This is a genomic window from Bartonella sp. AC329YNZD, from assembly GCF_042196685.1.
Taxonomy (GTDB): domain Bacteria; phylum Pseudomonadota; class Alphaproteobacteria; order Rhizobiales; family Rhizobiaceae; genus Bartonella.
In genome coordinates this window covers 173,015-230,016 of sequence record NZ_JBHIQS010000003.1, presented here as the reverse complement: position 1 = coordinate 230,016, position 57,002 = coordinate 173,015, and the positions used below count along the sequence as shown (strand labels likewise).

Genomic DNA, 57,002 nt, shown 5'->3' with positions numbered 1-57,002 from the left:
ACGTGCAAGCGAATGGTTTTGATTGATTCAAGATAAACAGATTTGAAATGAGACAATCTTACGATATTCGGGATTCTCATTCAATATGAACAACGATTAATTATCATTATAAATCAGTATATTGTATGTTCACGGCGGCTTCCAGATCCCAAAGTCTCCCTTCTCTCACAACAGTTACAACCCTTCTTATATATCACGACGCGTATCATGTTAAAGGGCCTATTCTATAATCACCATTGCATAAACGGCCTACACGCTTTATGCTTTCCCTTAAGAGCAAAAGGAAGGTGTCAATGTCATCTAAACTGACGCGTAACCAAACATTGGTTTTAAACACTTTAAAAAATGCAAAAGGGCCTTTAAGTGCTTATGCGATTCTCAATCACTTACGCGAAGAAGGTTTTCGTGCACCTCTCCAAGTTTATCGTGCGTTAGAAAAACTCGTACAGTTAAAGTGTATTCATCGTCTTGAAAGTGTAAATGCCTTTGTGGTCTGTTTACACCCTGAAAACTGTCAACATGAACTTACAACGTTTATAATTTGCGAAAACTGTGGCACAGTCAACGAAATACAAAATCAAACGATTGTAACGAGTTTAAAACAGATGGTTCAAGCTGTTGACTTCCAAGCACATAAAAGCACCCTAGAAGTACGAGGTCTTTGTAAAAAATGCGCAATAAAATAAGACCGCTAACTTGAAAACAAGATCTCTAACTTGCAAGTTTATATATTTAGCATTATGTACCAGGGATCGCCTTTGTTTGAAAAGCTCTTATCGCTCTTGCATGTATATCACCCTACCCTGTAGTGATAGACTTATTATACTCGTTGGAACATAAATATTGGAAGTATAAATCATGTCCGTATCTGAGACAATTTTTTCAACAAAAAATCTCGATAAAACGAAACAAAAAAAAGTAATCAAAGCCCTTCTTATTGTCTTTGCACTTTTTGTGCTTTGGTTTAGCTACAAATGGATAACGCAATGGCGTTATATGTTATCTACTGAAGATGCCTATGTGCAAGGAGATATAGCCGCTATTGCGACTAAATTAAATGGATATATTGAAAAAATTGCCATTAAAGCCAACCAAGTTGTAAAAAAGGACGATGTTTTATTTTACTTAGACAATGGTGATTATCAAATAGCCTTGGATCAAACAGAAGCGCATCTTGACACACAGAAAAAAACACTTCTACGCATTGATGCACAAATCACAGCCGCTCATAGTGCTTTAGATGATGCAAAAGCGCAAAAAGCAGCCGCTTCAGCCATAGCAACCAATGCACAACTCACCTTAAAACGTGTAACAGAACTGAAAGCCAATCGTTATGCCCCTCAATCTGATGTTGATGATGCCAAATCAGCTTATGAACAAGCTATCGCAAATGTTAACCGTGCAGATGCACAAATCGCTGCAGCACGCGCCAATATCCAAGTGCTAGAAGCACAACGAAGTGAAACAGAAAGCCAAACAAAGAGTTTAGAGCTCACACGTGAAAAAGCACAACGTGATCTTGATTCAACTATTATACGCGCGCCATTTGATGGAATCATAGGAAATTTAACAGCAAAAACGGGAGATTTTGTTGTAAATGGCCAACGTCTTGCAGCGTTAGTCCCCATCCATGCACTTTATATTGAAGCAAACTATAAAGAAACACAGTTGCAAAATATTCATGCGGGACAAAAGGCTTATATTTCTGTTGATGCCTTCAAAAAGGAGGTCTTTACAGGAACAGTGCTTTCTATTTCACCGGCAACAGGTGCTGTTTTTTCTCTTCTTCCTCCACAAAACGCTACCGGTAACTTTACAAAGATTGTCCAACGCATTCCTGTACGTATTTCTATTCCAGAAGAAGTCTTAAAGACCGGACATATCCGAGCAGGAATGAGTGTTTCAGTAGAAGTTGATACACGTACAAAGCCACAAGATAAAAGTCTCTTATAATAACAAGCAAATGACCTCATTATTATGACATCTTCAATACCAAAGCCCATACAGTCTCAAGAGCGTATAGAAATCCGTAGCATTGTGATTTTTATAGTTATGGCCTTTGGCATGTTCATGGCCATTTTGGATATACAAATCGTTGCCTCCTCTTTAGCCGAAGTTCAAGCTGGTCTCTCTGCGAGCTCTGAAGAAATTTCATGGGTTCAAACCTCCTATCTCATCGCTGAAGTCATCATGTTGCCCCTTTCTGGATTCTTAGGACGATTGCTTTCAACACGTGTTTTCTTCACCATATCAGCGATCGGGTTTACGATTACTTCTGTTCTTTGTGCAACAGCAACATCTATTGGAGAGATGATTATCTACCGTGCATTGCAAGGTTTTATTGGTGGAGGAATTATCCCAAGTGTTTTTGTCGCCTCTTATGTTCTTTTTCCTCCTTCCAAACGCCCAATTGTTACCCCTATTGTTGGACTAGTCGCAACATTAGCCCCCACTATTGGTCCAACGGTCGGAGGTTATCTTTGTCATATCTTATCATGGCACTGGCTTTTTCTCATTAATGTGCCTTTTGGGATTATTATTTCAATTCTCGCTTGGAAATTGATTGATTTTGATAAAGCAAATCCGTCTCTCATGGCTAAATTTGACTGGTTGGGGCTCATTTCTATGGCTGTTTTTCTAGGAACTTTAGAGTATGTACTAGAAGAGGGCGCACGTCATGATTGGCTGAATGATGAGCTGGTTCGGAATTTATTTATTATCATGATTCTTGCTGCAGCCTTATTCTTCTGGCGTGCTTTTACAGCAAAAGAACCCATTGTAGATCTCTCTACTTTTTCTAATTTTAATTTTTCAGCTGCATCCATTTTTTCCTTTTCTTTGGGAATAGGTCTTTATGGACTCACGTACCTTTATCCTGTCTATTTAAGCCAAATCCGCCATTATGATGCCCTGATGATTGGAGAAACATTGTTTCTTTCAGGATTCGTCATGTTATTAACTGCTCCCCTTGCAGGATTCCTTTCAGCACGAATGGATGCACGTTTAATGATGGCAATAGGACTTTTTGGTTTTGCAATAGGCACTTGGATGGCTAGCGCTATCACAGATAAGTGGGATTTTTGGCAGCTTTTTTGGCCGCAAGTTTTCCGTGGTGCTTCTGTAATGTTATGTATGGTTCCTATTAATAATATTGCCTTGGGAACACTTCCACCAGAACGAATGCAAAATGCTTCTGGACTCTTTAATCTCACACGGAATCTAGGTGGTGCTGTAGGGCTTGCCATTATCAGCACTCTTATGACAAAACGCACAGACTTTCATTATGAACGAATAGCCGAAACACTTAACCACGCAAACAGACAAGCAACTGAAATGCTTTCAAAGCTTATTTTATTATTCAAAACAGAAACCTTTGATTCCTACACTCTTGCTCTTTCTCAATTGTTTAATATAGCACGCATACAAGCAATGATTATGGCTTTTAGTGATATTTTCTTTATCATAACCATTATCTTTGGTGTTTTAGCATTTATGACCATGTTTCTCAAAAAAATACCATCCCTCATGGATTCACCACCAAGACACTAAGATTCATTAAAATTGAAGAATATTTTTGATTTTTATCACTTTCCTCGATTTTTTCACTTTATCTCTTCTCAAGAGACAATATAAATTAACATGTGATTCTAAATGATTCTTCTGATAAAAATCCTTTTCAATGCGAGCTCTTTACGCACTTTTAAAATAACGTCTCGCATATAAAAATTGTTTTAGATGATAATAAACAAAGAGCTTACCTAACATGCTCCACACTATAAAGATAAAGCAGCTATTTCTATCAGATTTTTGATTTATCACCATAGGGCACAAAAGATTAAAAGATTCTTTGCCCTTTACTCTTTTGAGTCTTACAAGAATATTCATAAAAGATTTATGATTCTTGTGATTTTTATTCACGCACCTATTTCCCTTATAATGTGTAGGATAACGTTTTTTGATTCTGAATGCAAAATTTTACATGAAAAAATCATTTTGTATTTGATCCTCTCATGCCAATTGCAAAACAAGTTGTCTTGATAGCAAAAAAGTAATGGAGAGTTTTTTCAAAAAAGCAGCTTTTAAACATGTAATTTTATTTTTTACGCCCTTTTAAAGAAGCTAATACTTACAGTTTTGATTCTACTGCCGCGTATTTTTCTTTCTTAAAGCCTCTTCTCTTTCGATAGCCACTAAAATTGTATAAAATTTCTTAAAATATCTCTCTTTTTGAATAAAATTGATCAATAAATGATCCCCTTCTATGCCCTACTCTTACCATGGTGGCTCCATAACTGTTAATGACAGAAATTCCCTCACATCTTCAATAGTAAACGTCTAGACACTTGTTTAACCTCTCAAAAATGCACATTCGTCGCTATTGAATCCACCTCCAAATACTTTAGAAAGGCTTCTAAGATTCTCTTCCCGATAGGCAAATAATCATTTCTGATGTGAAAAATTCAGTGGTATAAACGAAAAGCTCTCGTAGTCATAACATTGATTTATAATCATAATTTATGATGTTGTCTATTATAATGAGCAATCTGAATATTGTGAGAGTTTTCTATTCAAAACCTGTTCATGATAAATCAATCAAAATCATTCCCTTGCGCACGAAAAGCAGAGAGATAAAAACGGTTTAAAAAAGAGTAAAATACCGAATCGTTTCTATGCAAGATCTACCAACGATATTGAGAACTAAAAAATTATATGATGATACCGGCTTTAAAAGAATACAAAACCACTCAAAAATATGTTTCCTTTAATCCTGTAAAATATGACGCTATTTCAAAAAAAATGCGCTTTTAATATATTTCTAGTCACTTAACTGAAATTATTAAAAATAAGAAACCCGTCACATAAAGAAAAGGCTTTATAACACAATTGCAATGCAACGACCCCCAAAATTTGTACCGCATCAACATTTTGATACTAATCAAAACAGTATGCCCACCTCAATGCCAGCACTGTTGCAAACGCAATAAATACAGTCTTCAAGCCACTTTATGATGCTGAAAACGACTTGTAACGGCTCGTGCTCCACTAGGAGCCAAAGTGCCATAACACCCAGCAAGATAGTTTGGTATCAGTTCCAACGCTTGAAACCGATGTTTTTCGTAAGGACCAGGCATTGCCAAATTTTCTGTTAAGCGATTTGAAAAACCAAAACGTTGATAAAATTCAAAATCCCCTACCAATAAAATAGCGCCATATCCCAATTTTTTTGCTGTTTCAATTGCATGGCGGACTAAAATTGATCCTATTCCCATACCAGCACATTCAGCGGCAACAGCCAAAGGTCCCAAGAGTAAAGCATGTTGTGTTTCATTTTTTTCTTTAAAAAAAGAAACATGCCAAAGACGTACACTTCCCACAAGCTCTCCCAGAGCATTTTTAACCACAAAAGAAAGCCCTTGAGCAGCTAGCCGACCACGCCGTAAAGTCTCTGATGATTTACGTTTACGTCCACTCCCCATCGTTGAATCAAGCAAAATTTCTCGATAAGGCTTATCGGCTTCTTGCTCCAATAAAAGTGTAAAACATGTCCCATTTTTTGTTTGAAAATTAATCATGTTCATCTCTATAACCGCCCTCTTATAGCGTAATGACAAGCATCGCAAAAGTCTAATAACCCTATCGTCAAAAAGAAACGTCAGATCACATATGATCGTAAAGGCTCAAAACCATTAAAAGCAACAGATGCATAAGTTGTTGTGTAAGCACCAGTTCCATGAATCAATATCTCATCTCCTATCGTTAGAGATAGAGGAAGTGGATAAGGTGTTTTTTCGTAAAGCACATCTGCCGAATCGCATGTTGGTCCAGCCAAAATACAAGGCTCCATCACCTTATCATCATGAGGTGTCTCAATGGGATAACGAATAGCCTCATCCATAGTCTCAGCAAGGCCATTAAATTTCCCAATATCAAGATAAACCCATCGTACATTATCATTGTCAGCTTTTTTAGATATCAAAACAACTTCTGTGCGAATAACACCAGCATTGCCAACCATTGCACGCCCTGGCTCAATAATCGTCTCAGGGATACGATTACCAAAATGCTTTTTCAATGAATCAAAAACAGCGGTACCATAAGCTTGCTCTGTAGGAACATCTTTCAAATAACGGGTTGGAAAACCGCCTCCCATATTCACCAATTTCAGTGATATACCTTCTTGTTCCAAACGCTTAAATACTGTAGCAGCATCTGATAAAGCACGATCCCACGCACTCAAATCAACCTGCTGCGACCCAACATGAAAAGAAACACCATAAGCTTGCAAACCTAATTGGTGTGCCCGTCTTAGCACATCAACCGCCATAGCAGGGACACAACCGAATTTGCGTGACAATGGCCACTCTGCACCTTTTCCATCGGTAAGAACACGGCAAAAAACACGCACTCCTGGAGCAACACGCGCAATTTTTTCCACTTCTTCAACACAATCAACTGCATAAAGTGAAACACCCAATGCATATGCTCGCGCAATATCACGCTCTTTTTTAATCGTATTTCCAAAAGAAATACGCTCTGGCGTTGCCCCTGCTTTTAAAGCCATTTCAATTTCTGCAACAGAAGCCGCATCAAAAGAAGATCCTAAAGAACTCAGCAAACGCAAGATTTCAGGAGCTGGATTCGCCTTTATTGCGTAAAAAATACGAGACTGTGGTAGAGTTTTTTCAAAATTTAAATAGTTGTCACGAACAACATCAAGGTCAACAATTAAGCATGGACCTTCAGAACGATGTGTTGCAAGAAAATCGCGAATACGTTGTGTTGCCATCTGCAATTCTCCTTGAGGAAAAGCTTCCTCACTCTACGCTTAGACAGCCAAAACTGCCAAAAGCTAAAGGACAAAAAACACACAACAACTATCCCCATTCTGATTACAAAAAATCAGAAATTAGCATTGCATGCAGCGAAAGAACAGCGCGAAGCCGCGTTATTCTATTTTATCTGCCTTTTTGATTGGAGTTGAGAAAACCACTTCCGCACTGAAGGCAATGAGGTGTGCCTCTATAGTTATCCCAGTATTTAAAAACTGGAAGACACCAGAAAGGCCCGCACCGTCGTTGCTTCAAGATGTCCTCATTCTTGCAATTGGCTGTAAGAATGACTGGAGCGGTTAGTTCCAGGTACCGTACCGGTTAATCTCACCATTTGAGAACCAGCGGACACCCACAGGCACGTGCGACTTTGGGCAAGGCATCCTATAAAACGAATCCTTTCTCATTTCAATCATTTTTTTAATTTTAAACATTTTTTAATTCTTAAAGATAAAATGATGCGAAAAAACAACACTCTCCTCCTCTAACAGACAAAACCATCCCTCTGCTTTCATGGGATTTCCCCCTTACACCATCCGTACGACATCAAGCACTATCTTGCTTTAAAAGCCCCTCGTTTCTTTACCCTATTCTATCTCCTAATATCTGCAGCAGAAAATAACACAAAATAAATTACTCAACACATTAATTTATAACGATAATTTATTATTTTGCTCTTAAACAAAAATCCCATCATAAAATTCTCTCATTTCCCTCCCTTAATAATGAATCAAGAAAAATCATTCTCTTGCGCATCACAAGCAGAAAACAATATATGAATAAAAAACAATTGAAAAAAAGAGTAAAATCCCCCCTTAATATATCCCCTCAAATGCAAGGACTAGTAACATGGAAAACAGGGTGGGGATCGACTAAAACACCATCATCTTTAAAAAACATGATATCTCCCCATAAAACGCCATTATCTTTCTCATCTACATCTTAAAAACATCCCTGCTTCTACATCTATTTCACAACATCGCTTAAGAAAGATATCATGCCCCCGTATAATATAGCTCATATTATATAGATCAACGGCATATCACCATCTTTATGTTTATGAAGTGACATAACTAACGTCTCCGCTTTATCTGCCAACTTCCAATATTGCAGAAACTCCTCCATTGAGATGTGTCATATTATCTTAAATAGTTTTGCTCATACATTGCTCCCATTTGTAATATACAAATGAATGAGATTGTGTAATTCGTCATCATCAAATCCGAAAGAAGTAAATTTCACGATATTCAACCCTTATTATTCAAATTTAAATAAATTATCATTTATAAATCAATGTACTATATGAAATTCTAAAATCATAAGCTCCTATTATCATTCTATTTCTCTTAACTTTGCTGCTGCTCTTTTATCTTCTCTCGTGAATCATATCTTATTCATTCACACACTCTTCTCTTAAAACTATAGATCCCGCTCCTCTGCGTTGTTGGGAAACAGCTTTTTTATTTTAAAATGAACAATATTGGAGAACTCACTCCTATAAAATCAAGAAGAGCAAACGATCTATAATCATTATTTGTAAATCAACAAATTAACGTAAAAAAAAAGACCGAACAACATCCGGTCTTATAAAACTTTTCTACCAATATTAAAAACGCTTCTCTCTTAAATTTAAGAGAAAAAAGCTAGAATTTAAATCCCTACACGACGATATCGTTATGTCCCTTGATGAGAATCAATTGCCCGCAACTTCAACAATTGGAATTGCCTATGGCGCTCACGAAAGCGTTCTCTATCAGCTTCACTGCGTGTGTTATAACAAGCGTCACAGGAAACACCTTCTTCATAATGAGGCGATAACTTGCTTTCAGTATTGAGAGGAGAACGACATGCGCGACATAATTCGCGTCCACATTCTTCAAGACCATGTTGAACAGAAACACGCTCATCAAAAACAAAGCACTCACCCCACCATAAACTTTTTTCTTTTGGAATTTTTTCTAAATATTTTAAAATGCCACCTTTTAAATGGTAGACTTGCTCATAACCAAGATCACGAACATAAGCTGTTGATTTTTCACACCGAATACCACCTGTACAAAACATGGCAATTTTCTTTTTCTTTTTTAAATCAGCCTCATGTTTACGCACCCATTCAGGAAATTCGCGAAATGTTTTAATCTGCGGATCAATCGCTCCTTGAAAACTCCCAATCGCATATTCATAGTCATTCCGTGTATCAATCAAAATTGTCTCTTCATCTTGAATAAGAGCATTCCAATCTTCAGGATCGACGTAAGTACCAACAACTTTTAGCGGATCAACACCTTCAACCCCCATTGTCACAATCTCTTTTTTCAACCGCACTTTCATACGATGAAAAGGCATCTTTGATGCCCATGAATATTTAATCTCCGGCGTTTGAAACGCTGGCTCCGCCACAATAAAATCCACCAATGCCTCAATCGCAGCACAAGAACCAGCAACAGTTCCATTAATTCCCTCTTGTGCTAAAAGGAGGGTTCCTTTGATATCCTTTGCTTGACATAAATCCTGCAAAGGTTTTTGTAATTGACGATAATGCTTCAAATCTGCAAAGCAATAAAGTGCAGCAACTTTAAAATTCTTTTCCATGTGTTTTGCCATAACGCGCGTTTCATTCAATTTCAAGATTTATTCATGTACTCTTTAACATATTGTGCTTAATCAAACGATACAAATAATATCATCTCCAAGAAGAAAAAATATCATGTGCCAAAAAAGAGAAAAGCTTTTATCATATCTCCAAGGACAAACTGTTATACCTGTTTTGCTCATTGATAATCTACAAAGTGCTGTACCCTTAGCACGCGCTCTTGTCAAAGGCGGATTAAAAACAATTGAGATCACCTTGCGAACACCAAATGCCCTCAAAGCAATTCAGAAAATTACCCAAGAAGTCCCTGAAGCAATCGTTGGCGCTGGAACAGTTCTCAACACGATACACTACGAGCAAGCCGAACAAGCAGGCGCAAAGTTTATTGTAAGCCCCGGATTATCCAATGAATTAATCAATTGTGCAAAAAATAGCGAAATTCCCCTTCTTCCCGCTGCAATGACCCCAAGTGAACTCATGCAAGCATTAAACAAAGGCTATTCATATCTTAAATTTTTCCCAGCTGAAGCTGCTGGAGGTATTTCATTCATCGAAGCTTTAGCATCTCCCTTCTCTGATATCCGGTTTTGCCCAACAGGCGGTATTACACAAAAAAGTGCAATACAATGGCTCCAACTGCCCAATGTCTTCTGCGTTGGTGGTTCTTGGATAGCACCCCAACCGCTCATCGCAATAAGTGATTGGGATTCGATTACTGCATTAGCGCATACTGCAACACAACTCTCCTCTCTATCGAAAAAAGCGCGCTCTACAACATAAGTAGCGGGAGCATTGTTAGCCCCTTCAACAAGACTAAAACCTTCACACATCCTTGCGCAATCTTTTAACATTGCCATCGAACCACAAATCATCACCCGATCTTCATCAGGGTGAATTTTAGGAAGGCCTGTTGTTTCAAAGCCACTTATTTCAAAAAAATCTCCACTTTCCATAACAGTCGTAATACGGCCCATATGCTCAGAAGGTTCACGAGTCGTCATAGGATAAAATCTCAACTGTTGTGCATACTCTCCAATGAATGGATCTTGTTGCAAAGAGGAAACAAGATCTTTTGCACAAATTAATCCATTCTTTTCTCGCGTTATTTAAATAAGAACAACTTCTGCAAATTTTTCATAAATGTCAGGATCACGAATAAAGCTTGCAAAAGGAAAAACCCCGTACCGGTTTGAAAGAAGATAAAGCACCAATTTTCCCACTCATTACTCCACAAAAGCGCGCTCTACAACATAAGTAGCAGGAGCATTGTTAGCCCCTTCAACAAGACCAAAACCTTCACACATCCTTGCGCAATCTTTTAACATTGCCATGGAACCACAAATCATCACCCGATCTTCATCAGGATGAATTTTAGGAAGGCCTGTTGTTTCAAAAAAATCTCCACTTTCCATAACAGTCGTAATACGGCCCATATGCTCAGAAGGTTCACGAGTCGTCATAGGATAAAATCTCAACTGTTGTGCATACTCTCCAATGAGTGGATCTTGTTGCAAAGAAGAAACAAGATCTTTTGCATAAATTAACTCATTCTTTTCACGCGTTGTTTGAATAAGGACAACTTCTGAAAATTTTTCATAAGTGTCAGGATCACGAATAAGGCTTGCAAAAGGAGCAATCCCCGTCCCAGTTGAAAGAAGATAAAGACGTTTTCCAGGAATAAGAGCATCAAGAACCAACGTTCCTGTAGATTTTTTACGCATGAGAACTGTATCACCAATTTTAATTTTTTGGAGATGCTCGGTTAATGGCCCTCCTGGAACTTTTATCGAAAAAAACTCAAGCTGTTCATCCCAAAAAGGACTTGCAATCGAATAAGCACGATAAATTGGCTTTTCTGCATTTGGCAAACCGATCATAACAAATTCACCTGAACGAAAACGAAAACTTTCCGGACGATTCAGGCGAAATTTAAATAATCGATCTGTATAGTGAAAAACCTCTTGGACAGTAAGAGCGAATACATTCGCAGGAATCGGAAAATTTGCAACGCTGCTGATGTTTGACGGAACATTGGTAGCAGACGTATTCATACTCTTCCCCATATCTTTATTGACTATTAAATTTCGAATCCCTGACGTGATATAATCCTTGTATAATCATCTGCCAACAATTTTCTTAAACCAAAAGCCTTAAGATTAACACTTTTATGTCAAAATTAATCGAATGAAAAAAATGTGAATACAAATCATATTCAAAGAGAAACAAAAACATCGAGTGTTAAGCAATCACGGTACTCTTTTCCACTTTAACACATAATGCATAGTATACAGTGTACCGCTACAACACTTTATTCTCTTTGCAAAATTTATAACCGAAAACCTTAAAATTAAGAGAGAAAAAACATCTGTGGATTGAACAATAAACGCACGACTCCACAACAAAGTTTTCGGCATTACATCCATTGTTTTCTTTACTGACCTTTTTACACTGCCCTTTCCATAAATAAATGAGTCGAACACCTTCTATGATCGACAAATTGATTTCACTAAAAACCAATCAAACGATAAAAAGCAAATATCGTATTCCCACTTCATCTTGAAAAGAAATAATGTCCAAATCAACAGCTATTGATGTATCAGAAAGTGTTTATACACTCTTTCCCATTTAACAAAAGTAACTTTAAATGCATAAGATGACATCCAAAATTACACAGATGAGTGATCTTCCCCTTTATGGTAAAAACTTGTAATGCATTGATTTAACGTGGTTAATTTAATCATTTTACCTTCTCTAAATAAGCAGCCAATGCAATATTTAATCAAAACAATCATACCAGCAACAATAGTCTAACATTGCACTCTTCAAAATGATACAATACAATAAACTATGCTTTCTTTTTTAAGAAGCCTCAATTAAAAATAAATAAAAAAAATAAAAATCTATGCTTCACAAATTATCAGAAAACACCATGTTGATAACAACACAAATAAAACTAAAGTATCTCTTATATCCAGAGTAGCATTTTACATAAAAAACGACTTTAATGGCAGTATAGGCTTCTTATGATTTTGACCATAGCAAACCGTATCTTTCATCTCTCATAAGTAACCTCTATAAAATAACCAAAGAAAACTGCGTATTTCACGAATACAGATAAGATTCTAAAATGAAAAATTCCGTTAATGACGAAATAAATACATCACTCTATGCAGCTGTCGCAACCATTGATGTCAGTGCCATTGTTGCCAATTATATCACTTTAGCCAAACGTGTAGCCCCAACAGAATGTTCAGCAGTTGTAAAAGCAAATGCTTATGGATTAGGCGTTCACAAAATTGCTCCTGCCCTTTATCAAGCTGGTTGTCGCACTTTTTTTGTCGCACAAATCAGAGAAGCACTCCAATTAAAAAGCATTTTACCATCAAATGTCATGATTGCCATTCTGAATGGACTTCCACACTTAGCAGAAGAATTTGTCGCACAGTCTGGTATTGTTCCGGTTTTGAACTCTTGGAATGCCATTGAAAATTGGCAAAAAATTTGTCAAAAAAAAGATAAAAAATTTCCAGCAATTGTTCAAATCGATACCCATATGAACCGATTAGGACTTGATCAAAAAGAATTACAAAAGCTCATCAAACACCCTACAATTTTCGAAAAAGCAGACATAAAATATATTCTCAGTCATCTTGCTAACGGAGAAGATGATACCCACCCATCAAATTATGCCCAATTAACTTCTTTCAAAACTGCCCTTGCGCAACTACCAACCTGTAGAGCTTCCTTTGCCAATTCTGGAGGTATTTTTTTAGGATCAGATTTTTATTTTGATCTTGTTCGCCCCGGTATTGCACTTTACGGAAGCGCCCCCTCAGGAAAACACGCATCCCTTCTAAAACCTGTTTTAAAACTTGAAGCTCAAGTTCTTCAAAACCGTGTTGTTGATGTAGATACACCTGTTGGTTATGCAGAAAGCTTTATAACCAACAGACCAAGCACTCTTGCAACCATTTCTATAGGCTACGCAGACGGCTGGCTCCGTGCTCTTTCGAATAAAGGAACTGTTTATTTCAACGGGCACAAACTTCCCATGGTTGGGCGGGTTTCTATGGATTCCATTATTGTAGATACGACCGATCTTGAACAAAAACCTCAAACAGGTGACTGGATCGAACTCATTGGTCCCCATCAAACACTTGAAAAAGTATCTGTAGATGCCAACACCCTTCCCAATGAAATTCTAACATCTCTTGGACCACGCTATAAATACATTTACACATAAAGACTCTTTAGCCATAAAGAAATAAATTGATAAAAATCATCATTTTAGAAAATTGAGGGGCTTTTACAAAAGATTTTACAACAATCAACCACACAGAATGGTCACAGACACCGTACATTCACAGAAATCTCAAAACAGACAAGTTGATGGACTATTTTATGGAAGTAGCTTTCATCTAAAATACAAAAACTTAACCTTTCCCCATAAATTGACAAAAAAGAATCTACTACAAATTTTTTAAAATTAATTTCCCAATTAAAATCATTCGCTTGCATACCACAAACTGGATTATGTGTAGATAAAAATGATTTAAGAAAAGATTAATGCCTCTTATGAACCATAGTGCCAAGAGCTATAACATTAAGCGCTGGCAAAATGTATGATAGTGCCGGCTTATTCCGTTATGAAGTGTAAAGATTGGGGGGCTCTTAATAGATTTATCGTTCCACTCACAAGCGCCGTCGCGAAATGGGATTGGAAGCGAAATGTGTCTTTAAAACAAACATCTGAATTAACAACCCAAGTATATTCTTTTTGGAGCGTTCTGTTTCACATGAGGATCGTGCCCCCACTAAAGAACACAATAAATAAAAGCATGGAGCAATGTGCAATCCCTATTATTAAAAAACATTGCTTTAAATGCTTTTGAAAGCCGCAAAGCTGAATTAAAAGGAGATGATAAACTGAGGATTGATTTTTATCTTTACGGCTTTACATTTTTCCAAAATTAGATTGTCTTCCAGTTTAAAAGGTTACGTCAACAAAAATACGCAATTCCCTCGCCCTCATCTGACAAACAAAAGCAGGAACTACTCATAAAGCTCTTTTTTCTCAATCTCTGGCTCAAAAAATTTCGCTGCGTTAAGTTTGGATGTTGATTTACAGGAAACAGCTAAAGCACACGAGCTCTTAGGAAAACAGCGCCGTAAAGTCACAAACTGACTTGCAATGAAGTGGAAAGATGTGCCGGCTTTTTATAAGACACCTTGTAAAAAATACCCATAATACATTTGGCTTTGCGTTTGCTCATTCTAACAGATGTTCTTATATATTTTTGCGTCATATTTATAAAAAGCAGATTAAAGAGAAATATTTAGACAATTTTTGACTCGAAAAGATGCAACAACAGAGTTTCGCGTGTCTTTATCATCAAAAACACTAAAATTGATTTTATTCTTTCTACAACCGGTCGTCGTCACCCTAGTGACGAGTAGTATATCACAACACATGCAACAGACGTGACCTATCCTCATAGGTTCCGCTCTCGTTTACATGATTAGCTGGCTAGACCGATGGCCTAGTCACTAAAACCATGTCATACGGTAGAAGGCAAAGGAGAGCATACCTATTGCCGACAAAACACAGCTTTTTTGTCAACTTTTTCGATTTTGCTCATGTTATAAAAAACAATGCAAAATTCTAGAAAACAGACAAATAACGCCATAGCAACAGAACCAATAAGCATAAAACCCACACAAAATGTGTGGGCTTTTTTTGTTCATGCAAATAAACCAATTAAATATATATTTTTCGTTTAATAGGTATTTCCCAATGGCGGACACGAGCAAATAAGCATTCTGTCTCCCGCAACATTATCAATACGCGATACAGGAGGCCAATATTTATTGGCTGGATCAAGAAAACTGTTGGGAAAAGCAGCTTCTTGTCGCGAATAGGGTCGTGCCCAAGCATCATCTAAAGTATCTACCACTGTATGGGGGGCATTCACCAATGGATTATTGTCTTTTGGCCAAACCCCGCTACCAACTTTCTTAGCCTCTTCAGCAATAGAGAGTAAAGCATCACAAAAACGATCAATCTCTGCTTTTGGTTCTGATTCCGTTGGCTCAATCATCAAAGTTCCCGGAACAGGAAACGACATCGTGGGCGCATGGAATCCATAATCAATGAGACGTTTTGCAATATCATCAACACTCACCCCATACTGCTCTTTCAACACGCGTGTATCCACAATACATTCATGCGCAACACGCCCATGCTTGCCCCGATAAAGAATGGAATAAACTGGTGAAAGACGTGCAGCAATATAATTGGCATTTAAAATGGCTATTTGTGTTGCATATTTTAAGCCATCAGCCCCCATCATTCGAATATACATCCATGTAATCGCAAGGATAGACGCACTTCCATAAGGAGCAGCCGAAACCGCATGTGTTGTCCCATCCTGTTCATGACCTGGTAAAAATGGTTTGAGATGCTTTGCAACACCAATTGGTCCCATACCAGGACCACCCCCCCCGTGGGGAATGGCAAATGTTTTATGAAGATTCATATGACAAACATCAGCGCCAATATCCGCAGGACGAGCAAGACCCACAAGGGCATTGAGATTAGCACCATCAAAATAAACTTGTCCGCCATTTTCATGAATAATAGAACAAATTTCCTTAATGCTTTCCTCGTAAACACCATGGGTTGAAGGATAAGTAATCATAAGAGCAGCCAATTTATCTTTATGCAATTGCGCTTTCATCTTGAGATCGTCTACATCAACATCACCATCGCTTAAACATTTTACCACAACGACTTCCATCCCTGCCATATGGGCCGAGGCTGGATTGGTACCATGCGCAGATGCAGGAATAAGACAAACTGTACGTTGATGCTCTCCCCGTGATTGGTAATATCGTCGGATAGCCAAAAGCCCAGCATATTCACCTTGAGCACCAGAATTTGGCTGAAAAGAAACTTGCGCAAATCCTGTAATTTCGCACAACCACGCATTTAACTGGTTGATCATCTCCAAATATCCCGCTGCATCCTCTTGTGAAACAAAGGGGTGTATATTGGCCATACTAGCCCAACTTACAGGCATTAATTCAGCCGCAGCATTAAGCTTCATTGTACAAGAACCAAGAGGGATCATAGCGCGATCCAGCGCCAAATCCTTATCCGCTAAACGACGCAAAAAGCGCATCATATCTGTCTCTGAATGAACCGCATGAAAAAAAGGCTGAGAAAGAAAAGCAGCCTCCCGTTTTTTTCCAAAGAGTCGAGGAGAAGCCTTATCGCCTAATTGTGCCCCAAAAAGCTGCGCTAAAGCACCAGCATCTCCTTCTGTTGATAATTCATCAAAATTGATTGCAATAGTGTCATCATCAAGAACACGAATAAGGCGCCCACCTATTTTGGCTTGATGCGCAATCTCTCGCGCTTTTCCCTTAACAGAAATACTCACACAATCAAAAAAGCTTTTCCCTTCAACATGAACCCCTGCTGCTTCTAAACCAGCAACAAAACGACATGTTAAATGATGAATTCGCTGTGCAATTTCTTGTAAGCCTTTTGGCCCATGCCAAACAGCATAAGCGGTTGCCATATTAGCCAACAAAGCCTGCGCTGTACAAATATTTGACGTCGCTTTATCACGCCGAATATGTTGTTCACGTGTTTGCAAAGCCAAACGAAAACCAACGCGTCCTTTGGTATCCACGGATTGACCAACAATACGCCCTGGAATAAGACGCGTTAACGCATCACTCACAGCAAGGTAACCAGCATGTGGACCACCAAATCCCATCGGAACGCCATAACGCTGCATAGAGCCAACAACGATATCTGCCCCCCATTGAGCAGGTGGCTCCTGAAGGGTAAGCGCTAAAGGATCAGCTACAACGATAACTAAAGCTCCCTTTTCCTTTGCCTCTTTTATGATCTCACTGTAATCATGAAAAGAACCTTTTGTATCTGGCCAAGATAAAACAATTGCCGCTGTATCGGAATCAATTTCGCCATTTTGGCTAATCTGAATCCCTTGTGTTTCAGCACGCGTTTGCGCAACACTCAAAGTTTGAGGATGTAAAAGACTCTGAAGAGAAATTTTTGTTTTTTTCTCACGGAAAGAGCGAAAAGCAAGGGCATTGGCTTCAGCTAAAGCAGTTGCTTCATCAAGAAGGGAAGCAGCAGAAACAGGCAAACCTGTTAGTTCACTAACCAATGTCTGAAAATAAAACAAAAGCTCTAAACGACCCTGGCTAATTTCTGCTTGATAAGGCGTATAAGCAGTATACCAAGCAGGATTTTCAAACAGATTTCGTAAAATAACCGGAGGCACATAAGTTCCATGATATCCTTGCCCAATAAAACTTTTATGCACATGGTTACGCTCCATCATCTTGGAGAGTTCTTCCAAGGCTTGTCCTTCACTAGCGGCCTCTGGAAGATTCAATAAACGTCCCAAATGGATAGAGTGTGGAACAGCTTGAGAAATGAGTGTCTCAACACTATCAAGCTCTAAAACATCAAGCATTTTTTGTGTTTCATCAGGACGAAGCCCAATATGTCGAGAAGAAAAAGAACGCTCGATCATGGTACTCATCCAATCAAAGCCTTATAAGCATCTTCATCTAACAACTCGTCCAGTTGAGTTTCATCTTGCAATGTCATCTTCCATAACCAGCCTTCTGTTTCGGCTTTCTGATTTACCAATTCAGGATTATCCGCCAATGTTTCATTTCTTTCGACCACTTCACCATCAAGAGGAGCATAAACATCTGAAGCCGCCTTCACTGATTCCACAACAGCCGCCGCCTCTCCTTTGGAAAGTTTTGTTCCACTTTGTGGTAAATCAACAAAAACCAAATCCCCTAATTGCTCTTGCGCATAATGCGTAACCCCAACAGTCACTACTTGTCCTTCAACTCTAAGCCATTCATGGTCTTGTGTAAAATAAGTTTTAGACATAAAAAATCATCCTTTAAAATAACGTTGTTCAACAAAGGGAAGAGAATGAACTGATAGTGCAATCTTTTTGCCTCGCAGTTCTGTAAAGACTTGTGTTCCTTCAACTTTAAAATCAACAGGAACGTAACCCATCGCGACAGGCCCCTCAAAAGAAGGACCAAAACCACCTGATGTTACAACGCCAATCTCATTACCTTGATCATCAAGAAGCAGCGCACCGGCACGAATAGGTTGGCGCGTTTGCGGTTTTAATCCAACACGACAACGAGCAGGTCCTTTTTGCAGTGCTTCAAGAAAAGCCTTTGCACCATAAAATTGTGCTTTTTCTCGAACACTTTTAGGAACAGCCCATGTTAGAGCCGCATCAATAGGTGTCGTATCAGGGGTAATATCATTTCCATGCAAACACAGCCCTGCTTCCAACCGCAAGCTATCGCGTGCTGCAAGTCCAATCCACTCAACACGAGAATCACTCAGCAATTTTTCAGCCAACATATGCGCATGCCCTATAGGCAAAGCAATTTCAAAACCATCCTCTCCCGTATAACCAGAACGCGTTATAAACCAATCCTGTTGTGGTTCGAATCCTTGCATAAAGAACAATTCATTCCCTGGCAAATCCGCATCAGCAAGAACAGCTGCCGCTTCAGGACCTTGAAGCGCAAGCAATACCCTTTCAAGGGCAATCACTTGACATTCAAAATCAACCGCACGCTTTTCCAATTCTACAAAATCAGCCTGTGCATTCCCAGCATTGGCGACCAACATAAAACGGCCCTCTTCCAAACGGGTAATGATAAGATCATCAAGAATACCAGCCTGCTCATTAAGCAAATAATTATACCGTGAGTGTCCAATCTTTAAAGCTGCTGCATCAATGGGAAAAGCATAGGACAAAAATTCCACGGCTTGTGCCCCTTCAACCGCAATCAATTTCATATGAGAAATATCAAAAAGTCCTGCATGTGCACGCGTATGAAGATGCTCTTTTAAAACGCCAAGAGGATAAGTTAAAGGCATGTTCCAGCCCGCAAAAGCACCAAATTTTGCTCCTGCTTTTTCATGCAAATCATATAAAGGAAGTGTTTTTAAAAAAGATGTTTCTTGTGCTGTGCCCATAATAACTCCAAAGCTGCGCTAACGCCCACAGAATATGGTCGTCTCTGCCCCCTCTGTCATCAACCTGAGAGACTCGCGAAAAAATTTTCCGCTTACACCTTCGGCGCGGGTTCTCCCGACTTTCCAGATCTGCCTTCTTCCTTTTACGGTCCTTAAAGCCTGAGAGATTATGGGCTATTTCCCCTTCGGCGGCAATGCGAAAATTTGCAATCTGCACTCTCCCGCAAAAGAATGAAAGAAACGATAACGCTCTTTCCAGCATATTTAAACCTATAGCCTATCTTTATCACACTGTCATTAGTAAAGTGATGAAAATACTCTCATTTTAAAACTTGCATAAGCTGCTTCAAAAGATTTATAATATTATCCTTTTGAACCTTACAAAAATTGCAAGGAACACATTTTAGGAAATTTAAGACAAAAATCAAAAGCTATAAACAAAAATACCTCTTGAAAATCATGCAAAACGTCACACACTAAAAAGATCGCAAGCAATATTCTTTCGCGCACAGTTCAACCTTAAAGATAGGGTTTCATATTCTTTTTGAGAATAAGGACTTCAAATATTTTATAAGTATGATTTTAATGCACAAGAAGTAGGTTTTCTGCTTTCTCAATAGTGTCATAAATAGCGACTATTTACAGACTAAAACTACCGAACAAAGGTGACAAAATACTCATGAAAGCTGGTAATATCTCTTACAATTGCGAAAATGATCTTCCAAAGCAAATTGCTCTTTTTCCTTTAGAAGGTGCACTCTTACTACCCGGTGGTTTTTTATCACTTAACATTTTTGAACCAGAATCACTTGAAATGATTGAAAATGTTATGGTAACTGATCGTCTATTGGGCATTATTCAACCACTTTCATCGGATACAGATCGCTTCTCTACACAACTTTATAAAACAGGCTGTATAGGGCGCATTACAAACTACAGTGAAACAGGAAATGGACAACTGTTCATTATCTTACAAGGTGTTTGCCGCTTCACTTTAGAACAAGAATTGAAAAACACAAAATCCTATCGAACAGCTCTCATCCAATCAAACATAAAAGACTTGCAAGAATTTGATATTGAAGAAAGCATCAATCGAGAAAGCTTACTCGATGTTGTTGAAAAATATCTAACCATCCATGAAATGGAATATAATTGGAGCAGTATCATAGAAGCCCCTACACCTATATTGGTTAATGCTTTTTCAGCTCTTATTCCCTTTACACCCGCAGAAAAACAAGCTCTCCTTGAAGCTCCAGATATCAGAAGTCGCGCCCAAACTCTTCTTGCATTAACAGAACGCTCACTCATGAAGCAAACAGGAACAGATTACCGTTTAAACTAATGGACGTCCAAACATGAAAAAAATGACCACAGATTCCAAAATGCTTGAATTGCTCGTCTGCCCAATGACAAAAGGCACGCTCTCTTTCAACCCAAAAACACAAGAGCTCGTTTCTTACAAAGCCAAACTTGCCTATCCTATTCGTGATGGCGTTCCCATTATGCTTGCTTCAGAAGCACGCCCTTTGCAAAATAATGAAGAAATAACGCGTAAAAAATAAAAAATTTCCAAGCAATTTCCCTCTACAAGCCCACTGTTATCAAGCCTCTATCCCTATGATATCTCAAGTATTGACGAATTCTGAAAAAAAGCGTTTTACAATATAGTAATACACCGATTTAAAAGATATTTATATCGCTTTACACCTTGTAATAAAAGCCCAAAATATCATCAGATTCTCTCACATTCCAGCTTGTTCATACTGTGGAGCAATCAAAACCATTTGCTTGCCCAACACAAGCATCTGAATAAAAGAAATGGAAAAAAGGAATAAAAATGCTTCTTATGAACCCTTTAAATACAAAGGTCATAATAACATTTTGAATCAACTCAAGTGAATGAAGTTTATTAAATATAAAGGTAATTATATTTCATGGACTTTACGTTATACCATTCACGAATACCATCGTGAAATAGATATGGGGAGAATTCATAAATGTTTTTTTAACAAGCACATAAATTAGCAAAACAAGTATATTCCGTTTGGAGCTTCTATTTTTTACATAAAGGATGTTATCCTATTCAAAAAACAAGAAAAACAAAAACCCGAGGCAGTGCATCATCTTCATTTTCATTATTTAAGAGATATTACTTTGGACACTTTTGAAAGTAGCAAAGTCGAATTTAAAAGATATGAGTACGCTAGACGGATTTCCTCCTTTATAACCTCATATTTTCCCATAATGAGTATGTAGATCGGTTTTAGAAATTACCCAAACAAGAGATACGCAATACACTCGCTCTCATTTGATAACAAAGGTAGAAACAGCTAATAGAGCTCTTATCCGTCTCAATCTTAGTCTCAAACATGCTCCTGCGTTAGAATTGGATGTTGATTTACAAATAACAACACATGAGAAGAATAACGCCATAAAGTCACGAATAGACCGAAAATGGAATGGAGAAATGCCTCAACTTTTATCCAATCCTTCTATCAAAAAAAACAATGATACCATTGTCTTTGCGTTTGCTTATCCTTACAGGACTGGCTTCCCTTTGCTTTATATATATGCGTTTATTTGTGAAAGATAAATGAAGATATATAGACAGTTCTTAGCTTGAGAATATGCAAGAGCTACCGTGATACGACAACAAAGTTGTGCCTTTATCATCAAAAGCATTAGAAATTATGAAACAAGGTCGCCTGCTTTCTCATAATGATTTCTTTTGTCTGTAATCAATCGCGGCCTCCTTAATGTTAATTCCCTATCACAACATATGAGAGAAACGAGACTTAAAGCCTTTCTCATCGGCTTCATTCTCGTTTACGCGATTGGTTAACACGAAAGCCGCTGCTGACCATTGATCTACTTTACGAGACTCGACAAACTAAAACCTGCTTAAAAATTTTCATCATACGACGAATAAAAAATACTACATGCGTAAAGTTTTACTTGAGCCAAATATCATTATAAAAGGTGATATAGTATAAACGGCATAATAAGACAAATCAGAAAAAAGAAGCAATAAACTTTAAAATAAAAAAACATCAATTTTAAAAACAGCATTTCTCTCTTTTCACAATTTATTATCATTGCCCAATACTCTTGGTACTTATTCATTTACTACATCTTACATCATGGATTTTAACGGATCAGAAAGAAACATGCCGTAAACTTTTGGATGATAATAAAAGCCCTCAAATGAACTTTGAAAAAAATGATGCCAAAATCAGATCTTCAGATATTCGATTCTCCCTCTCAACAACGGAAAAAACATATATTTCATGATGTTTTGGAATATATCTTTGTAATTATAATCACTTTAAGTGCTATTTTTACAGCTTTTCTCTCTTTTTCAGATAAATTTAGAACATATTTTTAAAAGTAAGCAGTCTGTCCAACTTTGATAATGGTTGTACTGTTTTTAAAATTTCTTTTGCTTTCTTTTCATCACGATGCATTTGGGCAATCAAAGGTTCAAGTCCATCAAACTTTTCTTGTCCTCGCAAAAACTGGAAAAAAGAAACGGTACAGTTTTCCCCATAAAGGTCGTCGTTAAAGTCAAACAAATAGGTTTCCAAAAGGGGCGCCCCATCCTTAACAACCGTTGGACGACAACCAAAGCTTGCAACACCATCATACAAAACACCGTTCGCACGACGCAAACGTACCGCATAAACACCATGAGCCAAACGAACTTGGGGAGGCAACATTTGATTAGCGGTAGGAAATCCCAAAAGACGTCCAAGTTTTTCACCTTGAATAATATTGGAGCATATCCGATAGTGATACCCTAACAAATGGGCTGCTTTGTCCACTTCCCCTTGTGAGAGAAGTTGCCGAATAAAACTCGAGGAAATAATCAAAGATTGTGATTCTTGAGGACGAGCAACGCAAGGAACTTGCACAACCTCAAATCCATATTTCTCTCCCCTTTTGCAAAGAAGATGTACATTTCCACTTTTCTGATGACCAAATTGAAAATTTTCGCCTGTCACCACAACTGAAACATCAAAAACTTCCTTTAAAAAAGACTTAATAAATTCGTCCGCTGAAAGAGCGGCAAACTGTGCATCAAAGGGCTGTTCAATCACACCATTAAAGCCAAGGGTTTTAAAAATTTCAGCTTTTTCAGCTGCCTCTGTCAAACGATAGACAGGAGTTGAATGTTGAAAAAAACTTCTTGGATGTGGTTCAAAGGTTAAAACAACGGCTGGTTTCTTTTTTATCCGCGCAAAGTCAAGTGCTTTTTGCAACACCACCTGATGCCCACAATGAACACCATCAAAATTTCCAAGTGCCAACACTGCTCCCCGCCAAGCCGAGGGAAACATATGAATTCCCTGAAGACGCAAAAAATTAGTCATTACTGAAGTGCCCACATGATTGCTTGTGGTTTATAACCATGATGTTCAAGAAAAGAATGCAAAGCTTGCTTATCAACCACACCATTTTGCGTATAATCATAATGATGAATCCCCCCCATAATATAAAGGGCATCAAGACCAAAGTGAGCCGCTCCCTTAATATCCGTTAAAAGACCATCACCAATAGCTAAAACTTGACTTTTTTCTACTGTTCCCCGTATTTTTTGAAGTTTTTCAAAGGCACATTCATAAATAGGCTCGTGAGGTTTTCCAGCAATGCGCACTTCCCCTCCTAATTGTTGGTAAAGACGAGCCAATGCACCAGCGCACCAAAATTCTTTATTTCCATAATGGACAATCACATCTGGGTTCGCACAAATAAAAGGTAAATTCCGCGCCCGCATACGAAGAAACATCTCCTCATAAGCAGAGGGTTCTTCGTCAAAATCTTCAAGAAAACCGCTACAGACGACAACAGAAGCCTCCCATTCTTCAACAAATTCACACTCTAACCCTTCAAACAGCACCAAATCACGTTGTGAACCAATGAAAAAAACTTTACGTGGAGCATTCTGAATGAGATCGCGCGTTACATCCCCTGAGGTGATAATGGCATCATAATAGTCGCTATGAACATTCATACTTTGTAATTGAGCAGCAACATCTTCCCGTAGCCGAGGGGAGTTGGTTAATAAAATGACAGTTTTTCCCATTTGTCGGATTTTATACAACGCCTTCAACGCTGGTTCAAATGCATGTACACCATTATGCACAACACCCCACACATCACAAAAAACAGCATCATAATGCGCTATAATAGTCTCAATATGGGTAAGTTCATTCATGGTGCACCTATCTCTATTTGTCATTTAAAGCTGTCTTTTACTTCAAAACTACTTACCGAAAGATAATACTTGTGTCATCTGCTTTCTCAAACCATATCCCAACTTTTTATCGTCTATAGAGATCATAAGAAATGATAAAATAACTAAGTTATCATTAAGTTGTGCAAAATTCTAAAATGCTTGATAGCAAAAGCTTATCATTCCCCAATGCTCATTTTTCTCATAAAAATTTTAATTCTAACAACAACGACGTTGATAGAGTTTTTTATCTAAAATACTCAAATTCTTCACTGAGAAAATAAACGTATCCCCCTCTTAAAAACATGCATCATGAGAAAGCCCAATATATTTTCTCATTTCAAATTTGTTTATATTGAATCAATCAAAACCTATTCGCTTACACATTATAAGCAGAGAGCGTACAGATAAAAACATGTGAAGAGAGAAAAACTCTTATGCTCCCTTTCAAAGGCAAAAACTGTCGTAATATTTTGAACTGGCGGAGAGTATGTGCCGTCCGAGCATCTTTTTTTCAGTAAAGATAGGAATATAGCTTTTATCCCATTCATAGAAGCTTTTACACTATATATTTTACGAAGCACCATTGTAAAATAGGCGCTAACATTGAGAAATATCTTCTAAAACAAACATGTGAATATACAACAATCAGATCTATAATGTTTTGAGTTTATTTTGCATGAGGGCTCTTTACTCATAAAAGCTTTCCCCTATCATCATGATATCTCAGACGTATCAAAACAAGCCATTTTGGTTATTGGTTAAGAGCAACACCGTAAGCGGTGCCTTGAGCTTAAAAACCAAGGTTTACCTTCGTAAAATGCATATCTGATGTCATGCGTTTAGTAAGAAAACTTTAAAAGTTTGAAAGGCAAAAAACCTCCTATTTAAAAAAATTTATCCGTCTCAAGAAAAACTATTTTTATTGCCAATCTCCTAAAATTACTTTATGAGTCAGAAAGTGTCTTGGTCGCATACGCAACGACTAATAGGGATTAAAAGCCTGAAAACTCAAACATGAATTGACCCCGCTTTTCGGGTATCCCGGAATTCTGGGAGATTTTGCTATGTCCAAGTGTGTCGACGCACTAAAAGCAAAATGCTGATTTAAGTTCAGTACTTTTAACTCCCGGAATACTCATGCGAGGGCGCTCGCAATCGGTGGGGGAAAAATGCAAGCTCCAAATCTTAATATTGATCTTTTTGTGGGCAAAAAGATTCGCTTTAGGCGAAAAATGCTAAAAATGTATCAAAAAACATTAGGGCATCATTTAGGTATCACTTTCCAACAAATCCAGAAATATGAAAAAAGCTTAAATCGCGTGAACGCAGGACGTTTAAAGGAAATTTCCGATATTTTTAATGTTCCACTTGCCTTTTTTTACACTGATATCATCAAAAAAGACAATACCCCATACCATTATGATGAAATCGCCTCGAACAAAGAAGAATATTTGCTTTTAAAAAGTTTTAGAGTCCTCACATCTGTCAAGCAGAAAGCGATTTTAAACTTAATTTGTGATCAAAATTAAAACGCTTTAAAAGCATAGCTATAGGGTACTACACGCCCTATTCTTGGCTTTCTCCCCACACCTCAAGGGACGCTCCCTCCTCAAACCGGTTGATAAACAATCCGCCTTCTCAAAAATAGCTCCTTCTCAGCTTTCAATTTCATAGGATTCCTTTCACAAAATTATATAAACAAGCCCTCCCTTGAATATTCATCACACTCTCTTATCAAAACAGCCTATGCATAAATTTTTGTGTCTTACATCACCATACCGCAAACAATAGTGTTTTACAGCACAATAGGACAAGCATTCATACGTATAAAGGGTAGCCCCCTCTTCGCTGTGGACACTCCATTAATTTTAAACGATGTGCATTTAATATACTTTCGTAAGATGCCTGCTTATAAAGGCATAAAGGTGAAAACCATTTACCATCTTTCCCATCTCCTTTTAATTCAGCTTTACGGCTTTCAAAAATACCCAAAGCAATATCTTTTAAATAATGCAGATTGCTTATTGCCTCACGCTTTTGTTTATCGCGTTCTTTAATGGGGTAACAACCCTCACGTAAAATAGAACACCACCCAATTTCCAATTCATAGACTTGTTTAAAAAAACATCTCTTAAAGTACCCAAGCCCACTTCGCGACAATGCCCATGAATGGTATAACGGTAAATTCATTGAGCAGCCCCATCTTTACGCTTGTGGGGAAGCAACCCGGCACCATCACAAACTTTGCCAGCTCCCAATGTTGCAACAGCTCTTGGCACTTAAGACGATTCATAAGAACTATTTTTAGTCCTTTCTTATACAAATTCTATCCACATACTCACCCCGCTTGTGATATGCAAGAAAGTGATTTTGATTGCTTCAACATAAACAGGTTTGAAATGAGAGAATCTTACGATATTCGGGACTCTCACTCAACATACAAACAGTAAATTATCATTATAAATGAATTTATTGTATAAAGACTTGGTATCATTATACATTCCTAAAAGCATGTTCTTTCCTCTAAAGTCTCAATGCGATACCAATGCCATCATAAGACAACGCGATCCTATACTCTCGTGAGAATAATCCTCAATTTTACAAAGTTGAAACAAACAACATAATGACCAATACAATTTGAGGCAATTATCTAAAAAATGATAACGATTACTACCTATAAAAATTAAAGAAGCAATTATTCTTTGAATAGTAACTTCTTTATTGAGACATTAATATATCAAAATTTATTGTAGAGTGTATATTTCTATTAAAAGCCGTGTTCACGACCTGTAGAATCAAGCTTTGGCGAGAAAAATAGTTCATTATCTGCTTGGAGAACATTTTGACAATTTTTAGATTCCTGAACAGCTAGTCCTGAAAGAAAACATTTCTTTCCCCATTCTTCTCTTAATTTTGCATCTTTCTTAAAATCTTCCACACTATAAGTTTTTTCACATCCCACAACGAATAATAGAGCCATGCATAATAAAATAATTTTTTTCATTTTACCCCTCTTTAAAGAGCTTATTTGTTAACATCATCCCCTAAATGGATTTTTAATTTTCACACTATATGAGAATACAGCCTTACTATTACTTGCTTGCTTTCACAGCAAATACTCTGAGTAAAATAACGCAAGAAGAGCTCACGACAACCATTGTATGAATTTTTCATAAATACTATGAGAAGGAAAAAGCCAAAACTGACCACAAATGATAAAATCAGAAAGCGGACTAAAGCTTTTGTCCAACTAATTTCAAATATAGAGACTGTGATAAAAATTATCCCTATCCAGTAGGATAATCTATGAACATTATAATGGTTAGTATTGCGATCAATGAACTATGAGGCCATAATAAAAAAGTACGAGCCCCTTCTTTTACCTATTTATATTTTGGTCATTGTTCCCCCCTTATTTAATGCTTCAATACAATCATCCCATAATATATCAACGATGCAAATCATTTTTACGAAGATTTCTTCGTAAGAATATATTTGAAATTAATTCATCATTTGAAAGGCTGTATTGAGAAGAAGATAATTTTATATGAAAGCTTTGCAACAAATGCCACACTGATTACTTTTGTAAGAAATAAACAGACTTGATCTAATACTACAGACAAAATTCTGATTAAAAAAACTTTTGCTATGAATTCTTTTAAGCAATTGTAAAATACTCTATCCCTTCTATCAAACCTTACACCACTTTTAAATTTGTTCATTTTTTATTTTTATCAATTTCGCTCTAGAAATCTATTTCTTGAGTGTTTTTTGTCTTTTCACATTCTCCTTCAAGCACAAACCCTCAAAAACCCTTTGCCACCAACAATGACATTTTCCTGCTTTTATAAAACGCATCAATAAGAGAAGCTATTTTAAGAGCAAATCTCTCTTCAACATGAATGTATCATCCATTTACTTCAAAAACGAAAATAATCTCACCGTTTATTCAAACTTGCTCTACGATTTGGTACAATTTTATTGATAAAGTTTTCTCTATAAAAATTTAAGTAAATATGTTCGTTAAAACCAATCATGGACTAGCAAAGGGATTATAGGATCCATTATCTCGCCGCCATTTTAAAGGTTCAGTGAAATCACTCGACCAAAGACCAATCTTGTTGCCACGTGCTTTTTCTTCCGCATGATGATACTGGACTGGAATAGGATTTTTCCCCTCTTTTGAGAGTACCAACATACCTTCTGTAAGACCTGCCTCAGCTAAATCAACCCCTTGAACAAAACATTGCGCATAATAAACACCATTGTGCATCAAAGCCTGTTTACAGGATAAATCCTGCCCAAGTGTTTTGGTGACAAGCCAAGCCATTGTAACCACACCACAGGGCCATTCTTGATCATTTAATCTTGCTTTTTGACGGGGTGCACATGTGTCCACACCATAAAGATGAATATCACGGGAGATATGTGAGCGCCAAGATTGTGCAGCAGGCGTCAGTAATTTAAATGTAACCCCACTTGTAACAGAAGCCTTACCATGAAAAACAACAGCATTATTTGCAACATCATTTAATGAAACACTCTTCTGCAAATCGAGAGCTGGTTCATTTTTTTCTAATTGCTGTTTAGCGATAGGTCTACCCAACTTTTTTTCTTCTCGATAGAGATCGACAATATCTTGGATATCTTGCGTCTCAAATGTTTTAAGAATGCTGAAATCTATTTTATCTTTATATTGGCTTAGTCCCCACACTATAGACCCCATAATGTAAATAATAACAATTAATTTAAATAGCATCTCTCAACACGCTCACTCAAAAAATTCGTTTTTTTCTATCCTTTCAGATTATTTATCAGCAATCCCCTTGTTTTTAAATAAAAAAATCCAAATATAAGTGTTGCAGATTAACTACATTTTGTAAAGAATAATATTCTTTATTTTAATATTGTTATTTTTACCAATAGAAAACTTAAAATTGCCATTTTCATATAACACAATTTCAATTTGAGAAGACTTCTGTCTCTTTAAGAAGAAAAGTTTGAGAGTGAAGAGATCCGCTATCAAAACTTTTAAAACAAGAAAATGAGGAGTTTAGACTGTCATAAAATAACAGAATTCTCCAGTTGTTAGAGGTAATGGAATGTCGATAGATGAACAAATATTGTTTGTTAAAGAGAGGTAAAATGACAGATAATAGATTCCAAAACATCATTTTTATCGTGACCATGCTGCTTTTTACAGCAGTGCTTGTATCAGATCCTTCTTATGCTTCTTCTGCTCCTAGTGGAGGTGGTCTGGGAAATCTTGATGGTGTTTTAGGTAACATTGTCACAATGATGACGGGTGGGACGGCAAGGCTCATTGCTATTATATGTGTTGCTGCTGTGGGGATTGGCTGGATGTACGGCTTTATTGATTTACGCAAAGCAGCTTATTGTGTTCTAGGGATTGCTATTGTTTTTGGCGCCCCTACTCTCGTCACTAAATTAGCAGGCACAACATAAATGAACGAAGATACTCTCTTCCTTGCCTGTACGCGCCCGGCCATGTTTGCCGGTGTTACGATGGAAGCGATGGCGCTCAATGTTATGGCGACATCTATTCTTTTCATTTTGACCAGTGATTTTACCATGTTTGGTTTTGGGATTGGGATGCATTTTATTTTGCGAGAAGTGACAAAGTATGACCACAACCAATTTCGCGTATTATTTGCATGGCTCAATACCCGAGGAAAACAAAAAAACCTCAACCGATGGGGAGGAAGTTCTACCTCCCCTTTACGCCTTGTCCGCACGTATAAGGAACTAAGCTAAAGGGACGAAACCGGTGAAACAGATGTCAATCATGAAACGGGAAACTTTACCTGAAGAATATATTCCCTATATACGCTACATCAACCAACATGTCATTGCTTTAAATTCACGCTGTTTAATGGTTGTGATGGCTGTTGAGGGTATAAATTTTGACACTGCGGATATTGATCAATTAAATTCTTTACACAACCAATTAAACACTCTTTTAAAAAATATCGCAGACGAAAGGCTTGCTTTATATTCTCACATCATCCGCCGCCGTGAAACGATATACCCAGAAGGTCATTTTCTTTCATCTTTTGCAACAACATTAGATGAAAAATATAAAAAGAAAATGGTTTCGCAAGAACTGTATCGAAATGATCTGTTTATTTCACTGCTTTGGAATCCCGCAGCGGATAAAACCGAAAAACTAGCTTCATTTTTTCAGCGCTTGAGCAAAGCGAAGAAAACACAATCTGAACCCGATGAGGAAGCTATTCGTAAACTCGAAGAGTTAAGTCAAGATCTTATGCAAGGTTTGGAAGAGTATGAAGTCCGTCTACTATCAATCTATGAACATGAAGGACTTTTATTTGCCGAACAAAGTGAATTTCTCCATCAACTAGTGGGGGGAAGACGTGAGCGTATTCCTCTCACATTTGGAACTATTGCTTCAACAATTTACTCGGATCGTGTTATTTTTGGGAAAGAAATTATCGAAATTCGCCATGAAAGCAATGAACGCTTTGTGGGCATGTTTGGATGGAAAGAGTATCCTTCTAAAACACGCCCAGGTATGACTGATGGTCTGCTTACGGTGCCATTTGAATTCATCTTAACACAATCCTTTGTCTTTAAAAGTAAGGCAGCCGCCAGTGCGATTATGAGCCGCAAACAAAATCAAATGATCAATGCAGCTGACCGTGCTAGCTCACAAATTGATGCATTGGATGAAGCGCTGGATGATTTAGAATCAAACCGTTTTGTTTTGGGAGAACACCACATTTCTTTAGCTGTTTTTGCTGATCATCCCAAAATATTGTCTGAAAACTTATCAAAAGCACGTTCCCATTTAACCAATGGGGGAGCCGTGATTGCCAGAGAAGATTTAGGATTGGAAGCAGCATGGTGGGCACAACTTCCTGGAAACTTTAGCTATCGTGCGCGTTCAGGCGCCATTACTAGCAGAAACTTTGCTGCTTTATCGCCCTTCCATTCTTTCCCTGTTGGCAAACTGAACGATAATGTTTGGGGAGCTGCTGTCGCATTGCTAAAAACACAGGCTGGTTCACCTTACTATTTTAATTTTCATTATGGCGATCTTGGGAATACTTTTGTTTGTGGTCCATCGGGCTCTGGTAAAACAGTGATTGTTAATTTTCTTCTTGCACAATTACAAAAACACAATCCAACAATGGTTTTTTTTGATAAAGATCAAGGAGCAGAGATTTTTGTACGGGCTGGAGGAGGAAAATATAAACCTTTAAAAAATGGACACTCCACGGGGATTGCTCCCTTAAAGGGTATGGAATACACCGAAAAAAATAAAATTTTTCTTCGTAATTGGATCTTAAAGCTGGTGACCGCTGAAGGGCAAATCGTAACAGAAGAAGAGCGACAAGATATCGCCAAAGCCATTGATTCCTTGGAAAACTTACCCCCAACCCAGCGCTCTCTTGGTGCCCTTCAACTGTTTTTTGACAACACATCCAAAGAAGGGGTTGCCATGCGGCTGCAACGCTGGATTAGAGGCAATGATTTAGGATGGGTTTTTGATAATGATCAAGATGATCTCAATTTAAATGAGCAGTTCATTGGATATGACATGACCGATTTCTTAGATAATGAAGAAATTCGGCGCCCCTTAATGATGTATCTTTTTCACCGCATTCTTGATTTGATTGATGGGCGACGTATCATTATCGTCATTGATGAATTCTGGAAAGCTTTAGAAGATGATTCATTCAAAGCTTTTGCGCAAGATCGGCTAAAAACAATCCGTAAACAAAATGGCTTAATGCTCTTTGCAACACAAAGCCCTAAAGATGCTTTGAACTCAACAATCGCACACACAATTATTGAGCAATGCCCCACCCAAATATTTTTTCCAAATCAAAAAGCAAATTACAATGATTATGTCGAAGCTTTCAAACTTACTGAGCGTGAATTTGAACTGATACAGTCAGAATTAAGCAGGGAATCCCGTCGTTTTCTCATCAAACAAGGACAAAGTTCCGTCGTTGCAGAACTTAACTTACGTGGAATGAATGATGAGATCGCCGTTTTAAGCGGCACAACAAAAAACATTGAACTCATGAATGAAATTATCAATGAATATGGAGCTGACCCTGATAAATGGCTGCCCATATTTTATCAAAGGAGAAAAAATCAATGAAAAAATATGGCTTAGTTACACTGTTATCCTTTTCTTTTATGCCTCATGCAATAGCGCAAACAACACTCGATGTGGATGAATATTATAAACAAGCACTCGAGAACACACAAAAATTAGATGCTGCAAAATCAGAAACAGCTGAAAACATTTATAAAAGCACAACTGAAACTGCAAATAAAATCAAAGACATAAATAATCAGCTTGAACAACTTAAATCACAAAAAGACATAAAACCTGAAGAATTGCAAGCTCTTCGGCAAGATCTTCAAGTAAAGCTTTCTCTTCTTCAAGCAGGTCTTCAAGTAAGTTCTTTAAAACTTCAGTCTCTTGATATGATTCAAGCAAGAGATACGAAGACAAAAGATGAGCTACGTGAAGAAAAGGAACAAAAAAAACATAAATATCTTGAGGCCCAATTAAAAGAAAAAGAAAAAGAATTAAAAGAAAAACTTGAAAGTACGAGTACAAATGTCAGACTTTAGTTTTTCTCCCTTTGAAACCGTTTCTGGGTATATTTTAAAACCCCTTGATAATGTGATGGATACAACGGTGAGTGGGCTGTCTTCTGCTATTTCAGCGCCCTTAAATCTCGCCGCAATCATTTTTATCTTTCTTTATGGCTATAATGTTATGACAGGTCGCGTTGCGCTTTCGATGCATAGTCTTCTCAATAATGTTGTTAAAATTGTTGTTGTCACAACAATGGCAACGAATGCGGATACATTTAATACATATGTCAAGGATATTTTCTTCAATGATTTATCCAACGCTATTGGGAATGCGCTGAACAGTAATCCAACAAGCTCCAATGTTTTTGATTATATTTTGTTAAAGGCAAGTTCGCGCTATCAAGAAGTCTTATACAATGCTTGGTTTTTTGAAAAGATCCTTGTGGGTCTTCTTGGTTCTATCATGCTTCTCGCCGTTATTCTTTTTTGTATAGGTGGTTTTATTGTGCAAATGTTTGCACAAGTTGCACTGGTCATGATTATAGGTCTTGGACCTCTGTTCATTAGTTTGTATTTGTTCAATGCAACGCGAAAATACTCCGATGCATGGATTACAACCTTGATCAATTTTACCATTTTACAAGTTCTCGTAATCATGCTTGGAACAATTATATGCCAAGTTATTCTACAGGTTCTCAGCATTTCATATGAATCAATTTACGTTCTTTTTCCCCCTGTCATCATCATTTCGATCATAGGGGTTATTATCTTCCGTGCTCTTCCCGGTATTGCAACAGCCCTGGCCTCTGGCGGACCATACTTTAACGCTGGTGTCTCTTCAGGAGGACAGATTTTTACAATGCTTTCAAATGGTGCAAGAGCGAGTGGTAATGCAGTAAAAAGTGCTACTTTACAAATCTCAGGTGCTGCCGGTAACGCTGCTAGAGGTGCGGCAGGCGCAGCAGCAAAAGCAGGAAGCTCCGGAGGTGGTCGTGGTCGGTTTTAAGATAAAGCACCTCTTTATAAAGAATAAGTATTTTTGTTTTTGCTTTGCGTGCACCCTTTGGCGCACGTACCATGATCCTGTTCCTGATAAGTCCTAACATCTTGGCTCTTACAACAAAATCAATCAAAGTCTTGCATCACATAGACTTGTAAAAGTGTCCAGAATAAAAACTCTCATGCATTGTATTCCAAGATATTTGTGAGTTCAAAAAATGAAACGAAAAATAACTTTTGTTATGGTCCTAACAATCGCTCTTACTGGTTGCACCTCTTTGAGTGGCCCCAAAAAACCACCACGCTGTAATGGCAAACATACACGTGCTTTAAATAAAGATAAGTGGAATTGGGACAATAAAAACGTTGTCCATCCAGGAAAAAGCGTAAAGCCTGTTACCACTCCCATCATTCTCAATACTTTGGAAAGTGAAAAAGCAACAGCCAATTCAGCTTTATTAAAGCCAATTATTCATGAAGCACAATCTGATAAAACTGTGGAGGTTACGCGTGAAAAGTGATGCCCTTGAAGAATATATAAAAGAAGCGCGTTCATTTGACATTGACCGCATGCATAGCATGCGTGTGCGAATGAAAATTTCCATGGCTTTAACAGTACTTTTGGGATTGATGACGATTGCGCTAGCTTTAGCTGTCGCCGCTTTGACGCCTTTGAAAACAGTAGAGCCTTTTGTTATCCGCGTTGATAACTCAACAGGCATTATTGATACTGTAAGTGCCCTCAAAGAATCCCCTAACGACTATGATGAAGCGATAACGCGTTATTTTGCTAGCCAATATGTTCGTGCCCGTGAAGGTTTTCAAGCATCAGAAGCAGAAAATAATTTTCGCTTAGTTTCTCTTTTATCTTCTCCCAAAGAACAAAACCGTTTTGCAAAATGGTACGCGGGCAATAATCCAGAAAGTCCGCAAAATATTTATCAGAACATGATTGCTACCGTCACAATCAAATCAATCTCTTTTATAAGCAAAAATCTTATCCAAGTTCGTTACTATAAAACGATCAGAGACTTGAATGAAAAAGAAAATATTTCCCATTGGATTTCAATCTTAAATTTTTCCTACGTAAACGCACACATTTCAACGTCTGATCGTCTTATCAACCCCCTTGGTTTTCAAGTATCGGAATATAGATCTGATCCAGAGGTGATAAAATGATCAGACTTTTACAAACAATCTCTTTAATTTTTACGATCACTCTCAGCTTTCACACAGTCCTCTCATTTGCGGAAACAGCGCCTATTAGCGCACGTAAAGATAACCGCATCAGATTTGTCAATTATGACCCCTACAATGTCGTACAAATTATTGGCTCCATTCGCTCTTCGGTTCAACTAGAATTTGCCGTTGATGAAGAAGTGACCTATGTAGGAATTGGAAATTCGGTTGCTTGGCAAGTTGCACCGGCTGGACACTTTGTTTTTCTCAAACCACGTGAAGTCCAACCTGTAACCAATTTACAAATTGTCACAAGCCGCCAAGATGGAACACAACGCTCTTATCAATTTGAGCTACAAGTCCGTGAAGGCGATGTTTCAGCCGGCAATGAGACGTATTTTTTGGTAAAGTTTCGTTATCCAGAAGATGAAGCCTTACGTAAGAAATTAGCCGAAGCAGAAAAAGAAAAACAACGTGAAGAAAACTTTGTCAATGATATTTTAAATATCCATGAAGATTTTGGACCACGCAATTGGGCTTATGAAGCCCAAGGCTCTCCCCTCATTGAACCTGCTTCTGTCTATGATAATGGGAAAACAACAACCTTTATCTTTTTAGGCAACATTGAAATCCCTGCCATTTACATTGTATCGCCTGATGGGCAAGAGGCCCTTATTCCCAAATCGATTAAAGGCAACAAGGTTATTGTCCATGCAACATCTGCACAATTCACACTACGGCGTGGGAACGAAGTATTGTGCATTTTTAATAAAAGGTTCGTACCAGAAGGAATTAACCCTGAAACGGGTACGACATCACCATCTGTACAACGTAAAGTGAACATAGGAAGCAGCCATGAATAACACCGTGGATGAAAAAAACATTAATGATCGCGATACAATAAAAAATGCTCAGGGAAAAAGCCAACAGAGCAATGTAGGGAAAGCAGTCGCTCTTGTTATTCTTTTTAGTGTCTGTCTTTATTTAGCCTATTCAACACTTGTCACAGAAAAAAAACAACCGGTTGAATCTTCAAAAGAAGAAAAATTTATCAAACAAACAGAACTTTTCCACCCTGCAAAGCCGACCCCTCCCCCCCTTGAACAATCTCAACGAAAGAACGCTCTGTTGCCACAAATCGAGCTACCAACACCAACCATCAATCAATCAAATTCTAATGATCCACTGTTGGAAGCAGCGCAACGTGCTCCTGTATTAGCTTATGCGCATACACAACAAAGCAAAATAGATTCACAAACAAATAATGGCGCTTTGCCTCACCAACTTGAAAACAAACCTGATGAAACGACACAACGTTTTAATCATCTTCTCAAACCCACAGTGCTTGAAGGTATTCGCGCTTCAACCCTTGGCAATCGAAACTACATCATCACGATGGGAACTTCTATCCCTTGTATCTTAGAAACAGCCATCAACAGTGATCAACAAGGTTTTGCCAGTTGTATCGTCTCCAGAGATATCTTATCAGACAATGGTCGTGTTGTTCTTCTTGATAAAGGCACCCAAATTGTTGGTGAATATCGCGCTGGCTTGAAAAAAGGCCAAACACGTCTCTTTGTGCTATGGAATAGAGCAAAAACCCCTAATGGTATCATTATATCCTTAGCTTCACCTGCAACAGATGCTTTAGGGCGTTCTGGTATGGATGGAGACATTGATAATCATTGGTTGGAGCGGATTGGATCTGCACTTCTTGTATCACTAATAAAAGATGCAACACACTATGCCAATAAACGTTTATCAAAAAAACAAGAGAAAGAAGAAACTGAAACACTCTCTTCAGGACAACATATTGCAAATATTGTCGTAGAAAATTACGCCAATATTCCTCCAACATTATCCAAAAACCAAGGAGAAATGGTGAATATTTTTGTTGCCCGCGATTTAGATTTTTCCAGTGTTTATAAATTGAAAGTCATCGAAAACAAAAAACAGATTATCCATCGAGCTGTTTCAAAAAACTTTTACAAAAATTCTACGATACCTTTAAAATGAACCACAACTTACATACCATGAATAATGAAACTGTCGCGATTGTTCTCACAAAACTTGAACCCATCAGTGCTTTTTTGAAAGATGATAGTCTTTTTGAAATTGTTATCAATCGTCCCTATCAAGTAATGACTGAAGGATTTGATGGCTGGAAAACAATAGAAGTACCAACTCTCTCTTTTAATGAGCTTATGGGTATTGCGAAAGTTGTCGCGTCCTATTCCAAGCAAAACATATCGGACAAAAACCCAATATTATCTGCCACTCTACCAGGCAATGAACGCATTCAGATTGTCATTCCGCCAGCTGTCGAAAAAGACACGATTAGTATGACAATTCGTAAACCATCATCGCAGAGTTTTTCTCTCGAAGAACTCGCAAATAAAGGACTCTTCTCGCTCTGTGAGCAGGTATCTTTCACGCCATTGAATAATTATCTTTCTCGTTTTAATGAACTCAAAATCATCGAGCATAACTTAGCCAATGCCTACTGTAATAAAGACTTTGTCTCCTTTTTAAATCAAGCTGTAAAATGCCAGAAAAATATTTTAATTGCGGGAAAAACCGGTTCAGGTAAAACAACATTATCAAAAGCATTAATCGCCAAAATTCCTCAAGAAGAACGTATTATCACCATTGAAGACACACAAGAATTGCTGATACCGCATCCTAATCATGTCTCGATGCTCTATTCAAAAGATGGACAAGGCTTAGCCTCCGTTGGTCCCAAAGAATTGCTTGAATCATCTTTACGGATGCGTCCTGACCGTATTCTTTTGCAAGAACTTCGAGATGGTACAGCCTTTTATTATATCCGCAATGTCAATTCAGGCCATCCAGGTTCCATTACGACGGTTCATGCATCAACGGCCCTTGCTGCCTTTGAGCAAATGACCCTTTTGGTCAAAGAAAGTGATGGAGGGGGTGATTTAGAGCGTGATGATATTCGAGGACTGTTGATTTCAATGATTGATATCATCATCCAATGCAAACGGGTTGAAGGAAAGTTTAAGGTCACAGAAATTTATTATGACCCCTTCAAACAACGAAACATCTTTGGAGGTGACTAAAAGAAAATCACACCGGCTGCCGAAGAATCTTTTAAAGCAATAATTGGCCATAAAAGGAAAAATGCATGAAAACCCAAACAATAAAAATTAGAGAAAATCTTTTATCAATAACAATGGAAGATTTAAAAAAACGCCGTGAAGCCGTTGACGCAACCATCAGCACCCATGCAATAGAGGATGTAAAGCTTCACTCCAAAACGCTAAAAATTCTAGAAGGATATGCAAAGGGGACATTTCACTCGAGAATTTAACACTCGTATGGACAACGTAAAATTATAAGGAAGCTGCGATGCCAAAAGCAAAGACAAAAAATATACAGACAGTTTCTCCCCATCATTATGTCTACCCAAACACCACAACACTCAAAAATAAATATGGAATAAAAGACTTAAAATCCTTTCTGGATAAATGCTCACAGGATACAGCAGAAGCGATGGTTAATCTGCGTGAATCCCCCGTACCAGAAAAGTTTGATAGCTCCTATCTATGCTCTATACATCACCACTTATTTAAAAATACCTTTGAATGGGCTGGATATCTGCGCCATCTCCCCTTTACATTTGAAGATGGTACCATAGCCGCCATGCCCGAAATGAAAAGAACAGGATGGGAAAATCCTTTTGCACTCGGCGATGAAATCCAAGACGGTTTACAAAAATTAGATCAAACGCTTGCCGAAAAAGATAATTTGCAAGGCTTAACGCGTGAGAAATTTAACGCTGAAGCAATAAGCTTATTTAACGCCCTTAACCAACTTCATCCTTTTAGAGAAGGCAATGGACGTACACAACGGGTCTTTTTTGAAAATCTCGCCAAAGCCGCAGGGCATCAGCTTGACTTTTCACTTGTTACAAAAGAACGCATGATGCTCGCCAGTGTTGCTGTAGCAGAAAATGGGAACCTAGAGCCAATGCAGCATCTGTTTGAAGATATCTCTAATCCCAATAAAATACTTCTTTTAAAGGAATTCATGAGTAACATGAAAGAACTTGGGCGCAATGTTAATAATCGTCCTGTTATGGTTGCAAAAGAAGGTGAAACCTACACAGGCATCTATAGGGGTGCTGGTTATGATAGCTTTGCTTTCAATGTGAAAGGTGCTTACATCATCGGCAATAAAGAACAGCTCACGCCAGAACAACTCAAAACATTAAAACCCGGTGACAAATTTACCTTTACAGTCCCAAAAACAAAAGAGCTTGAAAGTATTCTCATTCCAGAAGAGAGATTAGCCCCTTTGACAGAAAATGAAAAAGCCGAAATGATTGCTGAAGATTCTTGCGTCCACACAAGCTTAAAACAAATCCAGAAATTGTCAAAAATTGTTTATGGTAACGAAAAAATATTAGACAAACAGATGGTAGAGATCATCAAAAATCCAAGCTTAGGCCAGCAGCTCGCCAACCAGATTGAAAGAGCACCATACTCTATTTCTCATCTTGCCGGTTTCAGTTTATGTGGACTACAAAATCAGGCACGCGCAAACGCTAAAAATCATCTTGAGATGCTCTGTACTGCCGTTGCAAATTTTGCCCATGCAGTGAGACATGCTGGGAAGGAAATTACGCAAGAACATGCAACAGAACAGAAGCGCCGTGCAACCACAGTAGAAATGCCAAGTCAAAGCTTGCAAGACCTCTTCACCTTGCCAAAAGAATTACAGCAAGAAGCTTTAGCAAAAAATCCTTCACTGCAAAAAGAGCTTACCGACTTTGTAAAAAACATCAATACCCGTCTCTCACAAAATGAACATAAAGCAGTCAAAAATAATGAGTATGAAACATTGGCTCAAAGTATTGGTGTATCAGAAAGTAAAGCTAGGCAAATTACAGAAATTATTAAGCAAACCAAAGAAGTACATCAACGAGCACAAATATGCACAATGCATCGTTCCCAAGCATTTGCTATGGCCTGCTAAGAATAGATAAAACCTTCCTCCTTAATGAGAAAGGCTCATAAGCAAAAACTGTCTGGCGTTATCTGCACCTTTGCAAAAAGAGATGAGAGTTCATATCACACACCTGGAAAAGAGCATTTCGCAACATATTCTGACAGAATTGAAAGTAAAATACAATGAAATATACCAAAACACAAATGGTACTCATTTTAACACCGATCGCTTTAGGTGCTTTAACAATATTCCTTGTCCCTCACTTTTTGTTGTTTATAACAAATGGACTAAAGAGCGATCAAATTTATTGGACTCTTCGTTCAGAACCTTTATTAGTCCTAGCACTAACGGCTACTGTTTCATTGTTTTATAGTCTCTCGCAAAAACTGCACCTGCGTAGAATAATCACTTTTGTCTCCATTGTCTTTTTTGGAATGACTTCTCTTTACTATATTGGTGGTGAAATAAAACGCTTAAGTCCCTATGTTGGACAACAAGGAATAACGTGGAGCTACGCTCTTCAATTTATGGATCCCATGGTTGTCTTTGGCATCATCATTGGTGTTTTTTTGTCCCTCATTCAATTCATAACAACCTCTCCACCTAAAAATAAGGTCAAGCGTGCAAAAAAAGGTGTTTTTGGTGAAGCATCATGGATGAATTTAAGAGAGGCAGCAAAAATCTTTCCTGCCAATGGGCAAATTGTTGTGGGTGAAAGATACCGCGTTGATCAAGATAATGTGTGCAAAGTTCCCTTTGCACCTGGCAATAAAACAACATGGGGAAAGGGTGGAACAGCCCCTTTGCTGACCTTTAATCTTGATTTTGGTTCAACCCATATGATCTTTTTTGCTGGTTCTGGTGGCTATAAAACCACAAGTACAGTAGTTCCCACGTGTTTAACCTATCCAGGGTCTATTATTTGTCTTGATCCTTCAACAGAAGTTGCCCCAATGGTCAAATTTGCGCGTCAAAAAATGGGAAATAGAAATGTTATTGTTCTCGATCCCAATTCATTGTTAACAAAAAATTTTAATGTTATCGACTGGCTTTTAGATGATAGCGTACCACGCACACAACGTGAAGCAAATATTGTTAGCTTTTCCAAATTGCTTCTCACAGATAAAAAATCAGACAATTCTTCAGCGGAATATTTCTCAACACAAGCCCATAATCTTTTAACCGCTCTTCTTGCCCATGTCATATTTTCTGACGAATATGAAGACAGCGAGCGCAATTTAAAAACTTTGCGTGGAATTCTCTCTCAATCAGAGACAGCTGTTGTTAATCAATTGCGCATGATTCAAGAAACAACACCTTCTCCTTTTATTCGTGAAATGGTGGGTATTTTTACAGAAATGGCAGAGCAAACCTTTTCAGGAGTCTATACAACCGCCTCAAAAGACACCCAATGGCTTTCTTTATCCAATTATGCAGATCTTGTCTGCGGAGATGATTTTTTTTCCTCAGATATTGCCAATGGCAATACAGATGTTTTTCTCAATCTCCCCGCAAGCATTTTAAACAGTTATCCAGCTATTGGACGTGTGATTATTGGCGCCTTTCTCAATGCCATGGTTACAGCAGACGGTAACTATAAAAAGCGTGTTTTATTCGTCTTAGATGAAGTTGATCTTCTAGGCTATATGAATATTTTAGAAGAAGCCCGCGATCGTGGACGTAAATACGGCACATCCTTGATGCTCTTTTATCAATCCACGGGTCAGTTGGTCAATCACTTTGGCGAAGCAGGAGCACGTTCATGGTTTGAAAGCTGCTCCTTTGTCAGTTATGCGGCCATTAAAGACCTTCAAACAGCTAAAGACATTTCAGAACGCTGTGGTCAAATGACCGTTGAAGTCACCGGAACGAGCAAATCAAGAGGTTTATCTTTAGGAAAAAGTTCTTACAACATCAATTACCAACAAAGAGCTCTCATTTTACCCCACGAGATTATTCAAGAAATGCGTCAAGATGAACAAATTATTCTTATGCAAGGACAACCCCCTTTGCGATGTGGTCGCGCCATCTATTTCAGAAGAAAAGAAATGTTAGCCGCAGCTGCAAAAAACCGTTTTGCCCCAAAAGCACAGAAAAACTAAAAAACACCCTCCAATGGAGGTCATGCATCAAAACAAAAACATCAAAGGATAAAAACAGAGATTCTATCTCATAAAAGCCTATAAAGAAGGAATTCCCGCTTGATACAACAAGAAAAATATAGGGAAAAGTCTTTGAATGATGGTATTATGCCTGTGCTTACCAATGCCAATTTTCTTTATAAAGCACTCTCCTCATCTCCAAATAATAAATACCAATCATATCTATGCCTTGAGAATCCTATCAAGAAACTTTTGAAGGCACCGCTTTTATAGGAAAATTTTTCTACAAAAAAATTAAAAGACAATATGCATGAAAACAACCCAAATGAACTATTCTCTCTCAGTAAAAGAAAAAAGTGCCAAGATAAAGATTGATACACTCAAAAACACCTACGAATTTGAGGGATTTTTTCCTCACCCAAGTCTCAACATCTCAAAACAATATGCGTGGGGGATTTTCAAACAAAAAGTTTAACACACTCTCATAGACAATGTAACATTATAAGGAATGTAACAATGCCAAAAGCAAAAGAAAAAACAAAAGGAATTCCCTCACCCCATAATTATATCTATCTTGGTACCCAAATTCTCAAAAATAGATATGGAGAAACAGATTTAAAACGCTTTCTGGAAAAATGCTCACATGATAGGCAAAAAGCCATGATCAATCTGCGTGCAGAACCCCTGCCAGAATATTTTAATTCAACTTATCTATGCCATATCCACCAACAATTGTTTAAAAATACCTTTGTATGGGCTGGACATCTGCGTCATATCCCCTTCGCATTTACAGACGATAGCATTGCCGCCATGCCAGAAATGAAAAGAATGGAATGGGGCAATAATTTTGCAACTGGTGAAGAAATCCCTGAACTCTTACAAAAATTAGATCAAACGCTTGCCGAAAAAAACAATTTGCAAGGCTTAACACGCGAAGAATTTGTCAAGGAAGCAACGAGTCTATTTTATTCTCTTCACAAAATCCACCCATTCATAGATGGCAATGAGCACACAGAACAAGTCTTTTTTGAAAATCTTGCCAAAGCTGCAGGACATCAGCTTGACTTTTCGCTTGTCACACAAAAACGTATGATGGCTGCCTGTAGCGAAGCAATGCAATATAGCAATACACAACTGTTGAAAGATCTTTTTGAGGATATCTCCAATCCCCCCAAAATACGTCTTTTAAAAGAATTTATGGACCACATAAACAATACGGGACGCAACGTGGATGATCGCCTTGTTATGGCAACAAAGGCAGGAGAAACCTATATAGGAACTTATAAAGGTTGTTATTCAGAAAGTTTTATACTCGATATGCAAGGAACTTACATCATTGGTAGCAAAGATGATCTCACACCAGAACGATTAAAAACATTAAAACCTGGTGATATCATTACCTTTACCGCCCCCAACAGCAAAGAGCTTGAAAACACGCTTATTCCAAAAGAAACATTAGCGCCTCTCACAAAAAGTGAATGTGCCAAAACAGTTGCGCTAGATAGTTACGTTCTCAAAGCTCAAAAGCAAGTCCGAGCTTACGCAAAAACTGTTTATGGTGACGCAAACGTATTAAACGAACAGATAGAAGAGATTATTAAAAATCCAGAATTAGGCAGACAGTTTGCTAATCAGATTAAACAGGCACCGCACTCTGTTTCTCCTCTTGCAGGTTTTAGTATATGCGGTCTACAAAATCCGACACGTGTACACGCTCGAAATTATCTTGATGTGCTCTCTCTTGCAATTGAGAATTATGTGTATACTGTAGAAGCTACCTATAATATAGTCACTCGAGACCATAAAATTAAACAAGAACGCCTTGGAAAAGCGGTAGAGAATCCCAGTCAAAACTTGCAAAATATTTTTGCTTTATCACCGGAAAAACAAAGAGAAATCTTGTCTCAATCTCCTCAATTATACCAAGAGCTCCGTACTTTTATAAACAGTTTAGAACATCGTCTCTCATCAAACGAATGTAGTGCGATCACAAACAAAGATTATGAAACACTTGCACAAAGTATTGGTATATCAGAACAGAAAGCACGAGAAATTACCGACATTGTTCAAAAAGCAAGGAACACTCATAGCCAATTCTACACACGCACACAAAATCGTTCAAATACACTTGCTATGGCCAACTAAAAAATATGAAACTTTGTTTTTTTGATTTAAACACCTATGTGGAAGAGATATTTTAATATTCTTATCATACATGCAAAAAACAGACTACTTAAGCGCCCTACCACCAATTTTGCACATAGCATATACACCATATCCAAAGCAATTGGACAGGATAATTGTTAATTCCTTTTAAACGTCATGATTACTAATGACGAAAGCTACAAAAGCCTATTTTATTTGTCTTAGATGGAGTCGATTTTCGTGGTTATATGAATATTTTAAAAAGAGCACTCATTTTACCCCACGAGATTATTCAAGAAATGCGTCAAGATGAACAAATTATTCTGATGCAAGGCTCCCCTTCGCGATGTGGTTGCGCCATCTATTTCAGAAGAAAAGAAATGTTAGCCGCTGCTGCAAAAAACCGTTTTGCCCCACAAAAGAAAAACTAACCTCCATGATGAGATATTGATGAAAAATAACAAAAAAAGGTATACATCCCTGTTTTTTTTAAAGCCTGTGAACGAAAAAACTCCGTCCACATATAAGAAAAACAGGGTCAAAAAATCCATGATTTTTTCTTTTGTATTTTGTGCATCATTTACCAGCAACCATGATTTTTAAGAAGTCTCTATAAAAAACGTTCATACACCCAACCAATAGCGACACCAATATCCCCCAAAAAGGAACACATTCCTACAAAGGATTTTCATATATAATTTAGAAAATACATTGATTCATAATGATAATTTATATTTTTATGTTGAATGAGAGACCAAATAGCGTAAGATTTTCTCATTTCAAATCTGCTCCACGTTAACTCAATCACAACCCTATTACTTCGCATGTCACAAGCGGGCCCCCAAGTGAAGTGGAACTGTACAAGAAAGGCATGCCTTTTCATAAATCGCCTCAATGTCCAAGGGGTGGTCCGCAATATTTTAGCGCTGGCATAAAGTGTGTGATGGTACCAGATTCTTTATGAAGCGTAAAAATGGGAGCGCTCAATAGATTTTATACGCTTTATGAGGGCTTTACCCCATCGCCAAATGAGTGTGTTAAAAGATGTATCTTTAAAATAATCCTGTAAAGATGCAACACAATGGTGTTCTTATTTTACGTAAAAAACGTGCCTCCATTAAAGAATATAATAAACAAAAGATTTGCCTTTGAAACAAGAAACTCTCAAAATACCCACACGATAAACACTGGTTCCCCCCAAAAAAACATCCAAGATATACACTAAAATGAATAAAACATTCTTAGACAAAGTTTTTCCCCTTTACGATATCATCATGTGTTCTATTTTAACAGCCAAGTGCTGAAAAACACCTTTTTTCCTAGCCAAAAAAAGTTTTCCCCCTCTTATGGATCTTAAAGCAGCGCGATACAATTAAGAGCAACAACACAAAGTAAAAAACATTTTGTTGCAAACATACGCAAACAAGATGTCCACATACACCAATAAGAAAAACATAATGGAGAAAAATTCTTGATAACTGCTTTTATCTATAGACTTCCTAACCTAAACACTATGTATGAAAAGTCCCCAAGTCATCCAATAATCAAGAGCAATATTCTCCGTCACATCCACGCCCTTCATCAAAGTGCTCTTGCAAACAACTTTGCTAAAGGCAAAACAGCGAAAATATTAAGCAACATTTTTCTTTTCGACCTCTTTCCCTCCACCTCAAAGGATAAAGATTTCACCCAAAATCGATTTATAAAAAATCCATCTTTTGCTCCCTCTTAGATTTCATATCACCGTCTTAAATATCGATATTTTACAGTACAACAGAATAATAAATAAAAGGAAACATTATAGAAGCTAAAATAAATGAAAAAAGAATAGGCATGAAAACAATCGCAATAGAACATTATGTATCTCTCAAACCACAAGCCTCTCAAAAGAGTTGATACAACTATCCGCACACTTGAGGGAAAAGTGTTCCCTCTCATAACACCCAAAATCTCAAAAGAATATGCGAAGGGGAATTTTTCACATACAGCGTTTAAGACGCTTATCAACCACGACCTTACCTACTTAGGAGAGATTACATGTTAGAGCAAAATTATCTATATAAAGGAACAAAAACACTCAAAAATAAATATGGCATCAAAGACCCTAAAAAACTGTATGAACGCAGTACCCATGACATCGCTAAAGAAGCCGTCAATTTTCGTCACGAACCGCTCCCACAAAAATTTGATTTCACTTATTTAAAATTAATCCATTGGAGCCTCTTCCACAAAACTTTTGAATGGGCGGGCCACACCCGCGATACATTTTTTACATTTGAAGATGGCACCACTGCCCATATGCCGGCAATGCGTCCCAAAGGTTGTGAAGCTCCTTTTGCTATCGGTCCACAGATAAAAAAAGAACTCACACAACTCGAAAAAACACTTAATGAGAAGAACAATTTAAAAGGTTTATCGCGCCAAGAATTTGCTGAAAATGCCGCTGAAGTTTTTATGGCGCTCGAGCACGCGCATCCTTTCAGAAAAGGCAATGGGCGCGTCAATAGAATGTTTATGGAAAAACTTGGACAAGCAGCAGGACATACCATTGACTTTTCTTTCATCACAAAGAAACGCATGACAACAGCTTGTATTGAAGCTATGCAATATGGCAATTCCCAACCGATGAAAGATCTTTTTGAAGATATCACCCATCCACAAAAAGCCATTGTTTTAAAAGAATTTATCTCCCAGATGAGAGAAACTGGACTGGATGAAATTAACAATCGTGTTGTTGTTGCAGCAAAGGAAGGGATTCCCTATGAAGGCGTCTTTAGAGGTTTTTCAGCAGAAGGTTTTGTCATGGAAATAGAAGGTGCTTTCGTCGTCGGACACAAAGATGATCTTCCCCCAGAACTCGTTAAAACATTACAAAACGGTGCCAACCTTTGCTTTCAAAAAACCAATGTTCAAAATGTAAAAGAAACATTGATTCCAAAAGAAACATTAACATCTCTCACACATGAAGAGTTATTCACAAAGATTTCAAATGACGCTTATGTTGAAGCATGCCGAAAAGAAATCAAAAATTTATCAAAGCTCGTTTATGGTAAAGCACAAGCCTTAAATACAAAAATGGATATCTTAACGGCTGATCCAAGCTTAGGAAATCAGTTTGCTGATGAAATTTTACAAAACCCTCAATCAATTTCTAAACTTGCAGGAAGAAAAATACTTGACATAAAAAGCCCGAATCGCAGACAAGCTGAACAGGTTGTTCCACAACTCAGCCAATCACTTAGAAATTATGCCACAATAACACAACAAACAAAAGATGCAATTCTAGAACAACACCAAAGAGAACAAAAACGCTTGAGCCACACTGTCGAAAAACCTGGAAAAAATTTACAAAACCTTTTTGCCTTACCAGAAGAACAACAAAGGGGAGCTTTATTGCATTCTCGTTCACTGCGACAAGAACTCCATCACTTTTCGCGCCAACTACACAATCGTCTATCCTCAGAAGATCGTAAAGCTATACAAGAAAAAGACCATACCAGACTCGCGTGCCTCCTTGGGACATCGGAAAGAAAAGCAAAAGAAATTACGAATACTGTAAAGAACACCCAAGAAGCACAATGTCAAGCCCGCAGTTTGAAAGTTAGTCGTTCCTCATCGCTTGCTCTTACTGGATAAAAACGCATGAACTTTTGCCTTCCAAAAGAACTCTTTAAGCTAATCATTTTATCTCCATTGCGTCTACCAATTGTTTTAGAATATTATAAAAAATAGTCCTAAAAATAGATCCGATAATTTACTATAACTTATTGATAAAATTTCATAAAAAAACTGTATAAAAAACATAAATGTCCATTACATATAAACATGAATAGCGCGAAATCTTTGGAGATCATTAAATTTGATATCTTACTTGTGTCTTGAAGTTATCAAAAAGTGGGAAATGCGCCAAAGAGGCTTTCTAAAAATATTGAAAGGAAACAGCCATGAAAAAAAGTCACCCACAACCAGCTCCCCAGAACCCAGCTCCCCAGAAACGAGAAGCTCTTTACGCAAATCTCAGTAGAAGCGGAAATGGTTCACAAGGGCCCTTACAACAAGAAGCATCTCCTTACGACAAACCGAGAGGGAAAACAAATGAGCAAAAAAATTCCCCCTACAATACACAAAGAGAAAGTGCATATGAGACGCCCTCTTCTCCACAACCACTAGGAACTATCTATGCTCCCCAATACCCATTAGGAGCTAGCCGTGCAACGGTTGGTAGGGGCTCGCGTGAGCCTTCTCCAGAAAACCCCTCAAATCCCTATGCAGTCGTTAATCTAGCGTCGGGTGAAACAGAGTTCCAAGAACGAATAAACCCCCTCTACAGCTCACCGAGCGGAAGCTCTCAGGATGTGCGATTTCCCCAAGAACCAGAACATCTCTATGCAGAGCCTGATTTTAGCGAAAATAGTGGACGCTCTCCCCATAAACCTCTAGAATCTGTCTATGCAAAACTTGGCATAGAGGCTGAAGGCGGGCAAGAACCTCAAAAACCAGAACATCTCTATGCAGAACCTGATTTTAGCGAAAATAGTGGACGCTCTCCCCATAAACCTCTAGAATCTGTCTATGCAAAACTTGGCATAGAGGCTGAAGGCGGGCAAGAACCTCAAAAACCAGAACATCTCTATGCAGAACCTGATTTTAGCGAAAATAGTGGACGCTCTCCCCATAAACCTCTAGAATCTGTCTATGCAAAACTTGGTATGGGCGCTGAAGGCGGGCAAGAACCTCAAAAACCAGAACATCTCTATGCAGAACCTGATTTTAGCGAAAATGGTGGGCGCTCTCCCCATAAAACTCTAGAATCTGTCTATGCAAAACTTGGCATGGAGACTGAAGGCGGGCAAGAATCCCAACAACGAGAAAATCCCATCTACCAAGGCGTTGGAAGAGCAGCAACACCTCCTCCAAGAACCTCAAAAGAGGTGATTACAACAAAGCTTTTACAAAGCAGAGAATTTCAATATGGTGTAAGAGAAACCCAAGAATGGTGCGCTGTTGTTTATGGTAACCCACATGCTTTGAATGAACCACTTGCTCAGATTCTTGAAGATCCCCTAAATGCAGAAAAAGTCTTATGGAACCTTTTAGAAAATCCTGAAAGCCCTGCTAAACTCGCTGGTCGGCAAGTGCTTGGCGTAAAAAGCCCCGATCGCAGAGCAGCTGAAGATGGTTTTTCTCCCCTTTGCTCAGCTCTTGAAAGGCATATTGGTAACGCACAAAAGCTCCATAAACAGTTTACACGTGAACATGAAAGAGGTCAAAGACAAGAAAGTCCAGAAAGAGAGGCAAGACACAGACGTCATCACCATCATCGTCGTCACACAAGAGAACAAAACCATGAAAGTCCAGAGCACAGCCCTCAACGACCAAAACATGGAGAAAAAGGATTTTCTTATGCCATGTAAGGAGGCATAGGCATAAAAAACAGATAGTTTTTGTTTTTCATGTAATCTCTTTTTCATAGAGTCTCTTGGTGCAAGTCATTTTATTGTGGTTGCGCCAAGAGTTGTTTTAGAATGTTACATAAAATATGTCCTAAAAATGGATTCTGTAATTTATTATAACTTATTGATTAAGATTTCATAAAAAAACTGTATAAAAGACATAAATGTTCATTACATATCGATATGAATAGCACGAAATCTTTGGAGGTCATTTGTTGGATATCTTGTTATCAAAACTAAAAATGGGGAATGTACCAAAGAGGTTTTCTAAAAATATTGAAAGGAAACAGCCATGAAAAAAAGTCACCCACATTCAGAAACCCAGAGAACAGAGCCCCTCTATGCACAAGTTAATAAACCAACCAGAGGAAACCAGCGCAGACCAACCCCAGAAGAGGACGTTCTATACGCAACAGTTGGCAGTGTTACCCCTTCTTCAAGAGATAAACATCAAAGGAAAGAAGATCCTGAAACTGACTATACAACGGTTGCTTCTCCAAAACACGAAGCTGATGTTCTATACGCATCAGTTAGCAGCGTTACCCCTTCTTCAAGAGGTAAACATCAAAGGAAAGAAGATCCTGAAACTGACTATACAACGGTTGCTTCTCCAAAACACGAAGCTGATGTTCTATACGCATCAGTTAGCAGCGTTACCCCTTCTTCAAGAGGTAAACATCAAAGGAAAGAAGATCCTGAAACTGACTATACAACGGTTGCTCCACAACAAAGAGGAAGATCTTCATCTTCCCTCACAACTGAGCAAATAGCTGTCATGCTTTTAAAAAATCCACACGTTCAAGCACGTGTAGAAGAGGTTATGCATTGGGGTCAGATCGTTTATGGCAATAACAACCTTTTCCAGGAACACTTGCAAGGAATACTTACAGATCCCAGTAAAGGAAAAGATCTTTCAAATCGACTTGCTGAAAATCCTGAATCTATACATAAGCTCGCTGGCCATTCTGCACTTGGCCTAAAAAGTCAGGCACGCAAAGCAGCTGAAGACGGTTTTGGGCCGCTCATTGACGCCATTGATAGTTATACAAAGACTGTACAAGATGCAACAACAAGACTATTGCAAACCCCTATGGCGGAACAAAGACGCCAGCAAGAAAATTCTCAGAAAACTGAAAGGGGCCATCATCATCGTCATCACGAAAGAGAACAAAACCGGGAGAGTCCAGAGCACAGCCCTCAACGACAAAGACATGGAGAAAAAGGATTTTCTTATGCCATGTAAGGAGGCATAGGCATAAAAACAGATAGTTTTTGTTTTTCATGTAATCTTTTTTCATAGAATTTCTTGGCGCAAATCGTTTCGTTGCGATTGCGCCAAAAATTGTTTTAGAATGTTACAAAAAATGATCCTAAAATAGTCCTAAAAATGGACTCTGTAATTTACGATAACTTATTGATAAAATTTCATAAAAAAACTGTATAAAAGACATAAATCTCCATTAGGCTGGTTGTGAATAGCGCAGATCTTTGGAGCTCATTCAGCTCAATATTTTCTTTTATCTCAAAGCGATCCAAGCATAAAAGGCAAGAATGCTCCAAAGAAGTTTTCTAAAACAATTCTTGAAAGGAAACATGCATGAAAAAAAACCATCCTCATCCTTTTCTATCCTCTTCAATACAAGAACTTATAAAGCTTTATGAACAAGCGGCGGCAGAAGTCTCTGGTCCAGCCCCCCTCTCTAAAGAAGCTCCTTCAAAAAGCAAAAGGCTGTCAACGATACTGGAAAAAGATGAGGAAAGACAATCTCTTTTAAGAGAAGAAACTGTTACGGAAGAAATTGCACAGGCATCCGTTAGAATGACACATTCAACAACATCTCTCACAAGAAGTGGCTCGACCAAAAGACCGCAAGAAGCTGAAACGACATACGCAACAGTTCCTCCACAAGTTGCTTCACAAAAGGCAACTATAATCCTCTCAGAAGAAGAAATCACTAAATTTCTTCCACACAATTCATTGGTTCGAGCATATCAAGAAGAAATCCAACGTTTATCCGCAAATGCCTACGGCAACCCAAACATTTTGCAAGAAAAAATGCAGGAAATTCAAAAAAATACCGCTGCAGGAGAGGAGCTCTCATGGCGCATGGCAGCCCATCCTGAAAGTATCGCTAAACTTTCCGGTACCAGCATGTTGGGCTTCAAAAATCGAACGCGTAGACAAGCGGAAGAGAGTTATTCCGCCCTATGTGTCACCATTGATTGTTATACAGAAGCTGTAAAACAGGCAAGAGAGAGCCTCGTACAATCTCCAGAGAAAGAACTCAAAAACTATGAAGGCTTTATGGGGAAGGAAGCCGTCGCTGAACTTCTAAAAAAACCGGATCGTTTCCAAAGAGAAGAAGAAAGCCTTTCAGAAGTAGAAATTTCTACCCAAATTCACCAACATGCAAACGTCAAAAGATACCATGCCCAAATCCAATATTGGTGTAAAGTTGTTTTTGGGAACGAAAACACTTTACAATCACATGTGGAAACGCTTTTCCAAAACCCTAAAACAATAGAACAGCTGGCACAGCAACTTGCCGAAAATCCTCAGTCTTTTAACAAATACACTGGTCACAACTTTTGTGGTTTTAAAAATCAAGCACGCAGACATGCTGAAGCGGGGCTTTCTCATCTCATTGACGCCACTGACAATTATGCAACAGCTGTAACACAAGTAAGAGAGAGCCTTTCAAAAATTCAGAAGACAAAACAAGAACGCCATGAAACATCTGAGAGAGCGCAAAACTTGCATCAACAACAAAGCGCCTTACAGTCTACTCAACGCCCTGAGCCTTCAACAGTAACGCATGAAGGAACAACACCCTCTACGCAACAAAGAGAAACAGATTTTCGTCCTCGCAAAACTGCCGCCCCAAAAGCGATGGCTTTTGCCAGCTAAACAGACATACATTTTCACGTTGAATCGAACGTCTTGGCGCAGCCATGGGAGGGGTTATTTGCGCCAAGAGAGAGAAAGTTAAAACAAAACTCATTCTCTCACCACTTAATCTAAGCTATTGATAAAACAGTATTTAGAGAGTGATTATGATCTGCACTAAGAGAGTCAAATCTTGTGAAACTGCTCAGTTTTATATCCTCTCTTATAAAAGATAAGTGAAAAAGCATAAAACAGAATAAACACCAACGTGTATTTTTAAATAGTATTTAAAAACAATATTGGAAAAATTTGAAAGGAAAATGCATGAAAAAAAGAAATCCCTCCCCTTTTATCGCCGAAATGATGGAAAAATTTCAACAACAGGATGAACAATTTCCCACCAGAACGCCCCCTCCCCAAGTTTCTCAAAGTGTACCAAAACCACCTGTACAAAAACGCCCAGAGAATTTGTCACATTCCCCAAAGGTTGCACCACCACCTCCCCCACGTATGAGAGACAAAACGCTAACCGACGCAAAAGTCCAAAAGCCTGAAACTCAAAAAAATCCCTCCCTACAGACAAAAATGCCTCCGCCTAAACCCCCACGTATGAGAGATAAAACGCTAGCCGATGCAAAAGTCCAAAAGCCTGAAACTCAAAAAAATCCCTCCCTACAGACAGAAATGCCTCCGCCTAAACCCCCACGTATGAGAGATAAAACGCTAGCCGATGCAAAAGTCCAAAAGCCTGAAACTCAAAAAAATCCCTCCCTACAGACAGAAATGCCTCCGCCTAAACCCCCACGTATGAGAGACAAAACGCTAACCGACGCAAAAGTCCAAAAGCCTGAAACTCAAAAAAATCCCTCCCTACAGACAGAAATGGCTCCGCCTCCCCCCCCACGTATGAGAAACAAAACGCCAACTGATGCAAAAATCCAAAAGCCTGAAACTCAAGAAAGCCCCTCCACGCACATAAAAACGGCTCCACAAAGACCCCCGCGTGCAAAAGATAGAGAACAAAACAAACAAACTGCTCAAGAATCCCCCTCTCTACAGACAAAAATGGCTCCGCCCCTTCCCCCACGCATGAGAGCCAAAGTGCAAACCAGCACACAAATCCAAAAACCAGAAACCCTCGTCCCAAGTGTTAGACCCAAAACACCATCACATATGAAAGTCAGGCAGCAAAGCAGTTCATCATCACAAGACAGTGGAGCATATGCCGTCCCGCCTTCAAGAAAACCGCACCGAATAGGAGACAAACAAAAAAGCGATGCGGTTATCCAAAAACCTGCCTCTCCACATATAGCAATAGAACAACCAAAACCGTCTCACGAACCAAAAACATCCATTAATTCAATGGAACGAGAGCTATTGCTCGTAGCATATCAAGAAGAAATACAATTTTTGTGCGAAAAGGTTTATGGCGACCGACTTATTTTAAATGAAAGAATAGAAGCAATCAAAGAAAACCCCGATATGGGAGAACAGCTCTTATGGGATGTTACAGAACGGCCTAAGTCTATTTCTAAGCTTGCTGGTAGAAAAGTTCTTGGCATAAAAAATCATGCGCGCAAACAAGCTGAAGAAACTCTTCCTACCCTATGTGCTGCTATTAACGGTTATGTGTATACTTCAAAATATACAAAAAGTGAAAATATTTTTCAAGATCCTCACACGGAACAACAACATCAGCGACAAGCACAGGAGGAAGAGCTAACAAATCAACATTTACAAAATCCGCTCAATTCAGAAAAGAAAATAAAACCTCTCTCAAATCAGGAAATTGCTCGCAGAGTTCAACAAGATCCATCGGTTCAATATGGTCAAAGAGAGATCCAATATTGGTGCAAAGTTGTTTATAATGATCCATTTATTTTGCAATATAGAATGGAAGATATGCACAAAATTCCAGAGATGGGAGAAGAAATCGTATTTCAAATTGAAAAGGATTCTACATCTTTTGCTCCGCTTGCTGGTAAGCAAGTCCTTGGCATAAAAAATGGAGTACGCAAAGCTGCTGAAGAAAATCTTCCTACTCTTTGTACCGCCATTAAGGATTATGCTGATACGATAAAACAGTTAAGAGACACCATCGTGCAAAACCATCAGGCAGAACAACAAAAACGTCATCAACCGCTTAACGATCTCGATAAAAAATTGCAACAGCAGCAAAGCCTATCGCAGTCCCCGAAGCTACCTGAGCGCTCAACAATAAAGCAATATCAAGAAGTTGCAGAAACTTCTAGACAAGAAAATCAACCGCATGTTCGACCACGCAAAGCCGAAACATCAAAAGCAATGGCTTTGTCGTGACAGTCTAATCATCGTTGACTTTTCATACAAAACTTTGGTGCAATTATCTTGCCAAAATTGCACCAAAGACGGTGTATGAAATACAGAAAACTTTGAATAAGGCACCCCATTATTTTACAGAATTCATTGATAAAATTTCACAATAATACTTCATAAAAATTACAAACTTTAACTTTGTTCCATGATTAACTTGGTTCCATGCGAATAAGGTCAATTTTTTCAATCATTCAAATAGGCACTCTTCTTTGAAGAAAATGCTATGAAAATAATAAAAGGCAAAAAACGTAAAAAAGAAGATTTTAAAAAAATAATGTTACCATTTGAAAGGAAATATGCATGAAAGAAAACACAGAACCTTGTGCCTCCTCTACACCGGAAGAATTGCAAGAACAACACTCTGCAATTAATGCAGCCATTTCAAAGCAAATCAATGAAGAAGCGCAAAATTTTTCTACCCCAATAGCAAAGTGCTTAAAAATAAATACCGCATCAAAAATAACGAAATATTAAAAGAACGCTGTTCTAATGATGTAAAAGAAGAAATGATAAAACTGCACCAAGAACCTCTACCAGAGCAGTTTAATGCCTCTTATCTAAAATACCTTCATCAACGCCTCTTTTCCCGCACATTTGAATGGGCCGGACAAACGCGCGAAGAGCCTTTTACATTTGAAGATGGCACTGTTGCTTCTATGCCAATGATGAAAAAAGCTGGTATTTCTTTTGCCTCAGCAAAACAGATACAGGAGGGACTAGAAAATTTAGATAAAATACTTGCTGAAACGAATAGTTTAAAAGGCTTAACCCGCGAAACATTTGTTGAACATGTCACTGAAATGTTGATACAGCTCAACTATACGCACCCTTTCAGAGAAGGTAATGGACGCACGCAACGAATATTTTTTGAAAAACTTGGGCAAGTTGCTGGCCACACACTCGACTTTTCTCTTGTAACAGAAAAACGTATGAATCTTGCCAGCATTGCATCGCTAAAACATAACGATAAAGAAGAAATGAAACATCTGCTTGAAGATATCTCAAATCCAGAAAAAATACTTATTTTAAAAGAATTCATGGACAGTATGAAACATATCGGGCTTGAGAGTATTCATCATCATATTATTATAACAGCAAAAGAAGGTCATACCTATAAAGGCTTTTATAGAGGCAGTGGACCCAATGGCTTTATGCTTGATGCTAACGGAATTTTCATCTTGGGAAATAAAAAAGATCTCACCCCAGAGCAAATACAGACATTAAAAATCGGTGACGCTCTCTCCTTTACAGCACCAAAAATTCAAAACCAGCAAGAAGTGCTTATCCCCGCACAAACAATAGCCCCCCTTACCAACAATGAAATTGCCACAAGGATAAAAAACAACGTTTCCATTCAAGCAAAAAGAAAAGAAATAGAAACTTTGTGCCAAATCATTTATGGCAATCGTCATACTTTGCGGGAAAGAATTGAGATGATCCATGAAAATCATACTGAAGGAGAACAACTCTCCTATCAAATTTCCACCTCCCCCCAATCTATTTCTAAGCTTTCTGGTAGCAATGTATTTGGCATAAAAAACAACGCGCGCGCCCATGCTGAAGCAAATATTTTGCCCCTCTG

General features: G+C 38.1%; 39 protein-coding genes, 4 pseudogenes and 1 riboswitch (1 of these 44 cut by a window edge). Of the genes and pseudogenes, 30 read left to right on the top strand and 13 right to left on the bottom strand.

What is annotated here, in order from left to right:
* Positions 1–293 precede the first annotated feature (293 nt).
* From ACFIMW_RS03255 to ACFIMW_RS03245, 3 genes are all read left to right on the top strand, one after another.
* Positions 294–686 carry a Fur family transcriptional regulator gene (locus ACFIMW_RS03255; RefSeq protein WP_375607344.1) on the top strand — a complete coding sequence of 131 codons (393 nt, stop codon included), beginning with the start codon at positions 294–296 and terminating at the stop codon, positions 684–686.
* A gap of 172 nt (positions 687–858) precedes the next feature.
* Positions 859–1,953, top strand: a complete 1,095-nt coding sequence (locus tag ACFIMW_RS03250; RefSeq protein WP_375607345.1) for an HlyD family secretion protein — start codon at positions 859–861, stop codon at positions 1,951–1,953.
* Positions 1,954–1,977: 24 nt separating this feature from the next.
* Complete coding sequence (locus ACFIMW_RS03245; RefSeq protein ID WP_375607346.1) at positions 1,978–3,549, top strand: DHA2 family efflux MFS transporter permease subunit; 1,572 nt, start codon at positions 1,978–1,980, stop codon at positions 3,547–3,549.
* A 1,445-nt stretch (positions 3,550–4,994) separates the two neighbouring features.
* Here the strand turns inward: ACFIMW_RS03245 and ACFIMW_RS03240 are convergent.
* From ACFIMW_RS03240 to ACFIMW_RS03230, 3 genes are all read right to left on the bottom strand, one after another.
* Positions 4,995–5,579, bottom strand: coding sequence for a GNAT family N-acetyltransferase (locus ACFIMW_RS03240; RefSeq protein ID WP_375608101.1), 585 nt, complete (start codon positions 5,577–5,579; stop codon positions 4,995–4,997).
* 74 nt (positions 5,580–5,653) lie between these two features.
* The gene (locus ACFIMW_RS03235; RefSeq protein ID WP_375607348.1) at positions 5,654–6,787 is read right to left on the bottom strand and encodes a type III PLP-dependent enzyme; all 1,134 of its coding nucleotides are present in this window, start codon (positions 6,785–6,787) and stop codon (positions 5,654–5,656) included.
* 1,717 nt (positions 6,788–8,504) lie between these two features.
* Positions 8,505–9,422 carry a rhodanese-related sulfurtransferase gene (locus ACFIMW_RS03230; RefSeq protein WP_375607349.1) on the bottom strand — a complete coding sequence of 306 codons (918 nt, stop codon included), beginning with the start codon at positions 9,420–9,422 and terminating at the stop codon, positions 8,505–8,507.
* 115 nt (positions 9,423–9,537) lie between these two features.
* Between ACFIMW_RS03230 and eda the strand changes: the two genes are divergently transcribed.
* Positions 9,538–10,203 carry a bifunctional 4-hydroxy-2-oxoglutarate aldolase/2-dehydro-3-deoxy-phosphogluconate aldolase gene (gene eda, locus ACFIMW_RS03225; RefSeq protein WP_375607350.1) on the top strand — a complete coding sequence of 222 codons (666 nt, stop codon included), beginning with the start codon at positions 9,538–9,540 and terminating at the stop codon, positions 10,201–10,203.
* Here the strand turns inward: eda and ACFIMW_RS03220 are convergent.
* Positions 10,182–10,628: pseudogene (locus ACFIMW_RS03220) on the bottom strand (ferredoxin--NADP reductase); the annotation flags it as partial. The gene eda and the pseudogene ACFIMW_RS03220 overlap by 22 nt on opposite strands.
* A gap of 18 nt (positions 10,629–10,646) precedes the next feature.
* Entirely contained in the window at positions 10,647–11,474 is an 828-nt protein-coding gene (locus ACFIMW_RS03215) for a ferredoxin--NADP reductase (protein ID WP_375607351.1), read from the bottom strand.
* A gap of 1,076 nt (positions 11,475–12,550) precedes the next feature.
* Between ACFIMW_RS03215 and alr the strand changes: the two genes are divergently transcribed.
* Entirely contained in the window at positions 12,551–13,666 is a 1,116-nt protein-coding gene (alr, locus tag ACFIMW_RS03210; protein ID WP_375607352.1) for an alanine racemase, read from the top strand.
* A 1,534-nt stretch (positions 13,667–15,200) separates the two neighbouring features.
* Here the strand turns inward: alr and gcvP are convergent.
* From gcvP to gcvT, 3 genes are read right to left on the bottom strand one after another with little or no spacing between them, the layout of a single operon-like run.
* Positions 15,201–17,996: an aminomethyl-transferring glycine dehydrogenase gene (gene gcvP / locus ACFIMW_RS03205; protein ID WP_375607369.1), complete on the bottom strand. Its 2,796-nt coding sequence runs from the start codon at positions 17,994–17,996 to the stop codon at positions 15,201–15,203.
* A 5-nt stretch (positions 17,997–18,001) separates the two neighbouring features.
* Positions 18,002–18,370: a glycine cleavage system protein GcvH gene (gcvH, locus tag ACFIMW_RS03200; RefSeq protein WP_375607353.1), complete on the bottom strand. Its 369-nt coding sequence runs from the start codon at positions 18,368–18,370 to the stop codon at positions 18,002–18,004.
* A gap of 6 nt (positions 18,371–18,376) precedes the next feature.
* Positions 18,377–19,489 (bottom strand): glycine cleavage system aminomethyltransferase GcvT, encoded by a 1,113-nt coding sequence (gene gcvT, locus ACFIMW_RS03195; RefSeq protein WP_375607354.1) that lies wholly within the window; start codon positions 19,487–19,489, stop codon positions 18,377–18,379.
* A gap of 136 nt (positions 19,490–19,625) precedes the next feature.
* A riboswitch (glycine riboswitch) is annotated at positions 19,626–19,723 on the bottom strand.
* 445 nt (positions 19,724–20,168) lie between these two features.
* Between gcvT and ACFIMW_RS03190 the strand changes: the two genes are divergently transcribed.
* Together ACFIMW_RS03190 and ACFIMW_RS03185 are read left to right on the top strand one after the other, a co-directional pair.
* The gene (locus ACFIMW_RS03190; RefSeq protein WP_375608100.1) at positions 20,169–20,831 is read left to right on the top strand and encodes an LON peptidase substrate-binding domain-containing protein; all 663 of its coding nucleotides are present in this window, start codon (positions 20,169–20,171) and stop codon (positions 20,829–20,831) included.
* Between the two features lie 13 nt (positions 20,832–20,844).
* On the top strand, positions 20,845–21,051 hold the full coding sequence (locus ACFIMW_RS03185; protein WP_375608099.1) for a Trm112 family protein: 207 nt from the start codon (positions 20,845–20,847) through the stop codon (positions 21,049–21,051).
* Positions 21,052–22,857: 1,806 nt separating this feature from the next.
* Here ACFIMW_RS03185 and ACFIMW_RS03180 read toward each other — a convergent pair.
* The gene (locus ACFIMW_RS03180) at positions 22,858–23,859 is read right to left on the bottom strand and encodes a bifunctional riboflavin kinase/FAD synthetase (RefSeq protein ID WP_375608098.1); all 1,002 of its coding nucleotides are present in this window, start codon (positions 23,857–23,859) and stop codon (positions 22,858–22,860) included.
* Entirely contained in the window at positions 23,859–24,704 is an 846-nt protein-coding gene (locus ACFIMW_RS03175) for a TIGR01459 family HAD-type hydrolase (protein WP_375607263.1), read from the bottom strand. Before ACFIMW_RS03175 ends, ACFIMW_RS03180 begins: the two co-directional genes overlap by 1 nt.
* Before the next feature lie 1,190 nt (positions 24,705–25,894).
* On the opposite strand from ACFIMW_RS03175, the gene ACFIMW_RS03170 reads away from it, so the two are divergent.
* Positions 25,895–26,254 carry a helix-turn-helix domain-containing protein gene (locus ACFIMW_RS03170; protein WP_375608097.1) on the top strand — a complete coding sequence of 120 codons (360 nt, stop codon included), beginning with the start codon at positions 25,895–25,897 and terminating at the stop codon, positions 26,252–26,254.
* 382 nt (positions 26,255–26,636) lie between these two features.
* On the opposite strand, the pseudogene ACFIMW_RS03165 reads toward ACFIMW_RS03170, so the two are convergent.
* The 3 genes and pseudogenes from ACFIMW_RS03165 to ACFIMW_RS03155 form a co-directional block, all read right to left on the bottom strand.
* Positions 26,637–27,027: pseudogene (locus ACFIMW_RS03165) on the bottom strand (integrase); the annotation flags it as partial.
* A 465-nt stretch (positions 27,028–27,492) separates the two neighbouring features.
* Positions 27,493–27,729, bottom strand: coding sequence for an EexN family lipoprotein (locus ACFIMW_RS03160; protein WP_375607261.1), 237 nt, complete (start codon positions 27,727–27,729; stop codon positions 27,493–27,495).
* A gap of 1,029 nt (positions 27,730–28,758) precedes the next feature.
* Positions 28,759–29,484, bottom strand: a complete 726-nt coding sequence (locus ACFIMW_RS03155; protein WP_375608096.1) for a hypothetical protein — start codon at positions 29,482–29,484, stop codon at positions 28,759–28,761.
* A gap of 386 nt (positions 29,485–29,870) precedes the next feature.
* Between ACFIMW_RS03155 and ACFIMW_RS03150 the strand changes: the two genes are divergently transcribed.
* The 22 genes and pseudogenes from ACFIMW_RS03150 to ACFIMW_RS03045 all read left to right on the top strand — a co-directional run.
* Entirely contained in the window at positions 29,871–30,191 is a 321-nt protein-coding gene (locus tag ACFIMW_RS03150) for a TrbC/VirB2 family protein (RefSeq protein WP_375608095.1), read from the top strand.
* On the top strand, positions 30,192–30,500 hold the full coding sequence (locus ACFIMW_RS03145; RefSeq protein ID WP_375608094.1) for a type IV secretion system protein VirB3: 309 nt from the start codon (positions 30,192–30,194) through the stop codon (positions 30,498–30,500).
* A gap of 22 nt (positions 30,501–30,522) precedes the next feature.
* Positions 30,523–32,877, top strand: coding sequence for a VirB4 family type IV secretion/conjugal transfer ATPase (locus tag ACFIMW_RS03140; RefSeq protein WP_375608105.1), 2,355 nt, complete (start codon positions 30,523–30,525; stop codon positions 32,875–32,877).
* Positions 32,874–33,359 (top strand): type IV secretion system protein VirB5, encoded by a 486-nt coding sequence (locus tag ACFIMW_RS03135; RefSeq protein WP_375608093.1) that lies wholly within the window; start codon positions 32,874–32,876, stop codon positions 33,357–33,359. The genes ACFIMW_RS03140 and ACFIMW_RS03135 overlap by 4 nt, the downstream gene beginning before the upstream one ends.
* Positions 33,346–34,332, top strand: a complete 987-nt coding sequence (locus ACFIMW_RS03130; RefSeq protein ID WP_375608092.1) for a type IV secretion system protein — start codon at positions 33,346–33,348, stop codon at positions 34,330–34,332. The genes ACFIMW_RS03135 and ACFIMW_RS03130 overlap by 14 nt, the downstream gene beginning before the upstream one ends.
* Before the next feature lie 211 nt (positions 34,333–34,543).
* Positions 34,544–34,846 carry a type IV secretion system protein VirB7 gene (locus ACFIMW_RS03125; RefSeq protein ID WP_375608091.1) on the top strand — a complete coding sequence of 101 codons (303 nt, stop codon included), beginning with the start codon at positions 34,544–34,546 and terminating at the stop codon, positions 34,844–34,846.
* Positions 34,800–35,504 (top strand): virB8 family protein, encoded by a 705-nt coding sequence (locus tag ACFIMW_RS03120; protein WP_375608090.1) that lies wholly within the window; start codon positions 34,800–34,802, stop codon positions 35,502–35,504. Before ACFIMW_RS03125 ends, ACFIMW_RS03120 begins: the two co-directional genes overlap by 47 nt.
* Positions 35,501–36,367, top strand: a complete 867-nt coding sequence (gene virB9, locus ACFIMW_RS03115; protein ID WP_375608089.1) for a P-type conjugative transfer protein VirB9 — start codon at positions 35,501–35,503, stop codon at positions 36,365–36,367. The genes ACFIMW_RS03120 and virB9 overlap by 4 nt, the downstream gene beginning before the upstream one ends.
* A complete protein-coding gene (virB10, locus tag ACFIMW_RS03110) occupies positions 36,360–37,520 on the top strand; it encodes a type IV secretion system protein VirB10 (protein WP_375608088.1) in 1,161 nt (386 codons plus the stop codon). Before virB9 ends, virB10 begins: the two co-directional genes overlap by 8 nt.
* Positions 37,517–38,587 (top strand): P-type DNA transfer ATPase VirB11, encoded by a 1,071-nt coding sequence (gene virB11 / locus ACFIMW_RS03105; RefSeq protein ID WP_375608087.1) that lies wholly within the window; start codon positions 37,517–37,519, stop codon positions 38,585–38,587. Before virB10 ends, virB11 begins: the two co-directional genes overlap by 4 nt.
* A 65-nt stretch (positions 38,588–38,652) precedes the next feature.
* A pseudogene (locus ACFIMW_RS03100) lies at positions 38,653–38,866 on the top strand (antitoxin VbhA family protein).
* Between the two features lie 10 nt (positions 38,867–38,876).
* Entirely contained in the window at positions 38,877–40,505 is a 1,629-nt protein-coding gene (locus tag ACFIMW_RS03095) for a BID domain-containing T4SS effector (protein ID WP_375608086.1), read from the top strand.
* Positions 40,506–40,660: 155 nt separating this feature from the next.
* Entirely contained in the window at positions 40,661–42,580 is a 1,920-nt protein-coding gene (gene traG, locus ACFIMW_RS03090) for a Ti-type conjugative transfer system protein TraG (RefSeq protein ID WP_375608085.1), read from the top strand.
* Positions 42,581–43,096: 516 nt separating this feature from the next.
* Positions 43,097–44,725, top strand: a complete 1,629-nt coding sequence (locus tag ACFIMW_RS03085; RefSeq protein WP_375608084.1) for a BID domain-containing T4SS effector — start codon at positions 43,097–43,099, stop codon at positions 44,723–44,725.
* Positions 44,726–44,973: 248 nt separating this feature from the next.
* Positions 44,974–45,156, top strand: a pseudogene (locus tag ACFIMW_RS03080) (type IV secretory system conjugative DNA transfer family protein); the annotation flags it as partial.
* Between the two features lie 1,606 nt (positions 45,157–46,762).
* Positions 46,763–48,361, top strand: coding sequence for a BID domain-containing T4SS effector (locus ACFIMW_RS03075; protein WP_375608083.1), 1,599 nt, complete (start codon positions 46,763–46,765; stop codon positions 48,359–48,361).
* Positions 48,362–48,669: 308 nt separating this feature from the next.
* Positions 48,670–50,139, top strand: coding sequence for a BID domain-containing T4SS effector (locus ACFIMW_RS03070; RefSeq protein ID WP_375614068.1), 1,470 nt, complete (start codon positions 48,670–48,672; stop codon positions 50,137–50,139).
* A gap of 331 nt (positions 50,140–50,470) precedes the next feature.
* Entirely contained in the window at positions 50,471–51,421 is a 951-nt protein-coding gene (locus tag ACFIMW_RS03065) for a BID domain-containing T4SS effector (protein WP_375608081.1), read from the top strand.
* A gap of 354 nt (positions 51,422–51,775) precedes the next feature.
* A complete protein-coding gene (locus tag ACFIMW_RS03060) occupies positions 51,776–53,086 on the top strand; it encodes a BID domain-containing T4SS effector (protein ID WP_375608080.1) in 1,311 nt (436 codons plus the stop codon).
* Between the two features lie 303 nt (positions 53,087–53,389).
* Entirely contained in the window at positions 53,390–55,384 is a 1,995-nt protein-coding gene (locus ACFIMW_RS03055; RefSeq protein WP_375608079.1) for a BID domain-containing T4SS effector, read from the top strand.
* Positions 55,385–55,720: 336 nt separating this feature from the next.
* Complete coding sequence (locus tag ACFIMW_RS03050; RefSeq protein ID WP_375608078.1) at positions 55,721–55,894, top strand: hypothetical protein; 174 nt, start codon at positions 55,721–55,723, stop codon at positions 55,892–55,894.
* A gap of 32 nt (positions 55,895–55,926) precedes the next feature.
* A protein-coding gene (locus tag ACFIMW_RS03045; RefSeq protein ID WP_375608077.1) for a BID domain-containing T4SS effector crosses the window boundary here: on the top strand, positions 55,927–57,002 show its 5' portion. The gene runs 580 nt beyond the window's last position; only the first 1,076 of its 1,656 coding nucleotides appear in the window; it begins with the start codon at positions 55,927–55,929; its stop codon lies beyond the right edge, outside the window.

Excerpts from the sequence above, each read along its gene's own strand:
- ACFIMW_RS03050 (WP_375608078.1), top strand. The coding sequence starts at position 55,721 with ATGAAAGAAAACACAGAACCTTGTGCCTCCTCTACACCGGAAGAATTG.
- ACFIMW_RS03155 (WP_375608096.1), bottom strand. The coding sequence starts at position 29,484 with ATGCTATTTAAATTAATTGTTATTATTTACATTATGGGGTCTATAGTG.
- alr (WP_375607352.1), top strand. The coding sequence starts at position 12,551 with ATGAAAAATTCCGTTAATGACGAAATAAATACATCACTCTATGCAGCT.
- ACFIMW_RS03150 (WP_375608095.1), top strand. The coding sequence starts at position 29,871 with ATGACAGATAATAGATTCCAAAACATCATTTTTATCGTGACCATGCTG.
- ACFIMW_RS03240 (WP_375608101.1), bottom strand. The coding sequence starts at position 5,579 with ATGAACATGATTAATTTTCAAACAAAAAATGGGACATGTTTTACACTT.
- ACFIMW_RS03145 (WP_375608094.1), top strand. The coding sequence starts at position 30,192 with ATGAACGAAGATACTCTCTTCCTTGCCTGTACGCGCCCGGCCATGTTT.
- ACFIMW_RS03215 (WP_375607351.1), bottom strand. The coding sequence starts at position 11,474 with ATGAATACGTCTGCTACCAATGTTCCGTCAAACATCAGCAGCGTTGCA.
- virB11 (WP_375608087.1), top strand. The coding sequence starts at position 37,517 with ATGAACCACAACTTACATACCATGAATAATGAAACTGTCGCGATTGTT.
- virB9 (WP_375608089.1), top strand. The coding sequence starts at position 35,501 with ATGATCAGACTTTTACAAACAATCTCTTTAATTTTTACGATCACTCTC.
- ACFIMW_RS03255 (WP_375607344.1), top strand. The coding sequence starts at position 294 with ATGTCATCTAAACTGACGCGTAACCAAACATTGGTTTTAAACACTTTA.
- ACFIMW_RS03245 (WP_375607346.1), top strand. The coding sequence starts at position 1,978 with ATGACATCTTCAATACCAAAGCCCATACAGTCTCAAGAGCGTATAGAA.
- ACFIMW_RS03055 (WP_375608079.1), top strand. The coding sequence starts at position 53,390 with ATGAAAAAAAGAAATCCCTCCCCTTTTATCGCCGAAATGATGGAAAAA.
- ACFIMW_RS03170 (WP_375608097.1), top strand. The coding sequence starts at position 25,895 with ATGCAAGCTCCAAATCTTAATATTGATCTTTTTGTGGGCAAAAAGATT.
- ACFIMW_RS03250 (WP_375607345.1), top strand. The coding sequence starts at position 859 with ATGTCCGTATCTGAGACAATTTTTTCAACAAAAAATCTCGATAAAACG.
- ACFIMW_RS03190 (WP_375608100.1), top strand. The coding sequence starts at position 20,169 with ATGAAAGCTGGTAATATCTCTTACAATTGCGAAAATGATCTTCCAAAG.
- eda (WP_375607350.1), top strand. The coding sequence starts at position 9,538 with ATGTGCCAAAAAAGAGAAAAGCTTTTATCATATCTCCAAGGACAAACT.
- ACFIMW_RS03060 (WP_375608080.1), top strand. The coding sequence starts at position 51,776 with ATGAAAAAAAACCATCCTCATCCTTTTCTATCCTCTTCAATACAAGAA.
- ACFIMW_RS03125 (WP_375608091.1), top strand. The coding sequence starts at position 34,544 with ATGAAACGAAAAATAACTTTTGTTATGGTCCTAACAATCGCTCTTACT.
- ACFIMW_RS03085 (WP_375608084.1), top strand. The coding sequence starts at position 43,097 with ATGCCAAAAGCAAAAGAAAAAACAAAAGGAATTCCCTCACCCCATAAT.
- ACFIMW_RS03075 (WP_375608083.1), top strand. The coding sequence starts at position 46,763 with ATGTTAGAGCAAAATTATCTATATAAAGGAACAAAAACACTCAAAAAT.
- ACFIMW_RS03230 (WP_375607349.1), bottom strand. The coding sequence starts at position 9,422 with ATGGAAAAGAATTTTAAAGTTGCTGCACTTTATTGCTTTGCAGATTTG.
- ACFIMW_RS03180 (WP_375608098.1), bottom strand. The coding sequence starts at position 23,859 with ATGACTAATTTTTTGCGTCTTCAGGGAATTCATATGTTTCCCTCGGCT.
- ACFIMW_RS03130 (WP_375608092.1), top strand. The coding sequence starts at position 33,346 with ATGTCAGACTTTAGTTTTTCTCCCTTTGAAACCGTTTCTGGGTATATT.
- traG (WP_375608085.1), top strand. The coding sequence starts at position 40,661 with ATGAAATATACCAAAACACAAATGGTACTCATTTTAACACCGATCGCT.
- ACFIMW_RS03095 (WP_375608086.1), top strand. The coding sequence starts at position 38,877 with ATGCCAAAAGCAAAGACAAAAAATATACAGACAGTTTCTCCCCATCAT.
- ACFIMW_RS03185 (WP_375608099.1), top strand. The coding sequence starts at position 20,845 with ATGAAAAAAATGACCACAGATTCCAAAATGCTTGAATTGCTCGTCTGC.
- ACFIMW_RS03235 (WP_375607348.1), bottom strand. The coding sequence starts at position 6,787 with ATGGCAACACAACGTATTCGCGATTTTCTTGCAACACATCGTTCTGAA.
- ACFIMW_RS03175 (WP_375607263.1), bottom strand. The coding sequence starts at position 24,704 with ATGAATGAACTTACCCATATTGAGACTATTATAGCGCATTATGATGCT.
- ACFIMW_RS03140 (WP_375608105.1), top strand. The coding sequence starts at position 30,523 with ATGTCAATCATGAAACGGGAAACTTTACCTGAAGAATATATTCCCTAT.
- ACFIMW_RS03070 (WP_375614068.1), top strand. The coding sequence starts at position 48,670 with ATGAAAAAAAGTCACCCACAACCAGCTCCCCAGAACCCAGCTCCCCAG.
- virB10 (WP_375608088.1), top strand. The coding sequence starts at position 36,360 with ATGAATAACACCGTGGATGAAAAAAACATTAATGATCGCGATACAATA.
- ACFIMW_RS03120 (WP_375608090.1), top strand. The coding sequence starts at position 34,800 with ATGAAGCACAATCTGATAAAACTGTGGAGGTTACGCGTGAAAAGTGAT.
- gcvP (WP_375607369.1), bottom strand. The coding sequence starts at position 17,996 with ATGATCGAGCGTTCTTTTTCTTCTCGACATATTGGGCTTCGTCCTGAT.
- ACFIMW_RS03160 (WP_375607261.1), bottom strand. The coding sequence starts at position 27,729 with ATGAAAAAAATTATTTTATTATGCATGGCTCTATTATTCGTTGTGGGA.
- gcvT (WP_375607354.1), bottom strand. The coding sequence starts at position 19,489 with ATGGGCACAGCACAAGAAACATCTTTTTTAAAAACACTTCCTTTATAT.
- gcvH (WP_375607353.1), bottom strand. The coding sequence starts at position 18,370 with ATGTCTAAAACTTATTTTACACAAGACCATGAATGGCTTAGAGTTGAA.
- ACFIMW_RS03135 (WP_375608093.1), top strand. The coding sequence starts at position 32,874 with ATGAAAAAATATGGCTTAGTTACACTGTTATCCTTTTCTTTTATGCCT.
- ACFIMW_RS03065 (WP_375608081.1), top strand. The coding sequence starts at position 50,471 with ATGAAAAAAAGTCACCCACATTCAGAAACCCAGAGAACAGAGCCCCTC.